The organism is Methylobacterium sp. 391_Methyba4 (genome assembly GCF_029691625.1).
Taxonomy (GTDB): domain Bacteria; phylum Pseudomonadota; class Alphaproteobacteria; order Rhizobiales; family Beijerinckiaceae; genus Methylobacterium; species Methylobacterium fujisawaense.
The window spans coordinates 6,382,279-6,439,949 of sequence record NZ_CP121475.1 but is presented as its reverse complement, the minus strand read 5'-3'; the positions used below and the strand labels follow the sequence as shown (position 1 = coordinate 6,439,949).

At 69.1% G+C, this 57,671-nt stretch carries 45 protein-coding genes (2 of these 45 only partly in view); 28 read left to right on the top strand and 17 right to left on the bottom strand.

What is annotated here, in order from left to right; all coding sequences use genetic code 11:
- The 4 genes from P9K36_RS30350 to P9K36_RS30335 form a co-directional block, all read left to right on the top strand.
- Nucleotides 1–50, top strand: the 3' portion of a protein-coding gene (locus P9K36_RS30350; protein WP_278306335.1) for a 2-oxo acid dehydrogenase subunit E2. 1,327 nt of this gene lie to the left of the window's left edge; the window shows 50 of its 1,377 coding nt (coding positions 1,328–1,377); its start codon lies off the left edge, out of view; its stop codon occupies nt 48–50.
- Between the two features lie 11 nt (nt 51–61).
- A complete protein-coding gene (gene lpdA / locus P9K36_RS30345) occupies nt 62–1,771 on the top strand; it encodes a dihydrolipoyl dehydrogenase (protein WP_111474293.1) in 1,710 nt (569 codons plus the stop codon).
- A gap of 188 nt (nt 1,772–1,959) precedes the next feature.
- On the top strand, nt 1,960–2,697 hold the full coding sequence (locus P9K36_RS30340; RefSeq protein WP_091955117.1) for a hypothetical protein: 738 nt from the start codon (nt 1,960–1,962) through the stop codon (nt 2,695–2,697).
- 36 nt (nt 2,698–2,733) lie between these two features.
- Complete coding sequence (locus P9K36_RS30335) at nt 2,734–3,144, top strand: DUF2147 domain-containing protein (RefSeq protein ID WP_043353773.1); 411 nt, start codon at nt 2,734–2,736, stop codon at nt 3,142–3,144.
- Nucleotides 3,145–3,576: 432 nt separating this feature from the next.
- Here P9K36_RS30335 and alaS read toward each other — a convergent pair whose 3' ends face one another.
- Complete coding sequence (gene alaS / locus P9K36_RS30330; protein ID WP_111473184.1) at nt 3,577–6,255, bottom strand: alanine--tRNA ligase; 2,679 nt, start codon at nt 6,253–6,255, stop codon at nt 3,577–3,579.
- Between the two features lie 229 nt (nt 6,256–6,484).
- Here alaS and P9K36_RS30325 point away from each other — a divergent pair, with 229 nt between their 5' ends.
- The 5 genes from P9K36_RS30325 to P9K36_RS30305 all read left to right on the top strand — a co-directional run bounded on the left by P9K36_RS30325 (nt 6,485) and on the right by P9K36_RS30305 (nt 11,219).
- Nucleotides 6,485–7,651, top strand: a complete 1,167-nt coding sequence (locus tag P9K36_RS30325) for a transglycosylase SLT domain-containing protein (RefSeq protein ID WP_043381650.1) — start codon at nt 6,485–6,487, stop codon at nt 7,649–7,651.
- Between the two features lie 119 nt (nt 7,652–7,770).
- On the top strand, nt 7,771–8,367 hold the full coding sequence (locus tag P9K36_RS30320) for a response regulator (RefSeq protein ID WP_078947027.1): 597 nt from the start codon (nt 7,771–7,773) through the stop codon (nt 8,365–8,367).
- Nucleotides 8,368–8,592: 225 nt separating this feature from the next.
- Nucleotides 8,593–9,522 (top strand): transglutaminase family protein, encoded by a 930-nt coding sequence (locus tag P9K36_RS30315; protein ID WP_053608907.1) that lies wholly within the window; start codon nt 8,593–8,595, stop codon nt 9,520–9,522.
- 77 nt (nt 9,523–9,599) lie between these two features.
- Nucleotides 9,600–10,418 (top strand): transglutaminase family protein, encoded by an 819-nt coding sequence (locus P9K36_RS30310; RefSeq protein WP_278306334.1) that lies wholly within the window; start codon nt 9,600–9,602, stop codon nt 10,416–10,418.
- 153 nt (nt 10,419–10,571) lie between these two features.
- Entirely contained in the window at nt 10,572–11,219 is a 648-nt protein-coding gene (locus tag P9K36_RS30305) for a L,D-transpeptidase (protein ID WP_043760497.1), read from the top strand.
- Nucleotides 11,220–11,302: 83 nt separating this feature from the next.
- On the opposite strand, the gene P9K36_RS30300 is transcribed toward P9K36_RS30305, so the two are convergent.
- Both P9K36_RS30300 and P9K36_RS30295 read right to left on the bottom strand, forming a co-directional pair.
- On the bottom strand, nt 11,303–11,638 hold the full coding sequence (locus P9K36_RS30300) for a hypothetical protein (RefSeq protein WP_051044905.1): 336 nt from the start codon (nt 11,636–11,638) through the stop codon (nt 11,303–11,305).
- 131 nt (nt 11,639–11,769) lie between these two features.
- The gene (locus P9K36_RS30295) at nt 11,770–12,258 is read right to left on the bottom strand and encodes a phasin (RefSeq protein WP_043353754.1); all 489 of its coding nucleotides are present in this window, start codon (nt 12,256–12,258) and stop codon (nt 11,770–11,772) included.
- A 269-nt stretch (nt 12,259–12,527) separates the two neighbouring features.
- Here P9K36_RS30295 and P9K36_RS30290 point away from each other — a divergent pair, with 269 nt between their 5' ends.
- From P9K36_RS30290 to P9K36_RS30270, 5 genes are all read left to right on the top strand, one after another.
- Nucleotides 12,528–15,050, top strand: coding sequence for a PAS domain-containing protein (locus P9K36_RS30290; protein WP_278306333.1), 2,523 nt, complete (start codon nt 12,528–12,530; stop codon nt 15,048–15,050).
- Between the two features lie 301 nt (nt 15,051–15,351).
- The gene (gene acs, locus P9K36_RS30285; protein WP_043760494.1) at nt 15,352–17,298 is read left to right on the top strand and encodes an acetate--CoA ligase; all 1,947 of its coding nucleotides are present in this window, start codon (nt 15,352–15,354) and stop codon (nt 17,296–17,298) included.
- A gap of 136 nt (nt 17,299–17,434) precedes the next feature.
- Nucleotides 17,435–17,806 carry a DUF485 domain-containing protein gene (locus P9K36_RS30280; RefSeq protein ID WP_043353744.1) on the top strand — a complete coding sequence of 124 codons (372 nt, stop codon included), beginning with the start codon at nt 17,435–17,437 and terminating at the stop codon, nt 17,804–17,806.
- Nucleotides 17,803–19,485 carry a cation acetate symporter gene (locus P9K36_RS30275; RefSeq protein WP_043353743.1) on the top strand — a complete coding sequence of 561 codons (1,683 nt, stop codon included), beginning with the start codon at nt 17,803–17,805 and terminating at the stop codon, nt 19,483–19,485. Before P9K36_RS30280 ends, P9K36_RS30275 begins: the two co-directional genes overlap by 4 nt.
- A gap of 292 nt (nt 19,486–19,777) precedes the next feature.
- Entirely contained in the window at nt 19,778–21,412 is a 1,635-nt protein-coding gene (locus P9K36_RS30270; RefSeq protein WP_052083781.1) for an MFS transporter, read from the top strand.
- Nucleotides 21,413–22,073: 661 nt separating this feature from the next.
- Here P9K36_RS30270 and P9K36_RS30265 read toward each other — a convergent pair.
- The 4 genes from P9K36_RS30265 to P9K36_RS30250 form a co-directional block, all read right to left on the bottom strand.
- Nucleotides 22,074–22,499: a hypothetical protein gene (locus tag P9K36_RS30265; RefSeq protein ID WP_236961707.1), complete on the bottom strand. Its 426-nt coding sequence runs from the start codon at nt 22,497–22,499 to the stop codon at nt 22,074–22,076.
- A gap of 207 nt (nt 22,500–22,706) precedes the next feature.
- Entirely contained in the window at nt 22,707–24,305 is a 1,599-nt protein-coding gene (gene purH / locus P9K36_RS30260; RefSeq protein ID WP_043760491.1) for a bifunctional phosphoribosylaminoimidazolecarboxamide formyltransferase/IMP cyclohydrolase, read from the bottom strand.
- 72 nt (nt 24,306–24,377) lie between these two features.
- Complete coding sequence (locus P9K36_RS30255; RefSeq protein ID WP_043353729.1) at nt 24,378–26,126, bottom strand: heparinase II/III family protein; 1,749 nt, start codon at nt 26,124–26,126, stop codon at nt 24,378–24,380.
- Between the two features lie 326 nt (nt 26,127–26,452).
- Complete coding sequence (locus P9K36_RS30250; protein ID WP_100794057.1) at nt 26,453–27,391, bottom strand: zinc ABC transporter substrate-binding protein; 939 nt, start codon at nt 27,389–27,391, stop codon at nt 26,453–26,455.
- Nucleotides 27,392–27,555: 164 nt separating this feature from the next.
- On the opposite strand from P9K36_RS30250, the gene P9K36_RS30245 reads away from it, so the two are divergent.
- The 7 genes from P9K36_RS30245 to P9K36_RS30215 all read left to right on the top strand — a co-directional run bounded on the left by P9K36_RS30245 (nt 27,556) and on the right by P9K36_RS30215 (nt 37,482).
- Entirely contained in the window at nt 27,556–28,077 is a 522-nt protein-coding gene (locus P9K36_RS30245) for a Spy/CpxP family protein refolding chaperone (RefSeq protein ID WP_043761753.1), read from the top strand.
- Nucleotides 28,078–28,170: 93 nt separating this feature from the next.
- Nucleotides 28,171–29,931 (top strand): ABC transporter ATP-binding protein, encoded by a 1,761-nt coding sequence (locus P9K36_RS30240; protein WP_043760487.1) that lies wholly within the window; start codon nt 28,171–28,173, stop codon nt 29,929–29,931.
- A 91-nt stretch (nt 29,932–30,022) separates the two neighbouring features.
- Nucleotides 30,023–31,111 (top strand): branched-chain amino acid aminotransferase, encoded by a 1,089-nt coding sequence (locus P9K36_RS30235; protein ID WP_278306332.1) that lies wholly within the window; start codon nt 30,023–30,025, stop codon nt 31,109–31,111.
- 243 nt (nt 31,112–31,354) lie between these two features.
- Nucleotides 31,355–33,163, top strand: coding sequence for a hypothetical protein (locus P9K36_RS30230; protein ID WP_274926177.1), 1,809 nt, complete (start codon nt 31,355–31,357; stop codon nt 33,161–33,163).
- 134 nt (nt 33,164–33,297) lie between these two features.
- Complete coding sequence (gene oxlT, locus P9K36_RS30225; protein ID WP_043353715.1) at nt 33,298–34,584, top strand: oxalate/formate MFS antiporter; 1,287 nt, start codon at nt 33,298–33,300, stop codon at nt 34,582–34,584.
- A gap of 146 nt (nt 34,585–34,730) precedes the next feature.
- A complete protein-coding gene (gene oxc / locus P9K36_RS30220) occupies nt 34,731–36,476 on the top strand; it encodes an oxalyl-CoA decarboxylase (RefSeq protein WP_278306330.1) in 1,746 nt (581 codons plus the stop codon).
- 310 nt (nt 36,477–36,786) lie between these two features.
- Complete coding sequence (locus tag P9K36_RS30215) at nt 36,787–37,482, top strand: esterase (protein WP_274926179.1); 696 nt, start codon at nt 36,787–36,789, stop codon at nt 37,480–37,482.
- A gap of 3 nt (nt 37,483–37,485) precedes the next feature.
- Here the strand turns inward: P9K36_RS30215 and P9K36_RS30210 are convergent, their stop codons facing one another.
- From P9K36_RS30210 to P9K36_RS30200, 3 genes are all read right to left on the bottom strand, one after another.
- Complete coding sequence (locus P9K36_RS30210) at nt 37,486–38,664, bottom strand: HPP family protein (protein WP_278306329.1); 1,179 nt, start codon at nt 38,662–38,664, stop codon at nt 37,486–37,488.
- Between the two features lie 83 nt (nt 38,665–38,747).
- On the bottom strand, nt 38,748–39,998 hold the full coding sequence (gene frc, locus P9K36_RS30205; protein ID WP_043353710.1) for a formyl-CoA transferase: 1,251 nt from the start codon (nt 39,996–39,998) through the stop codon (nt 38,748–38,750).
- A 55-nt stretch (nt 39,999–40,053) separates the two neighbouring features.
- Nucleotides 40,054–40,512 (bottom strand): PAS domain-containing protein, encoded by a 459-nt coding sequence (locus P9K36_RS30200; protein WP_043761749.1) that lies wholly within the window; start codon nt 40,510–40,512, stop codon nt 40,054–40,056.
- Nucleotides 40,513–41,428: 916 nt separating this feature from the next.
- On the opposite strand from P9K36_RS30200, the gene P9K36_RS30195 reads away from it, so the two are divergent.
- Nucleotides 41,429–42,670: a capsule biosynthesis protein gene (locus P9K36_RS30195; RefSeq protein ID WP_043353709.1), complete on the top strand. Its 1,242-nt coding sequence runs from the start codon at nt 41,429–41,431 to the stop codon at nt 42,668–42,670.
- A 48-nt stretch (nt 42,671–42,718) separates the two neighbouring features.
- Here the strand turns inward: P9K36_RS30195 and P9K36_RS30190 are convergent, their stop codons facing one another.
- On the bottom strand, nt 42,719–43,300 hold the full coding sequence (locus tag P9K36_RS30190; protein WP_043381681.1) for a hypothetical protein: 582 nt from the start codon (nt 43,298–43,300) through the stop codon (nt 42,719–42,721).
- 214 nt (nt 43,301–43,514) lie between these two features.
- On the opposite strand from P9K36_RS30190, the gene flhA reads away from it, so the two are divergent.
- The gene (gene flhA, locus P9K36_RS30185) at nt 43,515–45,662 is read left to right on the top strand and encodes a flagellar biosynthesis protein FlhA (protein ID WP_043350527.1); all 2,148 of its coding nucleotides are present in this window, start codon (nt 43,515–43,517) and stop codon (nt 45,660–45,662) included.
- Between the two features lie 232 nt (nt 45,663–45,894).
- On the opposite strand, the gene P9K36_RS30180 is transcribed toward flhA, so the two are convergent.
- The 3 genes from P9K36_RS30180 to fliI all read right to left on the bottom strand — a co-directional run bounded on the left by P9K36_RS30180 (nt 45,895) and on the right by fliI (nt 49,022).
- Complete coding sequence (locus P9K36_RS30180; RefSeq protein WP_043350518.1) at nt 45,895–46,968, bottom strand: lysylphosphatidylglycerol synthase domain-containing protein; 1,074 nt, start codon at nt 46,966–46,968, stop codon at nt 45,895–45,897.
- Nucleotides 46,969–47,111: 143 nt separating this feature from the next.
- Nucleotides 47,112–47,519, bottom strand: coding sequence for a flagellar export protein FliJ (gene fliJ / locus P9K36_RS30175; RefSeq protein WP_012322462.1), 408 nt, complete (start codon nt 47,517–47,519; stop codon nt 47,112–47,114).
- Between the two features lie 150 nt (nt 47,520–47,669).
- The gene (gene fliI, locus P9K36_RS30170) at nt 47,670–49,022 is read right to left on the bottom strand and encodes a flagellar protein export ATPase FliI (RefSeq protein ID WP_043381683.1); all 1,353 of its coding nucleotides are present in this window, start codon (nt 49,020–49,022) and stop codon (nt 47,670–47,672) included.
- A gap of 419 nt (nt 49,023–49,441) precedes the next feature.
- Between fliI and P9K36_RS30165 the strand changes: the two genes are divergently transcribed.
- A complete protein-coding gene (locus P9K36_RS30165; protein WP_010683835.1) occupies nt 49,442–50,143 on the top strand; it encodes a response regulator transcription factor CtrA in 702 nt (233 codons plus the stop codon).
- Nucleotides 50,144–50,320: 177 nt separating this feature from the next.
- On the opposite strand, the gene P9K36_RS30160 is transcribed toward P9K36_RS30165, so the two are convergent.
- Together P9K36_RS30160 and cysS are read right to left on the bottom strand one after the other, a co-directional pair.
- Nucleotides 50,321–51,088 (bottom strand): trypsin-like serine protease, encoded by a 768-nt coding sequence (locus tag P9K36_RS30160; RefSeq protein WP_051044778.1) that lies wholly within the window; start codon nt 51,086–51,088, stop codon nt 50,321–50,323.
- A gap of 119 nt (nt 51,089–51,207) precedes the next feature.
- Nucleotides 51,208–52,605 carry a cysteine--tRNA ligase gene (cysS, locus tag P9K36_RS30155; RefSeq protein WP_043381819.1) on the bottom strand — a complete coding sequence of 466 codons (1,398 nt, stop codon included), beginning with the start codon at nt 52,603–52,605 and terminating at the stop codon, nt 51,208–51,210.
- 310 nt (nt 52,606–52,915) lie between these two features.
- On the opposite strand from cysS, the gene P9K36_RS30150 reads away from it, so the two are divergent.
- A complete protein-coding gene (locus P9K36_RS30150) occupies nt 52,916–53,263 on the top strand; it encodes a hypothetical protein (protein ID WP_043760477.1) in 348 nt (115 codons plus the stop codon).
- A 37-nt stretch (nt 53,264–53,300) separates the two neighbouring features.
- On the opposite strand, the gene P9K36_RS30145 is transcribed toward P9K36_RS30150, so the two are convergent.
- Nucleotides 53,301–53,813 carry a CreA family protein gene (locus P9K36_RS30145; RefSeq protein ID WP_043350523.1) on the bottom strand — a complete coding sequence of 171 codons (513 nt, stop codon included), beginning with the start codon at nt 53,811–53,813 and terminating at the stop codon, nt 53,301–53,303.
- Nucleotides 53,814–53,972: 159 nt separating this feature from the next.
- On the opposite strand from P9K36_RS30145, the gene P9K36_RS30140 reads away from it, so the two are divergent.
- From P9K36_RS30140 to P9K36_RS30130, 3 genes are all read left to right on the top strand, one after another.
- The gene (locus P9K36_RS30140; protein WP_043350524.1) at nt 53,973–55,025 is read left to right on the top strand and encodes a DUF2865 domain-containing protein; all 1,053 of its coding nucleotides are present in this window, start codon (nt 53,973–53,975) and stop codon (nt 55,023–55,025) included.
- Between the two features lie 78 nt (nt 55,026–55,103).
- A complete protein-coding gene (locus P9K36_RS30135; RefSeq protein ID WP_043760475.1) occupies nt 55,104–57,221 on the top strand; it encodes an OmpA family protein in 2,118 nt (705 codons plus the stop codon).
- 211 nt (nt 57,222–57,432) lie between these two features.
- Nucleotides 57,433–57,671 carry the 5' end (the start) of a class I SAM-dependent methyltransferase gene (locus tag P9K36_RS30130; protein ID WP_043760473.1) on the top strand. Its footprint extends 538 nt past the window's final position, so 239 of the gene's 777 nt are visible here — the first part of the coding sequence; the start codon lies at nt 57,433–57,435; the stop codon falls past the right edge of the window.

Here is a 57,671-nt window from a genome sequence, read left to right as displayed (position 1 = left end):
TCGGCCATGTGGCGTCGGTCCTCTCGGACCTCCGCCGCGCCCTCCTGTGACCGCCGCCGCCATGCCCGAGACCCTCGACATCCGCGTCCCCGATCTCGGGGATTACGCCGACGTGCCCGTCATCGAGATCCCGGTGGCGCCCGGCCAGCCGGTCGCCAGGGACCAGACCCTGCTGGTGGTCGAATCCGACAAGGCGACCCTGGACATCCCCTCCCCGACGGCGGGCCGCCTCGTGGAGATGCTGGTCGGCCTCGGCGACACGGTCTCGGCCGGCACCCTCGTCGCCCGCCTCGCGGTGGAGGCACCCGAGGTGCGCACCGAGCCGGCACCTGCGCCGGCCACCGCCGCGCCGCCACCGAAGCCGCAGGCGGAGGCGGGCTGCGACCTCCTGGTGATCGGCGGCGGACCGGGCGGCTACTCGGCCGCCTTCCGGGCCGCCGATCTCGGGCAGCGGGTGATCCTGGTGGAGCGTGACGCGACCCTCGGCGGCGTCTGCCTCAACGTGGGCTGCATTCCCTCGAAGGCGCTGCTCCACGTGGCTGCGGTGACCGAGGAGGCCGTCCGGCTGGCCGCGCACGGGATCAGCTTCGGCGCACCGACGGTCGACCTGGAAAAGCTCCGGAGCTTCAAGGCCGGCACCGTCCGGCGCCTCACGGACGGGCTCGCCCAGATGGCGCGCCAGCGCAAGGTCGAGGTGATCCGCGGGACCGCACGCTTCACGGGCCCGAGCGCGGTCTCGGTGGCGCTGCATGGTGGCGACACGCGCGACGTCACCTTCGCCAGCGCCATCGTGGCCGCGGGCTCGTCGCCGGTGGCCCTGGCGATGCTGCCGGACGATCCCCGCATCGTGGATTCCACGGGGGCGCTGGAGCTGCCCTTTGTGCCGCGCCGGTTGCTGGTGATCGGCGGTGGCATCATCGGCCTGGAGATGGCGACCGTCTACAGCGCACTGGGCGCCCGGGTCGACGTGGTCGAACGCCTGCCGAACCTGCTGGAGGGCGTCGACCGGGATCTCGTGGCGGTCTGGACGAAGCGGAACGCGCACCGCTTCGACCGAATCCGCACGAGTACGGAGGTGATGGCGGCAGAGGCGACACCGGAGGGCATCGCCGTATCGATCGCTGGCGAGGCCGAGCCGCAGACCTACGACCTCGTGCTCCAGGCCGCGGGGCGTCGTCCGAACGGCGCGAACCTGGGCCTCGACGCCGCCGGCGTGGTGCTGGATGGCGGCTTCGTGCCCGTGGACGCGCAGATGCGGACCAACGTGCCGCATATTCTCGCCATCGGTGATCTCGTCGGGCAGCCAATGCTCGCCCACAAGGCCGTCCACCAGGGGCACGTGGCCGCCGAGGTGGCCGCCGGCCACAAGGCCGGCTTCGATGCCGCCGTGATCCCCTCGGTGGCCTACACCGATCCCGAGATCGCCTGGGTGGGCCTGACGGAAACGGCGGCCAAGGCCTCGGGGCGGGCCGTGGAGGTCGCCCGCTTCCCCTGGGCGGCCTCGGGCCGGGCCATCGCCAACGGCGCCGATTACGGTCTGACGAAGCTGCTGTTCGATGCGCAGACCAAGCGCGTTGTCGGCGGCGCCATCGTCGGCCCGAGCGCGGGCGACATGATCGGCGAGGTCGCGCTGGGAATCGAGATGGGCGCCGATGCCACCGACATCGCCCGGACCATCCATCCCCATCCGACCCTCGGCGAGACGATCGGCCTCGCGGCCGAAGCCGGCCTCGGGCTCTGCACCGACCTGCCGCCGGTCGGGCGCCGGTAGGATCATCTTCGCCAGGGGACGGGTCCGCCAGGCGGCGGGCAGCTCGACGGATGGACGCGTCTTGTATAGATCTTGGCCCGCGTCGCCGACTCGGCCAGGAAACAGCCCGGTCAGCACGTTCTGCCGGGCCTCGACGCTGCGGCGATCGGCGAAGACCTGGTATTTCGACTGGGAGGACATGGCTCGAGATGCTGTGGCACACCGGAAAGTCTTTCCGCCATGCCCTTTGTATTTCGCCATACTTGGCACGGGATCGATCGACGCGCGACGGCCGTCGAACCCGGCAGCCCGCATTTCGCCGGTGGGCGCTGCGCGTGGCTCTGGCGGCGCTTGTCCCGATGACCGGGTCACCAAGCTCTGCGCGCGATGGGGCGTCCGTGTCCGGTCCTGCCGCCGCGCCGGCGCCGGCTGAAAGCCCGCAGGCGCTCATCGCCTCGCTGCGGAGCCGCATTCTCGCGGCTCACAGCGCGACCTTCGCCCTCGAAAGCTGGTGTGCCGACCACAAGCTTGCGGGGGATCCTCACCTCGTCGCCGAGCGGATACCGGTGGCGGACAAGCCTCTGACGGCGGTGCAGCGGGCGCGGCTGGCGATCGGGCCGGACGAGCCCGTGCGCTATCGCCGGGTCCGCCTCGCCTGCGGCGACCGCGTCCTGTCGGAAGCGGACAATTGGTATGTGCCCGCACGCCTCACGCCGGAGATGAACGCGACGCTGGACAGCACGCGGACGCCCTTCGGCCGGGTCGTGCGTCCCCTCGCCCCGGTTCGCGACACCGTCGCGGTTCGCGCGCCGGACCAGCGCACGGATCCGGGCCCCGACGATCCGCTCTTCGAGATCGATGCCGTGCTCTCGACTGCCGCCGGCGAGCCGTTCTGCGAGGTGGTCGAAACTTATCTGGGCAGTGCGCTGCCCCGAGCATCGCGCTAAGTACCCATCCGCATTCTGGACAGGAGAGGACCAGGGATGGGTTCGAGGCTTCGTCGCTCGATTCTGACACTGCTCGCGATGGGCACGGCGTGCGGTCCGGTTCTGGCGGCCGACCCGGCTGGCTTCTGGCTCACGGAGACCGGCAGTTCCCGCGTCCGCATCACGCCCTGCGGGAGCGGCTTCTGCGGGACGATCGTCAGCGCACCGGGGAAGGGACTCGACGCGAAGAACCCGGATCCGGCCTTGCGCGGTCGCAGCGTCGTGGGCGTTCAGATCCTCGACGCGCGTCAGCCCCAAGGCGGCGGTTACTCGGGTTCCCTCTACAATCCGAACGACGGCAAGACCTATTCCGGTTCGCTGAAGCTCACGGGCCCGGATACGCTCGAAGTCTCCGGTTGCGTGATGAGCGTATTCTGCAAGCAGCAGACCTGGACGCGCGTCAAATAACCGAGGCCCCCGCAGGCCGGCGCCGGCGCTGCAACGATGCAGGATCGGGTCTGCGCCGCTGAGGTCGCGTGGGTCAGAAACCGAAACGGGGGCTTCGTGACCCAGCCCCTCCTCGCCCGCCTCGTTGGCCTGCCCGCCCTCGCGCCGGACCCAGTCCAGGCACAGTCGCGCCCGCGCCTCGGGCGTTGTGAGTAAGCAGAGCGACGCTACCGGTAACGCCGCGACCGGGACCTACTGCCCGACCAATCGTCTGGGCGACAGGATGGCGACCGATCTGGCCGCAGCGGGCAACGCCAATCCCCCGTCGCGGGCGACACCGCAGGGCGGCGGCGTCGGCGGAAACACGTAAGCCGCCGAGGGCGGGACCCCGACCATCCCGCCGCTCGCCTCCACGGCCGCACCGGAGACGGCGCGGTTCCTTGCGGGCGCGTCTCAGGCCGCTTCGGTGAGAGCCTGCGCGATGGCGTCAAGGGCGGCCTCGGCTCCGGCTCCGTTCGGCCCGCCGGCCTGCGCCATGTCGCGCCGGCCTCCGCCTCCCTTGCCGCCGAGCGCGCCCGCTCCAGCCCGCACGAGCCCGACGGCATCGTAGCGACCGGTCAGGTCGTCGGTGACGCCAACGACCAGACCCGCCTTGCCGTCCGGCGCGACGCCGACCACCGCCACGATGCCGGAGCCCAGACGCTTCTTCTCCTCATCGACGATCGGCTTGAGGTCGCGCATGTCGAGCCCTTCCACCACCGAGCGGCGGAAGGCCACGCCGCCGATCTCAGTTTGCTGAGCGCCCGAGCCCGGACCACCCTCGCCGCCCATGGCGAGCTTCCGGCGGGTCTCGGCCAGTTCACGCTCCAGGCGCCGCCGATCCTCCATCAATGACGTCAGACGATCGGGCGCCTCGGAGACCGGAGCCTTGAGAATGCCGGCCAGCGCCGCCAGGGTCCGGGCCTCCTCGGCCCGATGATGACGCGCCGCGTCGGCCGTGAGAGCCTCGATCCGGCGCACGCCGGCCCCCACCGCGCTCTCGCCCACGATGGTGATCGCTCCGATGTCGCCGGTGCGCCCGGCGTGGGTGCCGCCGCATAGTTCGACCGAGAAGGTCTTCGGCCGGCCCTGCGCGGCCTCCTCGTCGATGGGCAGCCCCATCGAGACCACCCGCACCTCGTCGCCGTACTTCTCGCCGAACAGCGCCCTGGCGCCCGACGCGATGGCGTCGTCCACGGCCATCAGCTTGGTCACGACAGGCGCGTTCTGCAGCAGCACGGCGTTGGCGATGTCCTCCACCCGGGCGAGTTCATCCGCCTCGATGGGCTTCGGGTGGCTGATGTCGAAACGCAGACGATCGGGGCTCACGAGCGAGCCCTTCTGCGCGACGTGATCGCCCAGCACCTGCCGCAGAGCCTCATGCAGCAGATGGGTCGCCGAGTGGTTGGCCCGGATCGCCTTGCGGCGGACATGGTCGACCTTGAGCTCTACCGGCTGGTCGAGGCCCAAGCTTCCCTCCTCCACGGTCACATGGTGGACGAACAGGTCGCCGAGCTTCTTCTGGGTGTCGGTCACCCGCGCCCGCACGCCCGGCGCCAGGATCAGGCCGGTATCGCCGACCTGGCCGCCCGATTCCCCGTAGAACGGCGTCTGGTTGACGAGGACGAGGCCGGTCTGGCCAGCGTCGAGGCTCTGCACCTCGGCGCCGTCGCGCAGCAGCGCCGTGACGATGCCCTCGGCCGTCTCGGTCTCATAGCCCAGGAACTCGGTGGCACCGACGCGCTCGCGCAGGCCGAACCACACCGTCTCGGTGGCCGCCTCGCCCGAGCCCTTCCAGGCCTCGCGGGCCGCCTGCTTCTGACGCTGCATCGCCGCCGAGAAGGCGTCGGTATCGACGCCGATGCCACGGGCTTTCAGGGCGTCCTGCGTCAGGTCGAGGGGGAAGCCGTAGGTATCGTAAAGGGTGAACGCGGTCTCGCCGGAGAGCTTGTCGCCCTGCTTGAGGTCGCGGCTCTCGGCGTCGAGGATCGACAGACCCCGCTCGAGGGTGCGGCGGAAGCGGGTCTCCTCCAGCTTCAGGGTCTCGGCGATCAGGCTCTCGGCCCGCATCAACTCCGGATAGGCCTGGCCCATCTCGCGCACCAGCGTCGGGACGAGGCGGAACATGGTGGGCTCGCGGGCGCCCAGGATCTCGGCGTGGCGCATGGCGCGGCGCATGATCCGCCGCAGCACGTAGCCTCGCCCTTCGTTACTGGGCAGCACGCCGTCGGCCACCAGGAAGGAGGCCGCCCGCAGGTGGTCGGCGATCACCCGGTAGGATGCGAGCGTCGCCGGCTCCGGCGCCCGCGACACGGCGTGGGCCACGGCGTCGATGAGGGCGCGGAACAGGTCGGTGTCGTAGTTCGAGTGGACGCCCTGGAGGATCGCCGCCATGCGCTCCAGGCCCATGCCGGTGTCGATCGACGGCCGCGGCAGCGGGTTGCGGACGCCCGGCTCCAGCTGCTCGTACTGCATGAACACGAGGTTCCAGAACTCCAGGAACCGGTCGCCGTCCTCGTCCGGAGAGCCGGGCGGCCCGCCCTGCAGCGCCGGCCCCTGGTCGATGAAGATCTCCGAGCAAGGACCGCAGGGGCCGGTATCGCCCATCTGCCAGAAATTGTCGGAGGTCCCGATCCGGATGATCTTCTCGTCCGGGAAGCCGGCGATCTTCTTCCACAGGCCGGCGGCCTCGTCGTCGTCGGCGTAGACGGTGACGAGGAGCCTGTCGGACTTGAGGCCGAATTCCTTCGTGATCAGGGTCCAGGCCAGCTCGATCGCCCGGTCCTTGAAGTAGTCGCCAAACGAGAAGTTGCCGAGCATCTCGAAGAAGGTGTGGTGACGTGCCGTGTACCCGACATTGTCGAGGTCGTTGTGCTTGCCGCCGGCCCGCACGCATTTCTGCGCCGTCGTCGCCCGGTCGTAGGCGCGCTTCTCCATCCCTGTGAAGACGTTCTTGAACTGCACCATGCCGGCGTTCGTGAACATGAGCGTCGGATCGTTCTTCGGCACGAGGCTCGAGGAGGGCACGACCTCGTGTCCCGCCTTGGCGAAGTAGTCGAGGAAGGTCGACCGGATCTCGTTGACGCCGCTCATCGGGGCTGACTCTGGCAGGACGGACGGGAAAGGGCGGCCGCGCGTCATCCGCCCGGCGCCCGCATGGCGCCCTCTTAAGGAGGGATGCCGCGCGAGTCACGGGCGGCCTGCCCCGAAATCTCCCCGGGACGCCGCAACTCGGCCACAAGCACGGCCGTGTTGTCGCCACATCTGTCAAGCGATGGTGAGTCCGTAGCGCCACAACGGCGTGTGGAGAGTCGGGATAACGATGCAGGGCCGCACGGTCGGATCGCCGAGGACCATCACCGGCAAGCAGAGCCATTTCGGCTCGAACCGCGCCGACGTGATCGCCGCACAGCCCATGCTGGGCCGTGCCCATGGCAGCCGCCCAGCGCTGTTCCGCTCGCTGCTCACCGTGTCGATGATCGCCGGCGGCCTCAGCGCCGCGCTGATCGGATCGGGCGTGGATCTCGCCAAGGTCGGCCTGTCGCCGGCCGTGTCCACGGCGGAAGCCGCTACCGAACTCCCGATGCCGCGCCCGCGCATCCACACAGTCGCCCTCAATACCGAGCTCGACCAGACGCCGCTCCGCGCCGCCTCCAGTTTCGCCCCCGTGCACGATCTCGACACCGATCTCGGCTCCAACACGGTCGACCGCGTGTCGTACGACTTCCTTCTCTCCGAGAGCGCCGCGGGCGACCCCAACGACATTCTCGAATTCGGCCCGATGAAGATCCGGCGCCACTTGGTGCAGACGATCGTGCGGGCGGCCCAGGCCGTTCAGACCGATCCGGTGCTGCTGATGGCAGTTGCCGACAAGGAGTCGAGCTTCGTCACGGCCGTTCAGGCCAAGACTTCCTCGGCGACGGGCCTCTTCCAGTTCATTGAGCGGACCTGGCTCGGTGTGGTCCGCGACTTCGGGCCCAAATACGGGCTGGAGAAGGAGGCCGCGTCGATCACGTCCGACGCCAACGACCGGCCGGTGATCGCCGATCAGGCGGAACGCGCCCGTGTGCTGGAGCTGCGCCGCGACCCGTACCTGTCGGCCCTGATGGCCGGCGAGATGCTGAAGCGCGACGCCGCCCGCATCGCCCTGCGCATCGGCCGCGAGCTGACCCTCGGCGAGGTCTACCTCGCCCACTTCCTCGGGCCGGACGATGCCGGGGAGTTCCTCGCCAACGTCGTGAATAAGCCGGCCGCCGCCGCGGCAGCCCTGCTCCCGGGCCCGGCCCGGGCCAACCGCTCGATCTTCTTCGCCGCCGGGCGCTTCGTCGGGCGCGGACGTCACCGCAAGCCGATGAGCCTGTCGGTGGCACAGGTCCATGAGAAGTTCGAGGCGATGATGAGCACCCGCGGCACGCGCTATCAGAACGTCCGCGAAGTGTCCGGGATCATGGCTTACGCCGACGCCGAACTGGGCCTCGCCACGCCGTAACGGGCGGCGGGTGCAATGCGGGATTCCCAACGTCGCGCGCAACCAGGGGCGGATTGCCGACTTTCCTCCTCAAGCGCCGCCTCCTTGAGCGGCACGACGTTCGACTTCGGGGGAAGTCCTTGAAAAAGCACGGAACGAGCGCGCCCCTGCCGCTCAATGATACGCTGTCGCCAGGTATTCCTCTCGACCAGATCGGTCAGACACTGGCGTCGTTCTACGATGATCTGGTGTCCGAGGGCATGCCGGAGCACCTCGCCGCCCTGGTGCGCCGCGTCCGGCAGACCGAGGACGACAGGGTCGCCGCAGCCGGGCCGGTCGCCGTGGCGGCCGAGACCGATCCGCGGCGCGTCGCCCTCGTCGTCGAGGACGATCCCGCGATTCGGGCCTTGGCCGAGACCCTGCTCGAAGAGACGGAACTAGACGTGGTCGGCTGCGACAGCGCCGAGGCTGCGCTGTCGGTCCTTCAGGCACGCGGCGGCGACGTCGCCCTGGTCTTCGCCGATGTCCGGCTGGCCGGCCATATGGACGGCCTCCAGCTCGCCCGCGCGGTCGCGACCTTGTGGCCGCGGGCCCGGCTGGTGATCACCTCCGGGCATGGCCTGCCGCGGCCCGAGATGCCGCCCGAGGCCGTGTTCATCGCCAAGCCCTGGCGCCCCCTGGACGTGCTGGTCGAAGCCGAGCGCGCCACTTCCGATCCGGCCCCTCCGGTCGTTTGAGAGCCGGCGGCCTCCCCCGAGCCCGTTCATCGTCGCTCTCGAACCATCCGGCAGAGCCCGGACGCGTCATCCGCGCCTGACGGCAGGGCCGGGAATCCGGACGGGTCGTGAGCCCGGATCTGTGCGGGCCGTCGGACCCGTATCGTCGCTGCACGATGCGGACCGGGAAGGCCCGGCCCTTGCATGACCGCCGGTCGTGTCGGCACGAGCCGGGAGACTGTGACGTTGCCGATCCTGTCTGTCCGCCACCGCACGACTTACCGGTATCGACGGCCGGTCGCCTTCGGTGAGCACCGGATCATGTTCCGGCCGCGCGACAGCTACGATCAGCGGTTGATCGCGGCGACCCTCGACATCACGCCCGAACCGGCCTCCCAGCGCTGGCTGTTCGACGTGTTCGGAAATTGTGTGGCCGTCACGACCTTCGACATCCGCGCCGAAGTCCTGACCTTCGATTGCGGCATCACCCTCGACCACACGCCGGAACACGCGCCGGTGTTCCCGCTCGCACCGCACGCGACGCACTATCCGTTCGGCTACGGTGCCGAGGACATGCCGGATCTCGCCCGCTCGATCGAGCGGCAATGGCCCGACCCGCGCCACGAGGTCGATGCCTGGGCGCGAAGCTTCCTGCCGCCTCAGGGACGCATCCCCACGCAGGAATTGCTGGCCGCCATGACGCGCAGCGTACGCGCGAACTTCACCTATCTGGCCCGTGCCGAGAAGGGCGTGCAGGATCCGCTGACGACGCTGCGCACGAAGCTCGGATCCTGCCGGGACTTCGCCGTGCTGATGATGGAGGGCGTGCGCGCGCTGGGCATGGCCGCCCGGTTCGTCTCCGGATATCTCTACAATCCCCGGAACGACCGCGCCCGCCACGTGGGCGGCGGCTCCACCCATGCGTGGCTGCAGGTCTACCTGCCCGGCGCGGGCTGGGTCGAGTTCGACCCGACCAACGGCATCGTCGGCAACCGCGACCTGATCCGCGTGGCGGTGGCCCGCGACCCCGCTCAGGCCGTTCCGCTGCACGGCTCCTTCTTCGGCCTCAGCAGCGACGATCTCGGCATGCGCGTCGATGTCAACGTGGTGGAATTGCCCGCCGACGGGACGACGGCCCACAGCCTGCAAGGGCTGCCGCCGCCCCTCGCGCGTTGAGCACGGGTGAGCATCCGGATCCGGGACAGGCATGCGCGGCGAGTGCGCGCGGAAGGCGACAGAGCAAGGTGGCCGCGATGAAGATCAGGACGGGTTTCGAGATTGCGTTCACGCTGTCGCAGCCAACACCGATGATTTTGATGCTCAGCGTCCATCCTTCACGGATGCCGGACGTGACGACCCCGCATGAAATCGGCTTCGATCCGCCGCTCCAGGCTCGCGAATACCGCGACGCCTTCGACAACATCTGCCACCGGATCGTCGCGCCGCCCGGACAGCTGACGATCTCGACGGACCTCATCGTTGACGATACGGGGCTGCCCGATCCGGTCGTGCCGGAGGCCCGCCAGATCCCGGTCCAAGATCTGCCCGACGATGTCCTGATCTTCCTGCTAGGCTCACGCTACTGCGACACCGACAGGCTCTCGCAGACGGCGTGGTCGCTGTTCGGCACCACGCCGGAGGGCTGGGCGCGCGTCCAGGCCATCGTCGACTACACGCACGAGCGGATCCGCTTCGACTACCAACGCGCCGATGCCACGAGGAGTGCGCATGACGCCTTCATGCAGCGCGAGGGCGTGTGCCGGGACTTCGCGCATCTGGCGATCGCCCTGTGCCGGTGCATGAACATCCCGGCGCGCTATGCCACCGGCTATCTGGGCGACATCGGCGTGCCGAAGGATCCGGCGCCGATGGACTTCTCCGCGTGGTTCGAGGTCTACCTCCACGGGCCCGACGGACCGCGCTGGTACACGTTCGACGCCCGCCACAACCGGCCCCGGATCGGTCGCATCATCATGGCCCGCGGCCGCGACGCCACCGATTGCGCGATCTCGACCAATTTCGGCTACGCCCACCTCGCACGGTTCGACATCCACACCGACGAGGTGACCTGAGCAAGCCGCGGGCCCTGGCCCGAGCCGCGGCGCACCGTACGGTCGAGCGGCCCTGCGTATTCCGCCCAACAGCAAATTCATGGCGGATGTGTGGAACTGCCTGCCTATGCTCACGCTTGTAAAGGCAAAGGTTATCGCACAGGCAGGCCACTCATGAAGACCTCGGTCACCGCACTCGGCGCGCTCCTCGGCGTGGCTGTTCTTGCCGCAACGCCAGCCCTCGCCGCTTCGTCGTACGATCCCTTCGGTACGGACGGCTCCGACGAGTACTACTCGGATCAGGGACAGTACGGTTACCAGGGCACTTACGCCCCGGGCTATGGTCAGGGCGTGCAGGCGGCGCCGCAGGCGCAGGTCCAGCCGATCCCCCGTGAGGTCGTGGCGTTCAACGCGAACTACGCGCCCGGCACCATCGTGGTCTCCACCGCCGAGCGCCGCCTGTACTTCGTTCTGGGCGATGGTCAGGCGATCCGGTACGGCGTCGGCGTCGGTCGCCCGGGCTTCAGCTGGAGCGGCACCAACAAGATCACCGCCAAGCGCGAGTGGCCGTCGTGGACGCCCCCGAAGGCCATGATCGCCCGCCGTCCCGACCTGCCGCGCTACATGGCCGGCGGCATCGAGAACCCGCTCGGCGCCCGTGCCATGTATATCGGCAGCACCGAGTATCGCATCCACGGCTCCAACGAGCCGGACACGATCGGTCAGGCGGTGTCGTCGGGCTGCATCCGGATGACCAATGACGACGTCACCGACCTCTACGAGCGTGTGAAGGTCGGCGCCAAGGTCGTCGTTCTGAACTGAATTCGATCCGGCGGGACCACCCTCGCGGACCCCGCCCCCACGAGACCGGCCGCGCCACCCATCCGGGTGCGCGGCCCTTTCCGTTACGGGACGACGCGCCCGACAGCGGTCTGCGGCGGGCTGAACGAGGCGATCGGCATGTCGCAGAAGCAGCGCACGCCGAGGGGCCGCGGGCCGGGCAGAGGACACGAGAACGGCTTCGGTCCGGTGATGCCCTGCTGGACCGCATCGCAGTTGTAACCGACGGGGGCGCGCTGCGCCCGGCGGGGGACAGGCCGGTATTCGCCGTCGTAACCCGGATCGTCGTAATATTGGGCCCGCGCCGCGCCGGCCGGCAACGCGGCCGCGAGCGCCAGCGCGGCGATCGCGAGCCGGAACGGACCACGCAGGCCGGATCGGCCCGAAACAGTAAGGCGCATCCCTGATTCCTTCGCTCGGCGCGGACTCAACGCGTCCGCCCGGCGGCTCTCGGCGGCAATACCGGCGAAAACGAGACGACCCGCCCCCGGAGCCCGGGAACGGGTCGCAGCCCCGTTGATCGGTGCAGGCCTCAGTGCGTCGCGCGCTCGGCGGCGTCCTGGGCGTCCTGGGCCGTCTGCTTGGCGGCGTCCTGGCCCTGCTCCATGGCCTTGCGGGCCTCGTCGGCCCCCTGCTGCATCGCCGACTTGGCACGCTCGGCGCCCTGCTGCATCGCGCTCTGCGCGAGACCGCTGAACTCCTTGGCCTGCGCCTGGATGGCGGCGAACTGGCTGCGCACGAACTCAGCCTGGTGCTGCATGGCCTCCTGAACGTCCTTGGCGCGAACCAGCTTCTGGGCAAGATCGAAGGCCGCGTTCACGTTCTGCTCGGCATACTCGAAGCCGCGCGAGGAGACGTCCAGCGCGTTGGATCGGGCCATTTCGGCCGAACCCTGCACGGTATCGGCCGTACGGCGGGCCGCGCCGATGAAGCTGTCGAAGGCCTTGCGGGCCTGCTCGACGCTCTTCTCGGCAAAGTCACGCATCTCGGCCGGGACTTCGTAATTCGGGGGGTTGCTCATTCTACGTCTCCTCTCTTGATTGCTCTGTGGATGGCGCTTTGTGCGGTGCACAATATCTGATTCGCCGCCTTATGCCACCCACGCCCATGGCGTTAAGGTTGCCATGACGTAAACGTGTGACGGTTGCGCCCAGAGTCCAGCGTCGCGGCGCAAGGGAGTTTACAATAGGGCTACGGTCACGGGCGTTTCTCGGGCAAAGCGAGCCCATGGAACGTGACGGATCGCGTTAGGGTTCGAGGTCGCGGGCTTTGGAGACGACAGTGACACCGATGGCCGGTGCAGCCCAGCCCGGGCTGGCGACTGCCTTCGCGGCCTGGGCGCGCGTGCCGGCCCTGGCCGCCACGCTCGGCGCTCGGGACACCGTGCATTTCGTGGTCGACCCGTCGGCGGGGCAGATCCTGTACGCGTCCGATGCGGCGGCGCCCTTGGCCGACACCCTGACCGGCTCCGCGCTCGTCGGTTTGATCCGTCAGATTGTTGCCGCGACCGCAGGGGACGCCGCGCCCCGCCTCGCGCGCCTGCGCCTGGATGTCCGCCGCATCGCCCCCCCGGCACTGTGCTGGCTGGCGCGTGGAACTCAGGCGGACGGTCGTCCCGCCATCCTCGTGGTACCGACCACGCCCGTGACCGCCGCCCGCGCCCGGCCGGTCCGCCCCGTCGCGCCCCCGGCGAGCGCAAGCGCGCCGCCGGCGCATCCGCAGGCGACGCCATCCTCGATGGGGCGGGACAACCGCTTCTTATGGCGCATCGATGCCGCTGGTGTCCTGACCACCCTCACCGGGCCGGAGGCCCTCGCGGGCCTCGTGGGGCAGCGGTGGCAGGACATGGCGGCGACAGGCCTCCTGTCCGAAGCCGACTCGGTGCTGACGGCCCTGCGCGACCGGCGAACCTTCCGCGGCGAATCGGCGGTGCTCGATGCCGGCACCGGGCCGTTCCGGGTCGATCTCTCCGGCGCCCCTCTGGGGCGGGGTGATGCGGCGTTCTCCGGCTTCGGCGGGTTCGGCCTGATCCGGAGCGCGCCGAACGCGATCAAGGTCGTCGCCGAGCCCGCGGCGCCGCCGCCGGAATCGTCGGTTTCGGCGCCCGCGTCGCCTCTCCCCGAGCCCGTCGAAGTCGAAAGGCCGGTCGCGCCTGCGCCGGATCTCATCGCGACACCGCTCTCGACTGATGAGCATGCCGCCTTCCGGGAAATCGCCCGGGCGCTGGGCGCACGCTATGCCGGCGACGAGGTCGATCCTGAATCAGGGGCGCCGAAGGCCGAGAGCGGCGCGGTGATGCCGTTCCCCGCGCCGCAGACCAATCCAGTGGATCTGCCCGTGGCCTCCGAGGAGGCCAGCACGGAAACCGACGGGGCCAGTGTCGAGCCCCCCGTCGACGTGGCCGCTCCTCCGCAGGCCGACCTTCTCGCGGGTCTGCCGCTGCCGACGCTGATCCACCACGACGGCACCATCGTCGCCGCCAATCGCGGCTTTCTGGATCTGACAGGCCATCCCGACCTGCCGAGCCTCGCCCGCACCGGGCTCTCCGGACTTCTCCCGGGTCTCCCGCCTTCGAACGCGCTTGGCGATGCGCTTGGCGACGCGCTTGGCGACGCGCTTGGCGACGCGGCACGCCGGACCACGGTGAAGACGGTCGAGGGCCATACGCGTCCGGTGGAACTGCTGAGCGGCGCCTTCAGCTGGGCAGGCGCCGCCGCGACGTGCCTGATCGCGCGCCCGGTCGATGAGGCCGATGTCGCGGATGCGCTCACCGCCGAGCGCCTCGCCCGCGCCGCCCAGACGGAACGAACGGCCCGTGCCGAGGCGGCCCTGGACGCACTGGAGATCGGGGTCGTCACCGTCGACGGGGCCGGCCGCATCGTCGCGTTGAACCACGCCGCGGCCGGCCTGTTCGGATGCGATCCGCGCGAGGTCGTCGGCGGCAGTTTCGTCAGCCTGTTCGACCGTCAGAGCGTCCTGACGATCGCCGATGCCCTGCGCGGCGCGGCCCCGGAGCGGCGCTCCATTGTCCTGGCCGGCAAGCCGATGTCGCTCGCCGTCGCGGGGCCTCTTGGACGACGGGTGGTCACGCTCGACCATGCCGGTCGCGCGGCGCCCGGAGAGGCGGGCGCAGCCAGTCGCCCGGAAACCGTGCCGGGCGGCGGAGAGGCCTTGAGCCGGCTCGACGGCGCCGTGCGCGGCCCCGTCACCGGGATGATCGATTTGGCAAACGCGATGCTGAAGGAGCCCTTCGGGCCCCTCGGCGACACGCGCTACAGGGACTGCCTGGCGGAGATCAAAGCGTCGGGCGAGACGATCCTGGAACGGGTCGGCAAGCTTCTGGATCTTGCCGCAGTCGAGGCCGGTTCGCTGCGCCTCGAACCCCGCGCCCTCGACCTCAACGACGTCGTGGCGGGTTGCGTCGCCCGCCTTCAGGGCGAGGCAGCGCGAGGCCGGGTCGTGATGCGGACAAGCTTCTCCACCGATCTCGGCGATTTGGAAGCCGACGAGCGCTCGGTCAGCCGCGCGGCCAGCCTCGTGATCGAGAACGCGATCCGACGCTCCGCCGCCGGAAGCCAGATCATCGTTTCCACCGGCTCGGCGGAACGGGCGGCCGTTGCCCTGCGGGTGCGCGGTACCGGCGCCGGGCCTGCTCCGCGGGTGGAAGACCCGAAGGAATCCGTCGAGGACGGGCTGGCACTGCCGCGTGCCCTGGTGGAGGCCAACGGCGGCCGCCTCCAGCTCTCCGCACGCCCGGAAGACGGCACGCTCGTGGAAATCATCATGCCGACGCGACGGGTGGCGAACGGATAGAACCCTGGCCGATCGCGCGCCGACGCGTCCCCGAAAGCGCGCCCCTGTACCGGCCATCGTCCGGGGGCGGAAACAGAGGACGGCGGGTGATCGTTCGCCAGGCTCCCCGCGCTTGACAGCGCAGCATCGAAGCCTCAATCAGCTGTTACATTGTGCCCAATTTATTTACGGGACTTGATCTGAGCGCGCGCGAAACCGCGATCATATCGTCATCGTAAATTGTAGGCTACATTACTTTGGAAGTCCTGGCTGCGCGGCCGCCACCGCGATACGATCGGGCACCAATCAGGGATGGAACGCCATGCAAGGCAAGGTCATCGAGGTGAAGGACGCGTGGCGTGAGGGCGCTCACGTCGACGATTCCAAGTATCAAGAGATGTATGCGGCGTCCGTCGCCGATCCGAATGCGTTCTGGGCCGAGCACGGCAAGCGCATCGACTGGATGACGCCGTTCTCCACCGTGAAGAACACCAGCTTCGAGCCCGGCAAGGTCTCGATCAAGTGGTTCGAAGACGGCAAGACCAACGTCGCCCATAACTGCATCGACCGTCATCTGGAGACCCGCGGCGACCAGACCGCGATCATCTGGGAAGGCGACAATCCCGACGAGTCGAAGCACATCACTTACCGGGAGCTGCACGCGCAGGTCTGCCGGATGGCCAACGTCCTGCGTAACCGCGGCGTCGGCAAGGGCGATCGGGTCACGCTCTACATGCCGATGATCCCGGAGGCCGCCTACGCGATGCTCGCCTGCGCGCGGCTCGGGGCGATCCACGCCATCGTGTTCGGCGGCTTCTCCCCCGACTCGCTGGCGTCGCGCATCCAGGGGTGCGGCTCCAAGCTGGTGATCACCGCCGACGAGGGCCTGCGCGGCGGCCGCAAGGTGCCGCTGAAGGCCAATGTCGACGAAGCGATCAAGCGGCTCGACGCGGATCTCGTCGACCACGTGATCGTCGTGCGCCGCACAGGCGGCAGCGTCGCCATGGAGGCTGGCCGGGACGTCTATTACGACGAGGCCGCCGAGCAGGTGACCGACGAGTGCCCCGCCGTGGCGGTGGAGGCCGAGCATCCGCTCTTCATCCTGTATACCTCGGGCTCGACCGGTCAGCCGAAGGGCGTGGTGCACACCACGGGCGGCTACCTCGTCTACGCGTCGATGACGCATGAATACGTCTTCGATTACCGCGAGGGCGACGTGTACTGGTGCACCGCCGATGTCGGCTGGGTCACCGGCCACAGCTACATCGTGTACGGACCGCTCGCCAACGGCGCGACGACGCTGATGTTCGAGGGCATCCCGACCTATCCGTCGACGTCCCGCTTCTGGGAAGTGATCGACAAGCACAAGGTCAACATCTTCTACACGGCGCCCACCGCCATCCGCTCGCTGATGGGCGGCGGCGAGGGGCCGGTGAAGAAGACTTCGCGGGCTTCGCTGCGCGTGCTCGGCTCCGTCGGCGAGCCGATCAACCCGGAAGCCTGGGAATGGTACTACAACGTCGTCGGCGACAAGCGCTGTTCGATTGTCGACACGTGGTGGCAGACCGAGACCGGCGGCATCCTGATCACCCCGCTGCCGGGCGCCACCGCACTCAAGCCCGGCTCGGCAACCCGGCCGTTCTTCGGCGTGACGCCCGAGATGGTCGATGCCGAGGGCAAGGTTCTGGAAGGGGCCTGCGAGGGCAATCTCTGCATCGCCGATTCCTGGCCGGGCCAGATGCGCACGGTCTACGGCGACCACGAGCGGTTCGAGCAGACCTACTTCTCGACCTATCCGGGCAAGTACTTCACCGGCGACGGCGCCCGGCGCGATGCGGATGGCTATTACTGGATCACCGGACGCGTTGACGACGTCATCAACGTCTCCGGCCATCGCATGGGCACCGCAGAGGTCGAATCCTCGCTGGTCGCCCATCCGAAGGTCGCCGAGGCGGCGGTCGTGGGCTACCCGCACAACGTGAAGGGCCAGGGCATCTACGCCTACGTGACCCTCAACGACGGCGAGGAGGGCGACGACGCCCTGCGCAAGGAGCTGGTGACCTGGGTCCGCAAGGATATCGGGCCGATCGCCTCTCCAGACCTGATCCAGTTCGCGCCGGGTTTGCCGAAGACCCGCTCGGGCAAGATCATGCGCCGGATCCTGCGCAAGATCGCCGAGGACGATTTCAGCTCGCTCGGTGACACCTCGACGCTGGCCGAGCCGGCCGTGGTCGACGACCTGATCGAGAACCGGCAGAACCGGGCCTGATCGCATCCGCGCCGCGGCCATAGCGGCGCGGGTTCGGACCGGGACGGGTGCCGGGGCGGCGCCCGTCTCCAACAAGAACCACGAACTTCAACGCGATGAACCGGGGGGCCAGAGTGCCCTCGCGGGAGGAAAAGCCATGAGCGGCACGACACTCGGCCTTCGAGGGCGCACGGCGCCCCCGGGAACACGCGCACTCGGAACGGAGGTCGATCCGCAGGTCGAGCGGATTGTCCGGACACCCGAATTCCAGCAACTCGTCCATGAGCGCACCCGCTTCGCCTGGACGCTGACCATCCTGATGCTGGTGGTCTATTTCGGCTTCATCGGGCTCATCGCCTTCGACAAGTCGCTGCTCGCCGTGAAGGTTGGCGGCACCGCCTCCCTCGGACTGTTCGCGGGCGTCTTCGTGATCCTGTTCGCTTTCGCGCTGACCGGCGTCTACGTGGCCCGGGCCAACACGCGTTTCGACGCGCTGAGCGCCGCCCTCAAGCGGAGCGTCGCCCGATGAACCGGCTCCTCCTCGGCCTGACGCTCGGCACGATCGCCGCCAGCGCGGCCTATGCCGCCGGCCCGGATCTCGGGGCCGTGCAGCAATCGGTCACGAACTGGCCGGCCATCCTGATGTTCCTGTTCTTCGTGCTGCTGACGCTCGGCATCACCTACAAGGCCGCGAAGGGCACGAAGTCCGCCGCCGATTTCTACGCGGCGGGCGGCGGCATCTCGGCGGGGACCAACTCCCTGGCGATTGCCGGCGACTACATGTCGGCCGCCTCGTTCCTCGGCATCTCCGGCCTCGTCTACACCTCGGGCTTCGACGGGCTGATCTATTCCACGGGCTTCCTGGTCGGCTGGCCGATCGTGCTGTTCCTGATCGCGGAGCGCCTGCGCAACCTCGGCAAGTTCACCTTCGCGGACGTGGCGAGCTTCCGTCTCGACCAGACGTCGATCCGCATCATCTCGGCGGTGGGCACCCTCGTGGTGGTGGCGTTCTACCTGATCGCCCAGATGGTCGGCGCCGGGAAGCTGATCCAGCTCCTGTTCGGCCTGCCCTATCTCTACGCGGTGATCATCGTCGGCGTCCTGATGATCGTCTACGTCGCCTTCGGCGGCATGAAGGCGACCACCTGGGTGCAGGTGATCAAGGCCTGCCTGCTCCTCGGCGGCGCGACCTTCATGGCGGGCGCAGTGCTGTTGAAATACGGCTTCAACCCCGAGATGCTGTTCGCGAACGCCGTGCAGGTTCACCCGAAGGGCGACGCCATCATGGCGCCGGGCGGACTCGTGTCGAACCCGGTGGAGGCGATCTCCCTCGGCGTCGGCCTGATGTTCGGCACCGCCGGCCTGCCGCACATCCTGATGCGGTTCTTCACGGTCTCGGACGCGCAGGCCGCGCGCAAGTCGGTGTTCTACGCCACCGGCCTGATCGGCTACTTCTACATTCTCACCTTCATCATCGGCTTCGGCGGCATCGCCCTGCTGATGTCCGATCCGGTCTACTTCAAGCTCGGCGCGGCCGGGACCTTCGACAAGCTGAAGGACATGATCGGCGGCACCAACATGGTGGCGGTGAACCTCGCCAACGCCGTGGGCGGCCCGTACTTCCTCGGCTTCATCTCCGCCGTGGCCTTCGCGACCATCCTGGCCGTGGTGGCGGGCCTGACGCTCGCCGGCGCCTCGGCGATCAGCCACGACCTCTACGCCCAGGTGATCGCCCGCGGGCGCACCACCGAGAAGCACGAGGTCAACCTGTCGAAGATCTCGGCGGTGGTGATCGGCATCGTGGCGATCTACCTCGGCTACGTTTTCGAGAACCAGAACGTCGCCTTCATGGTGGGCCTGGCCTTCGCGGTGGCGGCGAGCTGCAACTTCCCGGTGCTGGCCATGTCGATCCTGTGGCGCGGCACCACCACCTGGGGTGCGCTGGCCGGCGGCCTCGTCGGCCTGCTCGCCGCGGTGATCATGGTGGTGCTGTCGAAAGCCGTGTGGGTGACGACGCTGGGCAACCCGGCCCCGCTCTTTCCCTACGACAACCCGGCCTTGTTCTCGATGCCGTTGGCCTTCGCGACGATCTGGGTCGTGTCGCTCATGGACAAGTCCCGCCGGGCCCAGCGCGAGCGGGCCGCCTTCGAGGCGCAGTATGTGCGCTCCGAGACCGGCATCGGGGCGTCCGGCGCCCACGCGCACTGATCTCAACCAGACGCGTCGGACAGGCGGAGGGCGCGGCGCGAGCCGCGCCCTTCGTCGTTCCGGTGACAACTCGGTGCGCACCTGTGTTGATGAGGCTCTTCACAATCGCTTTACCGGTTGACCCGCCACGCCCTTGAGATAACGCATAGGTGATCTGCGCTTTGCGCAGGGCCGCCCGGGAGCGGGCCGGGAAAGGGCGATCCCATCGTCGGGCCGCCCATATGCGTTTGGGAGGACGTGTCTTATGGCTGTGGCAACCGCGATCCCGCGGGCCGGAGACGCCGCGAGGCCGATGACTTCGGCCGAGAAGCGGGTGATCTTCGCGTCCTCGCTCGGTACTGTGTTCGAGTGGTACGATTTCTATCTGTACGGCTCTCTGGCAGCGATCATCGGCGCGCAGTTCTTTTCTGCCTATCCGCCCGCCACGCGCGACATCTTCGCGTTGCTCGCCTTCGCGGCAGGCTTCATCGTCCGTCCGTTCGGCGCCCTGGTCTTCGGCCGCATCGGTGATCTCGTCGGACGCAAATACACGTTCCTGATCACGATCCTGATCATGGGCCTGTCGACCTTCATCGTCGGCATCCTGCCCAACGCGGCCACCATCGGCATCGCGGCTCCGATCATCCTGATCGTCCTGCGCCTCGCCCAGGGCCTCGCCCTCGGCGGCGAGTATGGCGGCGCCGCCACCTACGTCGCCGAGCACGCGCCCAACGGCCGGCGCGGGTTCTATACCAGCTGGATCCAGACGACCGCGACCCTGGGCCTGTTCCTGTCGCTCCTCGTGATCCTCGCGACCCGGACCTTCACCGGCGAGGCCGCCTTCGCCGAGTGGGGCTGGCGCATCCCGTTCCTGGTCTCGGTGCTGCTGCTCGGCATCTCGGTCTGGATCCGCCTCCAGCTGTCGGAATCTCCGGCCTTCCAGCGGATGAAGGACGAGGGCAAGACCTCGAAGGCACCGCTCACCGAGGCCTTCGGCCAGTGGCGCAATGCGAAGTTCGCGATCATCGCCCTGTTCGGCCTCGTCGCCGGTCAGGGTGTGGTCTGGTACACGGGCCAGTTCTACGCGCTGTTCTTCCTGCAATCGATTCTCAAGGTCGACGGCTATACCGCCAACCTGCTGATCGCGTGGTCGCTGCTTCTCGGCACCGGCTTCTTCGTGGTCTTCGGCTGGCTGTCCGACAAGATCGGCCGCAAGGTCATCATCTTGGCGGGCTGCGCCATCGCGGCGGCGACGTTCTTCCCGATCTTCAAGGGCATCACCTCCACGGCCAACCCGAAGCTCGAGGCGGCGATCGAGAACGTGAAGGTGACAGTGACGGCCGATCCGGCCGCCTGCGGAAACCTGTTCAATCCGGTCGGAACCCGGGTGTTCACCGCGCCCTGTGACCTCGCCCGCGACTTCCTGTCGAAGTCGTCGGTGCGCTACACCACCGCTGCCGGGGCGGCCGGACAGCCGACGACCATTCGGGTCAACGATACGGAGATCCCCTATCCGCAGGGGGGCAACGTCGAGGCCAACAAGGCCACGACCGCGGCACTCCAGGCCGCGGGCTACCCGAAGGCGGGTGACCCTGAGATCGTCAAGATGTCGAATCCGTTCGACATCTTCCGGCCGCAGGTCGCGCAGGTGATCGGCCTGCTGTTCATCCTCGTGCTCTTCGTCACGATGGTCTACGGCCCGATCGCCGCCATGCTGGTGGAGTTGTTCCCGACCCGGATCCGGTACACCTCGATGTCGCTGCCCTACCATATCGGCAACGGCTGGTTCGGCGGCCTGCTGCCGGCGACCGCCTTCGCCATGGTGGCCCAGACCGGCGACATCTATTTCGGCCTCTGGTACCCGATCGTCATCGCGGTCGCGACCGTGATCATCGGCATCCTCTTCGTGCCGGAGACCAAGGATCGCGACATCTTCGCGGATACCTGAGCGGCGCAAACCGGCCAAACGAACCACGCGTCGACGACGCCCAGGCAGTTCCCACTGCCTGGGCGTTTCCATTTCCACAGAGATGTCCGCGCGCCTCCGGGCAGAGGGCCGCCCGGCACGGACCCGTGCCGGGTCGTGGCCGCAAGGCGGGCCGGGCCGTCTCGGCTTGTGTCGAACCCGCAACGCGACGGCGGAATCGCAATCCGTGCGGTCTGTCACGGATTGCGTTGCGGCGGATCCTATACAGAGGTCTCAAGTATCGACGGCAGACGGAACCATCACCGTCGAAACGGCGAGCCGACACGGAATGTCCTGATTTCTGACCACCACGTTGCAAGCAGTCAATGACTGCAACTTTCAGTCCGTTTCTCGGCCAATGCCGGTCGTCCAACAAACCTGCCGGCCGCCGGAAACTGTCCGAAATTTAATCTTTCGCCGATCGCCCCGGCGGAACCTTAGCGGCACAAGGCCGTATAAGGTTCCCCTACGATCCAGGGCCCCTGGGATTTCCATCGTGAACGATGTCGTGCCACATTTGCGCCGTCAGCCTCATCGGAATCTGCATCTTCTACTTCTAATTATCTGGATGGCCGTGGCTCTGGGCTTGTGGGCGCTGATCAACACCCTCGCCGGGCGGCTGGTTTGGTGGTGGTGACGCTGGTTACAGCCCGCGATTGTTCTCGGGATAGTCGGTGAGATAGGCGCCGAGCAGATATCCCGCCTGATGGGCCGTCAGGTATCCCAGCATAATCAGAACGTGCAGCAGGTCGAGGCCGTAAACGGACATGAAAATGGTCATCGCAGTGAACATGACCACCGATGAGGTCATGGCGATGATCATCACCGAATAGGAGCGGCCGATCAGCGCTCCCACGAGAAACAACAGCGCTGCGACCACCATCTCGTCACCCAACCCGGATTCGTTCCAGGAAGTTCTTCTCACGAGCTTCCGGCGCACATCTGGGCAATGATGGCGTGCAGCCGAGAAAATATCAACCCGCTCCGCAGATGCCACCCATATTCGCAAAGGTGGGGGTATTTGTTCGGCAATAATGCTCAAAAAAGAGCATTCGGCGTTACGGGACATCCATTGCTGAGCTTCGGCACAGGCCACGCTTGTTCACGGCAATGCTGAGAGACATCGCAGCCGGAACAAAAATCGCCGCGACCGGCTCCAATCCGTGCGGATCGTTAACGGAAGCGCGGCGGCGCCGCGCGACGGACAGGCCTCTCGGCGGTGCTGGAGCACGGAGGCACGGGAGCGTCACGTCGTGACCCTCCCGACCCCGCCCGATCAATGCCGGAAATGACGGTGGCCGGTGAGGACCATGGCCAGGCCGGCCGCATCGGCGGCCGCGATGACGTCCGCATCGCGCATCGAACCGCCGGGCTGGATCACCGCCGTCGCGCCCGCTTCGGCGGCCGCCATCAGCCCGTCCGCGAACGGGAAGAACGCGTCCGACGCCACCACCGAGCCGACCGCCAAGCTCTGGGACAGCCCGAGGCGCTTCGCGCCCTCGGCGGCCTTCCAGGCGGCGATGCGCGAGGAATCGACCCGGGACATCTGACCCGCGCCGATTCCCACCGTCGCGCCGGCCTTGGCGTACACGATGGCGTTCGACTTCACGTGCTTGGCCACCCGATAGGCGAACCGGAGATCGCCCAGCTCGGCCTCGCTCGGCGCCCGCTTGGTGACGACCTTGAGTGGCATGTCGTCGACGACCACCGCATCCCGGCTCTGGACCAGCAGACCGCCGGCGAGCGTCCGCACGGTCTCGCCGGGGGCCCGCGGGTCAGGCAGTCCGCCGGCCAGAAGCAGGCGCAGGTTCTTCTTGCCCGCGACGATGGCCGCGGCCTCGGGCGTGGCATCCGGGGCGATGATCACCTCGGTGAAAATCTCGACGATCCTGCTGGCCGCCTCGGCGTCGAGCGTCCGGTTGAGGGCGACGATGCCGCCGAAGGCCGAGGTCGGGTCACAGCTCAGAGCCCGCTCGTAGGCTTCGAGCAGGCTGGTGCCTTCCGCGACACCGCACGGATTGGCATGCTTGATGATCGCCACGGCGGCGGTCCGGGCCGGATCGAACTCGGCCACGCACTCGTAGGCGGCGTCCGTGTCGTTGAAGTTGTTGTAGGACAGCTCCTTGCCCTGGAGCTGCCGGGCGGTGGCCACACCCGAGCGGACCTTGCCGGGCGCGCGGTAGAAGGCGGCCGCCTGATGAGGGTTCTCGCCGTAGCGCAGCGCCTGACCGAGGGTGCCGCCGAAGGCGCGGAACTGGGCCGGCGCATCCGTGCCGAAGCGGCCGGCCATCCAGTTGCCGATGGCGGCATCGTAGGCCGCGGTGCGGGCAAAGGCCTTCTGCGCCAGGCTCCGGCGCATTTCCGCGCCCAGGGCGCCGTCATGCGCCTCCAGTGCGGCCAGCACGCCGGCATAATCCGACACGTCGGTGACCACGGCCACATCCGCGTGGTTCTTGGCCGCCGCACGGATCATGGCCGGGCCGCCGACATCGATGTTCTCGATGCAGTCGGCATCCGACCGGTCGGCCGCGATGGTGGCCTCGAACGGGTACAGGTTGACCACCAGCAGATCGATGGCGCCGATCCCATGGGCGGCGAGCGCGGCCTGATGCTCCGGGTTGTCGCGGATGGCGAGCAATCCACCGTGAACCGCCGGGTGCAGCGTCTTGACCCGGCCGTCCATCATCTCCGGAAAGCCCGTGAGATCGGCCACCTCGGTGACAGGCAGGCCGGCCTCCTGCAGGGCACGATGCGTGCCCCCGGTGGAGACCAGCGCGATGCCGCGGGCGTGGAGCGCCCGGGCAAAGTCGACGAGGCCGGTCTTGTCCGAGACCGAGAGGAGCGCGCGGGAGACCCGCACCTGATCGTGCGCCATAGCTTCGTGCCGAAAGTTCGAGATTTTCCGGCGCGGTAGCATGGAAACGGTGAGCCCGGCCAGCCGGCTCCCTCAGGGTGCCACCCCGCGCAGCGGTGCGGACGCCTGACGCTCGAAGCTCCAGCGGACCTCCACGTCCTCGGAGACGCGCAGGTGCAGCACGATCTGGTCGGTGCGGCGCGGCCCCGTCAGGCCCGAGAAGTAGACGCTCTCCTCGATGGCGATCTCGGCGTTCTCGGCGCGGAACACCCAGACCTCGCCGAGCGCCGAGGCGAGTTCGAGCCCGTCCGGGATGCCGCGCACGGCGATGCCGGGATGGAGATGGAAGCGGATCGCCACATCCTGCGGGCGCAACCGCCGCCCCCGGCTTTGCGCCTTGCCCTGGCGCAGGAAGGCGTCGCGGCCCTCCAGCCGCACCGACGCGTGGAACAGCTGCCAGCGGCGCTCGTGCACGATACCGAAATCGGGCGCGTAGCCGTTGTGCCGGGCCGCGAGGACGACGCTGTCGGCCTCCTCGGCGCGCTCGGCGGCCACCGCCGAGGGCCCGCTCAGCACCACGGGCCCGCGCCGGCGAATCAGCCAATCGGCCAGGAGCCGCTCGCCCCACCACCCGGTACGAGTGAGGAACCGGCACGACGAGCTGTGGGCGACCGAGGCCGTGGAGTGGGCCGGCGTCGAACGGGCGAGGAGGCGCAGATCCGCCCCGCTGGCCGGCAGGCCGCAATTGACCACGATGCGCTGGGGGCCGCTCGACATCTCGAAGGCGAGGCAGCCGGCACCGGCATTCACCGAGTAGGGCAGCGGCGGGCACGCGCCGACATCGGCCACGATGACGACCCGGCCGCCTTCCAGGCGCTCGTAGCCCGAGTTCGGCGCGTGCATCAGCGGCCGGGCGAGCGCGCCGTCGTAGACCAGCAGGGTCGCGAGGTGGTCCGCATCCGTGGCGCCCATGCCGTTGAAGTGGCTCAGCGAGGCGTCCGGGTGGCGCAGGAGTCGCAGCAGCGGCAACATCCGGTCGACGGCCCGCAGCAGCGCCATCGGCGGCTCGACACTGCGGCTGAGGTAGCTCTGGCGCAGGGGCAGGAGGTCGAGGAGCAGATCCATGGCGAAGCGCGGGTCGCGGGACCGGTGGCCACCATCGGTCAGGATCTGGCGGTCGAGCTCCCGCGTCAGAATCCGGGTCGCTCGACGCAGGATCGGCTGAATGCCGTCGCAGCACAGGCCGGCGTAACAGAGCGCCACGGCGGCGTTCAGGCGCCATTGCGGTGGCACGCCCCGCCGCAGGTCGCGCTCGAGTTGCTGCGCGTTGCGTCCGATCGCCTTGAGGAAGTTCTGGTAAAAGCCGTGATCGGCCCCCTCCAGCACGAGGGGCGACTGGCACAGGAACGAGATCAACCGGCGGGCCGCCACCGGCGTCTGCCGGGCGAGCGCCGCGTCGCCCCGGCCCGCGATGAAATCGGCCACGAAGGCGCGGGCATTGGCCCGGGCGAGGGCGGTGTCGGCGGCGCGCAGGTGGCGCAACCAGCCGAAGCCGTAGAGCTCATCAGCCCATTCCGGCGACGGCGCCGCGTAGTCGAAGGGTGAGCCGCCGCTCGCCGCGAGCGACCGGCCCGCGAAGACGAACAGCCCGGCATAGATGTCGTCCGCAAAGGTCGCGTCCGAGGTCCGCAGGTCCTGCGGTGCGATCACCAGTCCGGTCACCCGCATCCGGGCGAGGATGTCGGGCGGTGCGGTGACGCTGGCTCCGGCCGCGCGGCCCGCGCGTGCAGCCTCGCGCGCGACGAGCCGATAGAAGCGCCAGCGGTCAGGCCCCCAAGCCACGCGATCTCCGAGCTGCGCGTTTTCACAAGGCCCCCAGGCCTTGAGCCCTCGCGTACGAGGATCGGCTGGCACCCGTTTCGTAAGGCTAGTGGGGGCCTCTTAACCGGCGGTTTACGCTATGTCATGCCCGACGCCGTGAAGGCGACAGAGGACGGCACCGCCAGTCGTGGCGGCTCGTGATCCGGGCAGGATCGGCGCAGCCGCAGAGCACGTCGTCGGGATGGAAGCTCGATCCCGTCCTGTCGGAGCCGGCATCCGGCCTTGACACGGGCCAGCCCTCGGCGGAGCGGCTGCAGCGCAATCGATCCCGCGCCGGTCGGATCGGGTCACTTCGGCATGAGCGCGGCGTCGAACGCCGCCAGGTTCGACCGCATCAGGTCGAGATAGGTCGCTGCCGGACCGTCCGCCCCGGAGAGCGCGTCGGAATAGACCTTCCCGCCGATGCGGGCGCCGCTCTCGCGGGCGATCTGCTCCATCTGGCGCGGGTCGCTGATGTTCTCCAGAAACACCGCGGGTACGCGCTCGCGGCGAATCTGGCGGATGATCGACGCCACGTCCCGCGGGCTCGCCTCGCTGTCGGTGGAGACGCCCTGCGGCGCGATGAAGCGTAGGCCGTAGGCCGCCGCAAAATAGCCGAAGGCATCGTGGGTCGTGATGATCTGCCGCCGCTCCGGCGGGATTTGGAGGATCGTTGCCCGGACGTCCCGCTCCAGGGCATCGAGCTTGGCGAGGTAGCCGGCCGCGGCCTCCTGATAGGCGGCGGCATGGGCCGGATCGACCTTCACGAGGCCGTTCCGGATGTTCGCCACGTAGATCCGAACGTTGGCGATGCTCTGCCAGGCATGCGGATCGAAGGCGTGCTCACCGTGTCCGTGACCGCCCTCCCCGTGGACATGCTCGTCCTGCGCCGGGATCGGCGACACGCCCGTCGAGACGGTCACCACTGGGGCGCGCGTGCCGGAGGCGCGGATTAGCCGGTCGAGCCAGCCCTCCAGCCCGAGGCCGTTGACGAATACGATATCGGCCTCGGCGAGCTTGCGCGCGTCGGCTGGCGACGGGCTGAAGCCGTGAACGTCGGAATCGGGTCCGACCAGGGTGGTCACCGTCACGGACGCACCGCCGATCTGCCGGACGAGATCGCCCAGGATCGAGAAGCTCGCAACCGCCCGGATCGGGACGGTCTGCGTGGTGGCCACCGCCGGCACCCCAAGTCCGAGCCAGACGGACAGGACCGCGAGCGCCGCGATCCGGAATGTTGTTGCCACGCCCCGCACCGTTCCACCTTCCCGCGCCTTCGGTCGCACCTGCCACTAATGTAACATTGTTACATACACAAGCGGGATACATGCCCGGTCCCCAATGCGCGGCGTCGGACGCGTCGCGCCCCGTGGGTTCCGACGCTGTCCGGAGCGTCAAGATGGAGGATTCCATGTCCCGCCGTTTGAGAGCGAGCATCCTGGTAACAGGGGCCCTCGGCCTGGGTGTCGCCAGCGCGGCCTTTGCGCACGACCATGGACCCGACGGCTTCCGCGGTCACGGGCGCTGGAGTGCGCTCACGCCCGAGGATCGGGCGGCCTTCACGGATGCCCGCATCGCCGCCCTGCATGCCGGCCTGAAGCTCAACCCCGACCAAGAGAAGCTGTGGCCGCCCGTGGAAGCTGCAATCCGCGACATGGCCAAGATGCGCCAGCAGCGCCGCGAGGCGATGCGCGACCGCCCCAAGTTCAGCGACGATGCCCCAGCGGCCCTTCGGGCGATGGCAGATGCCGCGACGGCACGCGGAGAGGCCCTGCGCAAGCTGGCCGACGCGTCCCAGCCGCTCTACGCCAGCCTCGATCAGGACCAGAAGCGGCGCGCAACGATCCTCGCCCGGCCTATGGGCGGGCATGATCACGGCGGCTGGCATCGCGGCCGGGAGGGCGGCCGCGGTCCGGACGGCGACGACCGTTGAGCCAAAGGCCTTGATCCGCGGCGATGGCGGCGGCACACCGCTGCCGCCGCGCATCCTGCCCGAGGCCGGCGCTGATCCGACCTGGTAGGTTTCATGGCGCGCCTCCGCGGCGACACGGCTCCCCTCCTCGCGCGCCTCTGGCGCACCTGGCTGTACCCGCACCGGGCCACCCTTGCCGTGGTGCTGGTGCTGATCGCGCTGGTGGGCGCCTCGACCGGCCTCTACCCGGCGCTGATCAAGGCCGCCTTCGACGCCTTCGACCGGAAGGATGCGGCGGCCATCGCCTATGGGCCGCTGGTGGTGATCGTCGTCACCGCCACGCGCGGCTTCGCGCTCTATGGCCAGACCGTTCTGACGAACAGGGTGGTCACCCGGGTCGAGGCCGACATGCAGGCGGCGCTCTACGGGCACCTGATCGAGTCCGATCTCGCCCAGCTCGGCCGCGAGAGCCCGGCGGCGCTGACCCAGCGCTTCACCACCGATTTCGCCTTCATCAAGGAAGCGCTGACCCGCATCTCGACGGTGCTCCTGCGCGACATCGCCATGCTGATCGGCCTCGTGGCGGCGCTGATCTGGATGGATCCGGTGCTGACTCTGGTGGCCGGCGTCACGGTGCCGTTCGTGGCCGGACCGATCGGGCGGATCGGGAAGAAGCTCAGGCGGGTCTCGACCTCGACGCAGGAGCAGATGGGCGCCACCGCCAGCCTCATTTCCGAAAGCCTCCAGGGGGCACGGGTCGCCAAGACCTACGCCATGGAGGCCTACCTCAAGGGCCGCGCCGCGCAGGCCCTCGACGAGGTGCGCCGCCTCAAGATGAAAGCTGCCAATGCCCGCGGGCGTCTCGACCCGCTGCTGGAGATCGGGGGCGGCATCGCGGTGGCGGGGGTGCTCGTACTGGTCGGGCAACGGGTGCTGGCGGGGGAGAAGACGGTGGGCGACTTCACCGGCTACGTGGCGGCGCTGCTGCTCGCCGCGCAGCCGGCCCGGGCGCTGGGGAACCTCAACGCCATCCTGCAGGAGGCGGCCGCCGCCCTCAGGCGCTACTTCGACGTCATGGACGAGGCGCCCGAGATACGCGAGGCGCCCGACGCGCGGCCGCTCACCGTGTCCGCCGGGACGATCCGCTTCGACGGCGTGCGGTTCCGCTACCGGCCGGATGCGCCGGCCCTGGAGGGGATCGATCTGACGGTCCCGGCGGGCTCGGTCACGGCCCTGGTCGGACGCTCAGGCTCCGGGAAATCCACGCTGCTCAACCTCGTCCCGCGGCTCTACGACGTGACCGAAGGCCGCGTGACCATCGACGGGCAGGACGTCCGCGCGGTGACCCTCGCGTCCCTGCGCGCGGCGGTGGCGGTGGTGTCGCAGGAGGTGGTCCTGTTCGACGACACGATCGCGCGGAATATCGGCTTCGGCCGGCCCGGGGCGTCGCCTGCGGAGATCGAGGCGGCCGCCCGCGCCGCCGCGGCCCACGACTTCGTCGCGGCCCTCCCGGAGGGCTACGACTTCCGTGTCGGGCCCGGCGGCGGCCGACTGTCCGGCGGCGAGCGGCAGCGGGTGGCGCTGGCGCGCGCCTTCCTGAAGGACGCGCCGATCCTGCTCCTCGACGAGGCGACCTCGGCCCTCGATTCCGAATCGGAGCGTCTGGTCCAGGAGGCGCTGACCCGGCTGATGCGCGGCCGCACCACCCTGGTGATCGCCCATCGCCTCTCGACGGTGCGCGACGCCGATCAGATCGCCGTGATGGAATCGGGCCGCGTGATCGAGACCGGACGGCACGACGCCCTGCTTGCGGCCAGCGGCGCCTATGCACGCTTGCACCGGCTCCAGCTGTCGGAGCCCGCGACCGCCGAATAACGCGCATGTGCGGTGACACCGTCATGCGCCGGCTCCGTAGATTCGCGCGCCGGAGCGCGCCATAAGGGCCTCAGTCGATAAGGACCAGACCGTGAGCGACCTGACGTTCGAGATCCAAAGTCATCCCGCCCCGCGGACCGCCGAGGAGCGGGCCGCGCTGATGGCGAATCCTGGCTTCGGCAAGGTGTTCACCGACCACATGGTGGTGGCGCGCTACACGGCCGGTCGCGGCTGGCACGATGCGCGGATCCAGGCCCGCGAGGCGATTCCCCTCGATCCCGCCTCCGCGGTGCTGCACTACGCGCAGGAGATCTTCGAGGGCCTCAAGGCCTACCGCACTGCCGATGGCGGCGCCGCCCTGTTCCGGCCGGACGCCAATGCGCGTCGTTTCCGGCACTCGGCCGAGCGCCTGGCGATCCCACCGTTTCCCGAGGATGCCTTCGTCGACGCGGTGCGCAAGCTCGTCGAGATCGACCGCGCCTGGATCCCCGACACGCCCGACGGTAGCCTCTATCTCCGGCCATTCATGATCGCCACCGAGGCGTTCCTGGGCGTCCGGCCGGCCTCCGAATACCTGTTCATCACCATCGCGTCGGCGGTGGGCTCGTACTTCAAGGACCCGAACAGCACCGTCACGGTCTGGGTTTCGGAGCATTACACGCGGGCCGCCCCGGGCGGCACCGGCGCGGCCAAGTGCGGGGGCAACTACGCGGCGAGCCTCGCCCCGCAATCCGAGGCCGCGGCCCAGGGCTGCGAGCAGGTCGTCTTCCTCGACGCGGTTGAGCGCCGCTACATCGAGGAACTCGGCGGCATGAACGTGTTCTTCGTCTTCGAGGACGGCACGCTGGTGACGCCGCCGCTCTCGGACAGCATCCTGCACGGCATCACCCGCGACTCGGTCATAACCCTGGCGCGAGAAGCCGGCCTGACCGTGAAGGAGGAGCCCTACACGATCGACGCGTGGCGCACCGACGTGCGGAAGGGCCGCCTGACCGAGGCCTTCGCCTGCGGGACCGCCGCGGTGATCACGCCGATCGGCACCGTGAAGGGCCGCGAGGAGAGCTTCACAATCGGGAACGGCAAGGCCGGGCCCGTGGCCCAGCGGCTGCGGAGCCTTCTGGTGGACATCCAGCGGGGCAACACCAATGACGCCCATGGCTGGTTCCAGAAGATCTTTTAAGGCGTCTCGCCAGTTCGAACTCATGGCACGGGGGTCGAGCAGGCTTGGCTCGCACCCTCGGCGCGGCACCCGCACGTGCAACCCATCCCCGCATCGTGAAATGGCGCAGCGCAACGGAGGCCTCGCAGGAGGCCTCCGGACGGCCGCGCGATCCCTGGACCGCGCCTGCGAGGCTGCTGCCCAGCACCTCAGGATAAGAGGGATCGATCGGACAGGCCGCGTCACGCCACGGCGGTTGCGCCCGTGACCGTCGCGGCGGGGCAGGTTCCCGATGCGGCCATCATCGGCCCGTGGAACCCTGGCGTCCGATCCGATCTGCCGTCCGCCTTCCTGCCGCTGGTGACGGTCTACCGGTCCGAGCACGTCGAGACGCCGCTGCGCGACGCCCTGGATCTGAGCGACCTCTGCGGGCTGCCGGCCCGCCAGCTCAGCCGGTTCCGGGCCCGCCGCCTCGTCGTCCATGAGGTGCTGATCCGCGTGATGTCGGACCTGTCCGTGCCGGTCGGTGCGGTCTATGCCGATCTCGGCGTGAACTTCCGGGCCATCGTGTCCACGATCCTGCGCGAGGGCATCGAGCCCCGCCTCAGTGAGATCGAAGCAGCCCTCGCCCAAATCCGCGCCGAGGCCGACGCGCTACTCGATCGTGAAGTCGCCGCCATCCTCGACGAGACGCCGGCCCCGCAGCCGCCCGAGCCGCGCTGGCTCGATAGGCTCCTCGGACGCCGCCCCCCGGCGGTCGTGGCCCCGCGCGAGGATCTCGCGACCCGGTCCCTGCGTCATCTCGAGACTTGGCAGCGGCGCGCCGCCGAATCCGGCGACGGCCTGGAGATCGCCGCCTGCGAGGCCCTGCGCAGCGTGGTGTCCGGCCTTATCGCGCGGCAGAACACCTTGATCCGCGACGGATCCCTGATGCGGACCATCGCCGGTACGCTGGTCTCGAACGGCTACGGCAGCCGCCGCATCGGCGAGCTGATCGAGCCCTGGATCGCCGCAGTGGTGGAGGCGCATGGCTATCGCCGGCTGGCGCCGCAGGACTTCCCGGTGGTGATGAACGTGAAAGGGGCCTCGGCCTCCGGCAAGAGCACGATCCGTCCCTACCAGCTCGGCCTCGCCAGACGTCTCGGCATGGCGTGGTCGGACTTCGCGGTGATCACACCCGACGTCTGGCGCAAGTACCTCCTCGACTACGACAGCCTGGGCGAGGCCTCCCGCTATGCCGGGACGCTGACGGGCTACGAGGTCGAGATCATCGACATGAAGCTCGACCGCTACGTCACCCGCAAGGCGGCCGAGCGGCGGATCTCGAACCTGCTCATCGACCGGTTTCGGTTCGACAGCTTCCAGGCCGAGGCCGGCTCTGACGGCGGCGGGCAATTGCTCACCCGGTTCGGCGACCGGGTCTACATGCAGTTCATGGTCACGCCCCCGGCCGACACCGTCGAGCGGGCATGGAAGCGGGGTGAGATGTTCGGCCGCTACAAGGCGGTGGAGGACCTGCTGGCGCACAACGTCGAGGCCTATACCGGCATGCCGCGCCTGTTCTTCAACTGGGCGCTCTCGCGCGACAAGCAGGTGGTCTGCGAGTTCCTCGACAACAGCGTGCCGCTGGGCGAGCGGCCGCGCACCATCGCGTTCTGGGCCGACGGGATCCTCAACATCCTCGACGTGAAAGGGCTGATCGACATCGACCGGTTTCGGAAGGTCGACATCTTCGCCCGCAGTCCCGAGGCGGTGTTCAAGGGCGCCGACCTTTCGGCATCCGCCAACACCACCTTCCTGCGCGAATGCCTGCGCCGGATGGCGATCGTCCGCTTCGTTCAGGCCGAGACCGGCCGTGCCATCCTGCGCCTCGATCGCGGACGGATCACCGCGCTGGATCCGGCCACCCTGGCGGCGGTGAAGGCGGGTCCGGACTGGGAGGCGGCCTGCGCGGTCATCGGATTCCCGGCCGATCCGACCGCGATTCCCACGCTCGATGAAACGCTGCACCCGACCGACGCGCCGACGCTCGGTGCCTGGGGCCCGATTTCTCCGTCGGGGCAAACGGAATAATATCGCCGCCCTGACAGTTCATCCCGTCCGTATCAGGCTGGTATATTGCATACCTAGAACGGATGTGCATGATCGTCGGTGCACGAGAGACGCCGCCACAGCAAGGCCGCGCCGCCCAAGAGAGAGGCTCAGGGATGGAACGCCAGGATTCGCCGTCGGCGAAATGGTGGCAGCTCGCCTTCGGCGTGATCTGCATGGCCATGATCGCCAACCTCCAATACGGTTGGACGTTGTTCGTGGACCCGATCGACCAGCGCTACCACTGGGGACGCGCGGCGATCCAGCTCGCCTTCACGCTGTTCGTCGCCACCGAGACCTGGCTGGTCCCGGTCGAGGCGTGGTTCGTCGACCGCTACGGCCCGAAGATCGTGGTCGCGTTCGGCGGCGTGATGATCGCCCTCGCCTGGACGATCAACGCCTACGCCGACAGCCTGGCGATGCTCTATCTCGGCGCCGTCATCGCCGGCATCGGTGCGGGCTCGGTCTACGGCACCTGCGTGGGCAACGCGCTCAAGTGGTTCCCGCATCGCCGCGGCCTCGCCGCCGGTGCCACCGCGGCCGGCTTCGGCGCGGGTGCCGCCATCACGGTGGTGCCGATCGCCCGCATGATCGCGTCGAGCGGTTACCAGGACGCCTTCCTGTATTTCGGCATCGGTCAGGGCGCCGTGGTCCTCGCGCTCGCCTTCCTGCTGCGCAAGCCGTCGACCAACTCGCCGGTCCAGCGCAAGAGCACCCGCCTGCCGCAGACCAAGGTCGACCGCAGCCCCCGCGAGGCGGTGCGCACCCCGGTCTTCTGGGTGATGTACGCCATGTTCGTGATGGTCGCCTCCGGCGGCCTGATGGCGGCGGCGCAGATCGCCCCGATCGCCCACGACTTCCAGGTGGCGGGCGTGCCGGTGAGCCTGTTCGGCCTCCAGATGGCGGCGCTGACGCTTGCGATCTCGCTCGACCGGATCTTCGACGGGTTCGGGCGGCCGTTCTTCGGCTACGTCTCCGACAACATCGGCCGCGAGAACACGATGTTCATCGCCTTCTCGACGGCGGCGCTGGCGGTGATCGTGCTGCTGACCTACGGTCACATCCCGATGGTCTTCGTGCTGGCCACCGCGGTGTATTTCGGGGTGTTCGGCGAGATCTACTCGCTGTTCCCGGCGACCTGCGGCGACACGTTCGGCTCCAAGTACGCCGCCAGCAATGCCGGCCTGCTCTACACCGCCAAGGGCACCGCGGCGTTCCTCGTGCCCTTCGCCAGCCTCCTGTCGGCGGCCTACGGCTGGTCGGCGGTGTTCACGCTGATCATCGTGCTCAACGTGACGGCGGCGGCGATGGCGATGTTCGTCCTGCGCCCGATGCGAGCTCGCTACCTCGCCGCAGAGGAGCATCCCGCGGCGCTCGGCGCCCACCCGATCCGGGCGGCCTGAGCAGCCCCCGCTCCACGACGTCGCCCGAGCGACGCCCAGCCTTCACGGATCTCCCGCCCTCCCCTCCTCCGGGAGCGTGGGGGATCCCCCGCCAGCCGGCGCCCAGAGCCGCCCGTACCGATACCGATCCTCCGGGAGAAACCGTGATGACCGCACTCGCCAAGATCGTCCACACTGCCCCCGAGGTCGAGGCAGAGCCCGAGCTGACCGACGGCTTCCACCTCGTCATCGACGCGCTCAAGCTCAACGGCATCGAGACGATCTACGGTGTCCCGGGCATCCCGATCACCGATCTCGGCCGCATGGCCCAGGCCGAGGGGATGCGGGTGATCTCGTTCCGCCACGAGCAGCACGCCGGCAACGCCGCGGCGATCGCGGGCTTCCTTACCCAGAAGCCGGGCATCTGCCTCACGGTCTCGGCCCCGGGCTTCCTGAACGGCCTGACCGCCCTCGCCAACGCCACCACCAATTGCTTTCCGATGATCCTGATCTCGGGTTCCTCCGAGCGCGAGATCGTCGACCTGCAGCAGGGCGACTACGAGGAGATGGACCAGCTCGCCATCGCCAAGCCCCTGTGCAAGGCGGCCTTCCGGGTTCTGCATGCGGCCGATATCGGCATCGGCGTCGCCCGCGCCATCCGCGCCGCCTGCTCGGGCCGGCCGGGCGGCGTCTACCTGGACCTGCCCGCCAAGCTGTTCTCCCAGGTGATGGACGCCGAGGCCGGCGAGAAGTCGCTGGTCAAGGTGATCGATCCGGCCCCGGCCCAGCACCCCGCCCCCGAGGCAATCGCCCGGGCGCTCGACGTCCTGAAATCCGCCAAGCGGCCGCTGATCGTGCTCGGCAAGGGCGCCGCCTACGCCCAGGCCGACGCGGCGATCCGCAGCCTCGTGGAGACCAGCGGCATCCCCTACGTGCCGATGAGCATGGCCAAGGGCCTCCTGCCCGACACCCACCCGCTCTCGGCCGGCGCGGCGCGCTCGACGGCGCTGAAGGACTCGGACGTGGTGCTGCTGATCGGCGCCCGGCTGAACTGGCTGCTGTCGCACGGCAAGGGCAAGAGCTGGGGCGAGCCCGGTTCGACCAAGTTCATCCAGATCGACATCGAACCCCGCGAGATGGATTCGAACGTCGAGATCGTCGCGCCGGTGGTCGGCGACATCGCGTCCTGCGTGCAGGCGCTGCTCGACGGCATGGGCCAGGGCTGGCAGCAGCCTCCCTCCGACTGGATCGAGACGCTCAAGACCAAGCGCGAGGCCAACGTCGCCAAGATGGCGCCGAAGCTCATGAGCAACGCCTCGCCGATGAACTTCCACGCGGCGCTCGGTGCGCTCCGCACCATCGTCAAGGAGCGGCCGGACGCGATCCTGGTCAACGAGGGCGCCAACACCCTCGACCTCGCCCGGGGCATCATCGACATGTACCAGCCGCGCAAGCGCCTGGATGTCGGCACCTGGGGCATCATGGGCATCGGCATGGGCTTCGCGGTCGCGGCGGCGGTCGAAACCGGCAAGCCGGTCCTGTGCGTCGAAGGCGACAGCGCCTTCGGCTTCTCCGGCATGGAGGTCGAGACCATCTGCCGGTACGGGCTCCCGGTCTGCATCGTCGTGTTCAACAACAACGGCATCTACCGCGGCACCGACACGGATCCGACCGGCCGCGATCCCGCCACGACGGTGTTCGTGCCGGATTCCCGCTACGACAAGATGATGGAAGCCTTCGGTGGCGTCGGCTACCACGTCACCACGCCGGACGAGCTGACCCGCGCGGTCAACGAGGCGATGAACTCGGGCCGCCCGGCTCTGGTCAACGCCGTCATCGACCCGGCGGCCGGAAGCGAGAGCGGCAACATCGGCAGCCTCAACCCGCAGAGCGGCATCAAGAAGAAGAAGTGAGGGCGGCGGGCCCCTGAAGCCCGCAACTGGGATGTCTGCACGCCGGCCGGATCGCTCAGCGGTCCGGCCGTTCATGACTGCGCGGCACGCTTCGAGGCCGAGCCGCGGGCCCCCTCTCCCGTGCGGGAGAGGGACAGGGTGAGCGAACAGGTCCGTCCGGAAAGGGCGCGACCGGGACGCGCCTCAATGACGTGCTCGTCCTGGGAGTTCTCGCCCCTCACCCCAGCCCACTCCCGCACGGGAGAGGGAGTCTGGCGCCGCTGGCAAGCCACACAACGCGAATCCAACACCGATCCGACGAGTTCCTGCGATGATCGATCCCGACCTCGCCGGCCGCCTGCACTTTCGCCACCGACTGCCCGGCCGCGAACCCCTTCCGCCGGGCAGGCACGCCCTCGGCCTCTTCGCCGAGCGCGACGCGGTGCTGGTGGTTCCCGAGGGCCTCGATCCGCGCCGGCCCTGCCCGCTCGTGGTTCTGTTCCACGGCGGCGGCGGCAGTGCCGAGCGCATCCTGCCGATGCTGGAGGCGCATGCCCGCGCAGCGCGCTTCCTGCTCCTCGTGCCGCAATCCCTCTTCCCGACCTGGGACATCGTCATCGCCGGCCATGGGCCTGACCGCGAGAGGGTCGCGGCGGCACTGGCGCACGTGGCGGACCGGTTCCTCCTCGATCCGGGGCGGCTCTGCTTCGCCGGCCATTCCGACGGTGGAAGCTACACCCTCTCGCTGGGGCTCGCGAACGGCGATGTGGCGAGTCACCTGATCGTCTCGTCGGCCGGGTTCCTGTCGGTCCATCTGCAGGTCGGCGCACCGCGCATCTTCCTGTCGCACGGGACGCAGGATGAGCAGATCCCGATCGACCGGAGCGCCCGGATCCACGTGCCGACGCTGCGCGAGGCCGGTTATCCGGTCACCTATGTCGAGTATGACGGGCCGCACGCCCATCAGCCGGCCGTGGTGGCCCAGGCAGTGGACTTCTTCTTGAGCGATCCGCCCGACGGCGTGTGAGCGTCAGGCCAGAGCGGTACGGGCCGAGGCGCGGGCGCGGATCGGCGCCTCGGGCGCGTCGGCTTCGGACAACAGCGCCGGGATGAGGTCCGTCTGCGAGACGATCCCGACCAGACGGCCGTCGGCGTCGACCACCGGCAGGTGGTGCAGCCCCGCCTCCGACATCCGCGGCACCAGCACGGCGATGGGTGTGTCGGGGCCGACGGGCTCGACCGCGCTCATGATGTCGGCGGCGCAGCCATGGGGTGCGCGGCCCCGCTCGGCCGTGAGCCGCAGGCGGCGGCCGAGGCCGAGGCGCGGCCCGGACCGGTCCCAGGCGGCCTTGTCGAGGAGATCCGTCTGCGTGACGATGCCGAGGACGCGTGCCCCCTCGTCGGTCACCGGAAGCGCCTTGATCCGGTGCCTGCGCAGCAGCCGCAACGCCTCGGCCAGCGGCGCGTCCGGCGCCACCGCGATCACGTCGCGCGACATGATCGCCGCGCAGGTGATCGGACTCGAGAGGCGGCCGTAGACCCGCATCTGCACGCGCCGCAGGATCTGCTCCAGGTCGCTGCGGTCGACGTCGAGGAGCTGGTCGAAATCCTCCAGCGCGGCGTCGAGGTCCGAGGCCCGGAAGCCCACCCGGGCGCCGGAGGGCGGATCGGCCGTTCTGGGACCCGCCGGGCGCAGATGCGGGTAGGTGCGCCCCGTCAGGTTGTTGAACAGCAGGGCGGTCGTCAGCAGCAGCAGCGAATTGGCCGCGACCGGCCAGAGCACGAAGCCGTAGCCCAGCTCGCGGATCGCCGGGCCGCCGAGAACGGCCGTCAGCGCCACGGCTCCGCTCGGCGGGTGCAGGCAGCGCAGGGCCATCATCAGGGCGATCGCAACCCCGATGGCGCAGGATGCCGCCACGAACGGATCGGCGATCCACGCCCCCGCCGTGACGCCCACGAATGCCGCCACGATGTTGCCGCCGAGGATCGACCAGGGCTGCGCCAGAGGGCTCGCGGGCACGGCGAAGAGCAGCACCGCCGAGGCGCCCATCGGGGCGATCAGGACAGGCAGCGCCTCGGAGCCCAGGGCGGCGCGGCAGACGAGGCCGGTCGCCAGGATGCCCGCCAGGGCACCGGCAGCGGAGCGCAGGCGCTCACGCTTGCTGATCGGGGTCAGCTCCGGCAGGAAACGGCTCAGGAATGCGCGCATCGGATCCGGGGCTCGCACATGAAAAGGACGGCGCTGGGGGAGCGCCGTCCTGTCTCAGGAACGCTGAGGTCGGGCGCTGTCTATCAGACCGCGCGAGCCTCGTGCATCGCCCGGATCTGCTCCGGCGAGTAACCGAGGTCTGCGAGCACCTCATCGGTGTGCTCGCCGAGCAGCGGCGACGCCTTCACCTCGACCTTCATGTCGGAGAACTTGATCGGGCTCCCGACGGTCAGGTACTTGCCGAGCTTCGGGTGCGCCACCTCGACGACGGTGCCGCTCTCGCGCAGGGACTTGTCCTCGGCGATCTCCTTCATCGACAGCACCGGCGCGCAGGGGATGTCGTAGGTGCGCAGGATGTCCACCGCCTCGAACTTGGTCTTGTCGGCGAGCCACTCCTCGATCGTCTTGAAGATGTCGAAGATCTTGTCCTGGCGCGCCCGGGCGGTGTTGTAGCCCGGATCGGTGATCCACTCCTCCTTGCCGAGCGCCTTGCAGATCGGCGCCCAGGCATGACCTTGGATCGTGAAGTAGATGTAGGCGTTCGGGTCGGTCTCCCAGCCCTTGCACTTCAGCACCCAGCCCGGCTGGCCGCCGCCGCCGGCGTTGCCGCCCCGCGGCACCACGTCGGAGAACTCGCCGTGGGGGTACTGCGGGTACTCCTCGAGGTAGCCGAGGGCGTCGAGGCGCTGCTGGTCGCGCAGCTTCACGCGGCAGAGGTTGATCACCGAGTCCTGCATCGACACGGCGACCTTCTGGCCCTTGCCGGTCTTGTTCTTCTGGTGAAGCGCCGTGAGGATGCCGATGGCGAGGTGCATGCCGGTGTTGGAGTCACCCAGTGCGGCTGCGCTGACGGTGGGCGGCCCGTCCCAGAAGCCCGTGGTCGAGGCGGCACCGCCCGCGCACTGGGCGACGTTCTCGTAGACCTTCAGGTCCTCATAGTGGTGGCCGTCCGAGAAGCCCTTCACCGAGGCGAGGATCATGCCCGGGTTCAGCTCCTGGATGCGGGCCCAGGAGAAGCCCATCCGGTCGAGGGCACCGGGGCCGAAATTCTCGACCATGACGTCGGAGTCTTGAATGAGCTTCTCGAGGACTTCCTTGCCGGCCTGGGTCTTGGTGTCGAGGGTGAGCGAGCGCTTGTTGGAGTTCAGCATCGTGAAGTAGAGCGCGTCTGCGTCCTCGACGTGGCGCAGCTGGGTCCGGGTCACGTCGCCGGCGCCGGGACGCTCGACCTTGATCACGTCGGCGCCGAACCAGGCGAGCAGCTGCGTGCAGGCCGGGCCGGCCTGGACGTGCGTGAAGTCGATGATCTTGATGCCTTCCAGCGGCTTGCTCATGGGGCGTTCTCCCTGTGCGGTTTGGTGATCGGGACCTTCGGATCGTCCGGCGGGCTCATGGCGCCCGGCGGGCCGGATCCGAGGAAGCTTCGAGTTCGGCCACGCGTTGGCGCAGGCGCTTCTCTTCGGCCCAGCGCTCGGTCTCGTCGCGGATCACGGCGACGATCCCGGTCACCCGGTCGGAGGCGTCCCGCACCATCCCCACCGTGAAGGCGATGGAGAGCTGGCGGCCGTCCTTGTGGAGCGCCGGCACCCTCAGGGTCTCCGCCCCGTAGCGGGTGACGCCGGTGCGCATGGTCTTGGCATAGCCGTCCCAGTGGCGGCGCCGGTGCCGCTCGGGGGTGATCAGATCGAGACTCCGCCCCAGCGCCTCGGCGGCGCTGAAGCCGAAGATGCGCTCGGCGGCGGCGTTCCAGACAGTGATGGCGCCGTCCGGATCGGACACCACCACGGCGTCTCCGATAGCCCTGACGAAGTCGGCGAGATCGGAACCGTTACGCTCCGCCTGCGCCAAGCCCGTCACCGGCGACATCCGGCCAACGGGCCAGGGATGAGGCGGATTGCAGAAGTCCGAAGCTGCGTCATCCGCGGCCACCCTCCCTGAACGTCGCCCGAAAGAGCGGCGTTAAAATTCCAGTCCGGTCTTGCTAAGGAACCGTGACCAGCCCTTTCGTTGGTATTTGGTATGCCAAATGGGGAATTCCGTCAACGCCTGCGGTGACAGGTGGAACTTTTCTTCAACTCGATGCCGCGAGACGCGGCCCCTGACGGAATGCCGGCGGGCGGTCTCGACACGGGCCGAGCAGCCCGGCATTTCGCCCTGAGCCTTCCGAACGCGATCGCTTTCGACACGCCGATGATCGCCGCTCAGGATTTCGGGCTCCGGGCTCGACGAGCAGATATGTCTACGGGTATCGACAGTATTTCCTGAATGAGTGCGCCGCGTCCCACTCTGGTCGCCTCGGTTACGACTTTAATCTCGGACCGCAACGATTGATGGATCGTCACGCCGAATGATTTCCGTATCGGCTTTTATCGGAAGCTGATCATAAGTGACGGGATCTCCGCCGACGCGTCATAGATCCGGCGCCTTAGCGCAGGTTTTCCGTAGCGAGATCGGCTTGAGCGCGGCTTCGTGTGACTCCGACAGAACGCGGGCACCACCATGGCCACGCATTCCGCGAGGACGACCGGGCGGCTGGATCCGGCAGACTGCCTCCGGCCCAACAGCGATGTGGTCATCGATGGCACGCACGGATTCCATCGGACCAGGCCGCGCCGCGACGCGCGCGGCGGCGAAGCCGAGGCATCCATAACGACATGCTTTTGCCGTCTCCCCGTGCGACAGACGATCGGCGTGCGGATTGCGGCGCGGTCATGATCCCGGTGACGGGTCGACCTTCTAGGCCGGGAGGGCCGGGAATCAGACCATGAATATGGAGATCCGGAAGGCAGAGGGACAGCCGGTTACGTCTGCCGACCGTCAACAGGCGGTCACTGAGTCGCTTCGGCAGATCGCGCGCATGTCGCGCTTCGCCGATCGCAAGAAGGGGATCCGATCCTATCAGGTCCAGACCAAGAACGACCCCTGGATCCCGGTCCTGTTCGTGCTCTGTTTCATCCTGCCGGCCTTGGCCGGTGCCGTCTATTACGGCTTGATCGCGTCCAATCGCTACGTCACCGAAGCACGCTTCGCGATCCGACCGGCTCTCGGCTCGTCCGACAAGACATCCTCCGAAACCGGGGGAACCGCTTCCGGCACGTCGAACCAGATGGTGGCGCAGGATACACAGATCACGCGCGAGTTCATCCTCAGCCGGCCGATGCTGGAGATCCTTGAGGGGCAGCTGCCGCTGCGCCAGTGGTTCAGCAGCGATTCGATCGATTACTTTTCACGGTTCGATCCCGAAAAGCCGATCGAGAAGTTCGTCCGCTATTGGAAGCGGCGCGTCGGCGTCGAGGTCGAAGGCGGCTCCGGGATCATGTCCGTCACGGTCGAGGCCTTCGATCCGGACGAATCGCTTGCCATTGCCAAGGCCGTCATGAAGGAGGCCGAGCGCAAGGTGAACGACCTCAGCGTCAAGTCGCGCGAGGACGCCGTGGCGGAGAGCGCGCGCGAACTCCGTCTTGCCGAAGAGCGCATGACCAAGATCCGCCTCGCCATGCGCGACCTGCGCAACCGCGAAGGTGTGCTGGACGCTCAGAAGACGAATGACATCAATATCAAGATGATCGCGGAGCTGCGGGCATCCCGCATCAACCTCGCGGTCCAGCTCGCGATCGGCCAGCGCGACCTCGGTCCCGATTCGCGCCGGATCATGGATCTCAAGCAGCAGATCAAGGATATCGACGACAACATCGCCCGGATCGAGCGGCAATCCGCCAGCCAGGATCCCGATCAGAAGCGGCTGCTGTCCGACGCGTTGACGCGGTTCGAGATCCTGGAGAACGACCGGAAGAACGCCGAGAAATATTACCAGCAAGTGCTGACCGCCTACGAGCGCGCCCGCATCATCTCGGCCCGGCAGATCGAGTTCTTCAGCCCGATCGTCGAGCCCGTGAAAGCGGAATCGTCGACCGAACCGCGGCGGCTCCTGATGATCGGCCTGATCATGGCGGGCGCCGGAATCCTGTTCGGAGCCTCGATGTTCGCTCGTAAGATGATGACCTGACCCACGCCCGCCCCGCGGAGTTGCCCGGGGCGGATACGTATCCTCGCCTCAGCGGGTGGACCGGGCGGCCGGGCCGATCGTACCGCCGGTCCAGCCCTGTGCCCGCCAATCCTCGGCGCGCTCGTCGATGTCGATCGAACCGGCTTGATCCAGAATGGCGAGGACGCGTTCGCCCCGCGACTCGTCGGCCCGAACGGTGACCAGAGTGCCGCCCCGTCGCACGCCTTCCGCATAGGTCTCGGCTTCGTCGGCGCTGAGACCCGCCGCCGTCAGGCCGCCGATCAGGCCTCCGGCCGCGGCGCCGACCCCGGCGCCCGTGACGGCGGCCACGAGCCAGCCCGCCGCGACCACCGGTCCGAGCCCGGGGATGGCCAGCAGCCCGAGGCCGGCGAGCAGCCCCGCGCCACCGCCCAACACCGTCCCGACCGTCGCCCCGGTGCCCGCCGACTCCGCCGCGTCCGACGGGTGGGGCACGGCGGAACCGGGCGCGTGCGGTTCAGCGGGTGAGTCGGGGCGGTTCGCGACAATGCTGATCTCGGCATGGGGGATGCCGGCAGCTTCCAGCCGGTCCACCGCGTCTGCAGCGGCCTCGTATCGGTCGAACAGGGCGGTCAAGATGCGGACGGCCATCGGATCCTCCCGGACATACCCGGGTCGGAGCCCGGAGACGTGGCGACATCGCGGAAAGCCCGCAAAGGGCTCGGACGGGTCCTCATCAAGCGCTTGCGGCAGCCCCGGTTCCCGGCACCGCCCGCCACATCTTAACGCCGCGCTAACCATCCACCCGGCAGATCTTGCCGAGTCCCCCCGGCCCGTCCGGGGGGAACGGTGACGGATGGAATCGATGGCAGAAGCGGCGAGCGCGCCGGCACAGGCGGGCGTCACGACGGTCCTCGGCCAGCTCACATTGCCGACGCGCGGCGACCTCCACGCGCTGTCCAAGCGGTCGGACCTGCTGTTCGCCACAGGCGTGCTGGGGATCCTGGCGGTCCTCATCTTCCCGCTGCCGGCGGTCCTGCTCGACCTGCTCCTGGCGGTCTCGATCATCATGTCGGTGCTGATCATGATGACCGGCCTGTCCATCGACAACCCGCTGGAATTTACCGTTTTCCCGACGTTGCTGCTCATCGCCACGATGCTGCGGCTCGCCCTGAATCTCGCCTCGACCCGCCTGATCCTCGGGCACGGACACGAGGGCACCGCCGCCGCGGGTCACGTCATCGAGGCGTTCGGCCATTTCGTAATGGGCGGCAACTTCGTGATCGGGATCATCGTGTTCGCGATCCTGATCATCGTGAACTTCGTGGTGATCACGAAGGGCTCGGGCCGCATCGCCGAGGTCGCGGCCCGCTTCACCCTCGACGCGATGCCCGGAAAGCAGATGGCCATCGACGCCGATCTCTCGGCCGGCCTCATCGACGAGAAGGCCGCGAAGGCCCGGCGGGCGGCGCTGGAAGAGGAATCGTCGTTCTTCGGCGCCATGGACGGTGCCTCGAAATTCGTCCGCGGCGACGCCGTGGCGGCCCTGCTGATCACCTTCATCAACGTCGTCGGCGGCATCATCATCGGGGTGGCGCAGCAGGGCATGAGCTTCGGCGACGCCGCCAAGAGCTACACGCTGCTGACCATCGGCGACGGTCTCGCGAGCCAGGTCCCAGCCCTGATCGTCTCGACGGCGGCGGGCCTGCTGGTCTCCAAGGCCGGTGTGCGGGGCGCGGCCGACAAGGCCCTCGGCAAGCAGCTCGCCCATTACCCCAAGGCGCTGGGCATGTCGGCGGCCGTGATGCTGCTGATCGCACTCCTGCCCGGCATGCCGATGCTGCCCTTCGTGCTGCTCGGCGGCGGCGCCGGCTACGCCGCGTGGCGCATCAACAAGACCGCCAAGCTGGCCCCGCCCCTCGACGCCCAGGGCGTACCGATGGATGCGGCCGCGGTGGCGGCCGCGGCCGCCCCCAAGGAGGAGACGGTCACCGACCTCCTGAAGCTCGACGACCTCAAGCTGGAGATGGGCTACGCGCTCCTGGCGCTCGTCAACGGCGAAGGTCAGGACCGGCTCACCGACCAGATCAAGGCCCTGCGCCGCCAGCTCGCGGCGGAACTGGGCTTCGTGATGCCGTCGGTGCGCATCCTCGACAACGTCCAGCTCGACGCCAACGCCTACGTGGTGCGGGTGAAGGAGATCGAGGCCGGCACCGGCCGGATCTTCCCCGGTCAGTTCATGGCGATGGATCCGATGGGCGGCCAGGTCCAGCTGCCGGGCCAGCACATGCTGGAGCCGACCTTCGGCCTGCCGGCCACCTGGATCGACGCGGCCCTGCGCGACCAAGCCCAGTTGAAGGGCTACACCGTGGTGGATGCCGCAACCGTGGTGTCGACCCATCTCACCGAGGTCATCAAGGCCCACGTCTCCGAGCTCCTCAACCACGTCGAGGTCTCGAAGCTGCTGCGCGAGCTGTCCAAGGAGCACGCCGACCTGCTGAAGGAGATCGTCCCCTCGCAGATCTCGACCACCGGCATCCAGCGCGTGCTGCAGTTCCTGCTCGCCGAACGGGTCTCGATCCGCGATCTCGGCGCGATCGTGGAGGCGATCGCCGAAGTGGCGGGCGGGGTGAAGAACCCCCGGGACGTGGTCGAGCACGTCCGCGCCAGACTCGGCCGGCAGATCTGCGCGCAGTACCAGGACCAGAACGGGATGCTGCCGATCATCACCCTATCGCCGGCCTGGGAGCAGGCGTTCATGGAATCGATCGTGGGCGAGCGCGACGAGCGCTACCTCGCTATGCAGCCCTCGAAGCTCAGCGAGTTCGTCAATGCGGTGCGCGACCGCTTCGAGATGGCGGCGCGCCAGGGCGAGATGCCGGTCCTCGTGACCTCGGCGCAGACGCGGCCGTTCGTCCGCTCGATCATCGAGCGCTTCCGCCGGGAGACACCGGTGATGAGCCAGGCCGAGATCCATCCGCGGGCGCGTCTGCGGACGGTGAATTCGATCTGAGCGCAGACGCTCCCTCGCGACCGGACGGATCGCGGCCCCTGGATGTCGGCGTCGGGCTCCGGAACGCCCGGCGGATCATCGCCTCAGGCCGAACGCGGGAGCCCGTTGCACCCCGCGCGGAGACCGGCCTCAGAAGGGTGAGGCCCGCACGACAGTGCTTCGTGCGCTGACTTCCCACAACGGACGCGAGCCGCGACGGCGGACGTCCGCAGAAGTTATCCCACAGGAGGAGTCAGATCGCCTTCTGCTTGAGCTCCCGCTCCATCTCATGGGCGTCGAGGCCAGGGGCGGTGACCGGCGGTTCCGGCACGACGGTCGCCTTCGGTCCGTTCGCTGGGGTGCCGATCGCCGCGGCCAGACGCGAGCGTTCGAATGCGATCACCACGATCACCGAGATCAGCGCCGGAAGCCAGAAATAGAAGACGCGGAACACCAGCAGCGCGGCGACGACGGCGTTCTTACGCGCCTCGTCGGTCTCCGCGATGTTCATGGCGGTGAGGAAGACGATCTCGAAGACGCCGAGGCCACCGGGCGCGTGCGAGGCGAGCGCCACCGAGAAGGAGGCCAGGAAGATCGCCAGGACGGGGATGAAGCCCGGATTGACCGCGTCCGGCAGGGCAAAATAGATGATCCCGGCCGCCCCCAGAAGCTCCAGCGGTGCCGCCGCGAGCTGGCGCAGCATGATCCCCGGGCGCGGGTATTCGAGCTTGAATTTCCGCAGGCTGATCGGCGGCAGCCGCAGAAGCGAACCGGCGACGTAGAGGGCGACGAAAGCCAGCATCCCGATGCCGACGGCGACGGCCGTACTCGGATTGGTCAGGATCGCCGGGAGCTTGTCCTGCAGGCGGGCCAGCAGATGCGGATCGTAAACCAGCGTGAAGCCGCCGAGCAGCACCGTCCCGAGGAAGAACGTGAAGGAGCAGAGTGCCACCAGCACGGCGACCTGCGCCGCCGACAGGCCCTTGGCCGTATAGGCGCGATAGCGGACCAGGGCGCCGGAGAAGACCGAGGCGCCGATATTGTGCGAGAGGGCGTAGGTCGTGAAGGAGCAGAGCGAGACGAACAGCCACGAGATGTGGCGCACGCCCAGATGCAGGAGCGCGATCCGGTCGTACCAGGCGAGCGCCGCATAGGCGACCAGGGTCGAGAAGGCCGCCAGCAGGATCCGGTGCGGCGGGATCGCGAGCACCGCGGCCCAGATCGCCGAGAGCGAGGTGGTCTTCAATTCCTGATAGAGGAAGTAGCCCGATACCACGACGGCCGCGAGGCCAATCATGGGCCAGATAAACTCGCTGATCTTCTTCATGAACACCGACGCCCTGGGGAGAGCCCCTGATGCGCCGGCACGCGACGCGCTGCAAGCGGCATGTCACCGCCGCGATCCCCCTTGTCAGGTGATCGTGACGGTTTCGTGCCGCGGGAGCCTGCCGATCGGTCCGTCGGCCGGGCTCAGCCCCGGGCGCGGTTCAGGCCGATCCCGTCCATGGCGGCTTGGTCCCGAGCCGATTCGGCCGCGCGCTCGGCGGTCCGCTCGCGGTCGTTCAGGATCTCGACCTTCTTCAGTTCCTCGAAAGCCTCGCCCAGCTCGGCCTTCGCCTCGGCGAGCTGACCCTCGAGTGCCTGGGCGGACTGAATCATGTTGTCCCGGCGCGTCGCCGCCGCGCGGGCATAGGTCGGGTAGGCGAAGTGACCGACATCGGTGATTCCGGCCCGGGCCTCCTCGACGGCGACCTCGCGATCGAGCTCCACCGCCATGCGCTGGAAGTCGGCCATCATCATCTCGATCTGGGTCACGCGCCGGCGCTTCTCATCGACCTGGAAGCGGCGCAGGCGGATCAGCGTGTCACGCGATTTCATTAGGACGCTCACTCCACGCAACGCTTGAGGCCGCGCCCGGGATCACGCCCGGACCGTGCCCATGTGCGAGCCTGCCCACGGCAGCCTCGCCCGGATCCCCCACCTGCACCATGTGGTTCGCCGAAGCGTCGCCGCCCCGAGGCATGGTGCCTAGGCCCCGCCGATGATCTCGGTGAGCCGTGCGTAACCATCGCCGATGGACGTTGCTTCTTCCTTACCCTGCCCCAGAAAAGCCTCAAGATACGGCATGAGCGCCACGGCCTCGTCGACCTCCTGGGAGGAGCCGGCCCGGTAGGCGCCGAGGCGGATCAACTCCTCCATATCGGCATAGGTGGACAGCACCCGCCGCGCCCGCCGGACCACCGGCAGATAGGCCGGATCGCACGAGCGCGGCATGGTCCGCGAGACCGAGCGCAACACGTTGATCGCCGGATAGCGCCCGCGCTCCGCGATGGCGCGCTCCATGACGATGTGACCGTCGAGGATGCCGCGCACCGCGTCGGCCACGGGCTCGTTGTGGTCGTCGCCCTCGACCAGGACGGTGAACAGGGCCGAGATCGTCCCCTGCCCCACGCCGGGGCCGGCCCGCTCGAGCAGGCGCGGCAGCTCCGAGAAGACGGTCGGCGTATAGCCCTTGGCGGTCGGCGGCTCGCCGGCGGCAAGGCCGATGTCGCGCTGGGCCATGGCGAATCGTGTGATCGAGTCGATCATGCACAGGACCTTGGCGCCACGGTCGCGGAAATACTCGGCCACCGATAGGGTCATGTAAGCCGCGTTCCGGCGCATCAGCGCCGGCTCGTCGGATGTCGCCACCACCACGATCGAGCGGGCGAGGCCGGCGGCTCCGAGGTCGTCCTGAAGAAATTCCTGGACCTCGCGGCCGCGCTCGCCCACGAGGCCGATCACCGCCACGTCGGCGGCGGTGTAGCGGGCCAGCATCGACAGCAGCACCGACTTGCCGACGCCGGACCCGGCGAAGATGCCCATCCGCTGGCCGGCGCACATCGTCAGGAAGGTGTTGATGCACCGGACGCCGAGATCCAGCGGCCCGCCCACCCGCGTGCGGGCGTGGGCGGGCGGCGGGTCCGCGCGCAGGGGATAGACGTCGGGCCCGTGCGCCAGGGGGCCGAGCCCGTCGACCGGCCGCCCGAGGGCGTCGATCACCCGGCCGAGCCATGCGTCGGACGGCCGGATCGCGCCGGCCGATTCGTCGCGGACGTAGGCGGGGCAGCCGCGCCGCACGCCCTCGAGCGAGCCGAACGGCATGGCGAGCGCCCGGTCGCCCTGGAAGCCGATGACCTCGCAGGGCACCAGCCCGTGGCCGTTGGCGCCCTCGACATCGACCCGTCCCCCGAGCCGCATCGCCGCCACCGGCCCGGCGACCTCGACCAGCAGGCCGCGGATCGCCACGACCCGGCCGAACGTCTCCAGCACCTCGATCCGCTCCAGGGCGGCCTGCGCCGACGCGAGGGAAGCTACGGATCTTGCCGGATCCTGTGTCATCGGCCTGGCTCTCAACGCTTCGTTTACCGGCCTCCTTAACACTGCGGGTCACGGGCTCGTAGCGGCTCGATCCGGGTGGCGGCTTCGGCCGCGCCCGACGAAGTCGTACCGGTGTGTCCCATGGACAACAGCGGGGATCGGATCGTTGCGGAGGAAGTACTTACGCCGAAGGGGGCGAGCGGCCTGGACGCGGGCGGATCGGAATCGGGGTCGGGGCGAGACCGGGGAAACGCTGTTTCTCCTGTCAAGCTCGCGGAACTTCGAACGAGACGCTTGCGGGCAGGAATCAGGTTTTGTTAACGATTAATCCATAGCGTTCCACGTCAAGAGCGACGGAGCGCCCGTCCACAGGCCGGTGGCGGGCGAACGATAGGGACGTGTCTGCGCGCTGATGCGGCCGGCGGGGCTGGGGACCGACGATGCGGGTACTTTTGATCGAGGACGACAGCGCGACCGCGCAGAGCATCGAGCTGATGCTCAAGTCCGAGAATTTCAACACCTACACCACCGACCTCGGGGAAGAAGGTGTCGATCTCGGTAAGCTCTACGACTACGACATCATCCTCCTCGATCTGAACCTGCCCGACATGTCGGGTTACGAGGTGCTGCGCTCGCTGCGCGTGGCGAAGGTGAAGACGCCGATCCTGATCCTCTCCGGCATGGCCGGCATCGAGGACAAGGTGAAGGGTCTGGGCTTCGGCGCCGACGACTACCTCACCAAGCCGTTCCACAAGGACGAGCTCGTGGCGCGCATCCACGCCATCGTGCGCCGCTCGAAGGGCCACGCCCAGTCGGTCATCACCACCGGCGACCTGATCGTGAACCTCGATCAGAAGACCGTCGAGGTCGGCGGCGCCCGGGTGCATCTGACCGGCAAGGAGTACCAGATGCTGGAACTCCTCTCGCTGCGGAAGGGCACGACGCTCACCAAGGAGATGTTCCTCAACCATCTCTACGGCGGCATGGACGAGCCCGAGCTCAAGATCATCGACGTGTTCATCTGCAAGCTGCGCAAGAAGCTCGCCAATGCCAGCCAGGGCAAGAACTACATCGAGACCGTCTGGGGCCGCGGCTACGTGCTGCGCGAGCCGATGGACGGCGAGGAGCGCATGGCGGTCTGATCCGCCCGGCGCATGTCTTCCGAAAAACCCCGTGCGGCTAGGCCGCGCGGGGTTTTCGCGTTTCGAAGGGGCTCCTCCGCGACGGCATCGCCGACGCCGCGCAGGGACATCGGGCCGCGCGCGACCGTGGCGGGCGTGGCGCAGGCCGGAGCTTCCGGCTCGCGATGGACGCTACGCTCACCGCATCCCGGTCGCGGAGAAGACCTGTGCGGCCGGCGCGATCACCACGTAGCCGCCGCAGGGCGCGGCCCGGCTGATTACCGCACTGGCCACGCCCCAGATGTAGGTGCCGCGACGATCCTGCGCGACGACAGGGCCGCCGGAATCACCGAAGCAGACCCGGGCGCCGTTGGCCCGGGCGATGGTAAGCCCGGTATTGCTGGCCGCGATCGGCGTCAGCGTGGCGGTGCGCAGGCGTCCGACGGTGCGGCCGGACAGGCCGGCGCCGGCGATCCGCAGGCTCTTCGGGACCCGCCCGGGATCCGCCGCCAGCGGCACGGGCCGCCGGTCGCGCACCGGCTCGGTCAGGCGGAGCACCGCGAGATCGAGGGAGAGGTCGGAGAGGCTGACGCCCGACGCCTCGTTCGGCAGCATCTCCCCCGGATCGGGACTGTAGCGGGCGGCGACCCGCGCCCCGTAGACCGGCCGTGCCGGCTCGCTGCCGCGGAAGAAGACGACCAGCGCGCCGAGCGGATCGCCGTTCACGCAATGCGCCGCCGTCAGCACGAGATCCGGAGCGATGAGCACACCGCTACAGCGGGTCAGGCGCAGCGCCTCCTCGGGCTGGGTGATCGTGCCGATCGCGACGGTGGCCTGCGCCAGGGCATCCCGCCCCGCGGCCGCCCCGCCGTCGATGGCGAAAGCCGGCCCCGACAGCCCCAATCCGAATGCCAGGGCCGATGCGGCGGCGGCGCAGCGCGCCCCGATGGTCGCGAAGATGGTCACGTGCTGCTCTTCCCCGGCGCGAGCCCCCGGACCACAGATGCCGCGCACGCCGCATCGCGCAAGCGGGCGCGAGGACGCGGCCGCCGTGACATCCGTGACGTCGGCGGCCGGCTCAGCAATCAGCGCGCCACCGTCCAGGCGGTGGTGCCGTCCTTGTTGTCCTTCACGGCGACGCCCATCGCGGCGAGGGCATCGCGCGCCCGGTCGGAGGCGGCCCAGTCTTTCGCGGCCCGCGCGGCGCGGCGCTCGGCGATCAGCGCCTCGACCGCCGCGACGTCCACGCCGGACGCCGCAACCTGCGCCTGCTCGCGGTCGCTGCGGGTGCTGGCGAGGAAACCGAGGAGGTTCGCACCGGCGCGCAACGCGCCGGGCTGCGTCTCCGCGCTGCTCGCGAGCCGGTGCAGCTCGTTGATCGCCGCCGGCGTGTTAAGGTCGTCGCAGAGGGCCTCGACCACCCCGGCGGGGACGTCGGACGCGGCGGGCGCATCGCCGGCGGCATTGTACCAGCGGTCGAGCACGCGGCTCGATTCCTCCAGGCCGCGCAAGGTCCAGTCGATCGGCTGCCGGTACTGGGTCTTGAGCATGGTGAGGCGCACGACCTCGCCCGGCCAGTCGTTCAGCACGTCGCGGATGGTGATGAAGTTGCCGAGCGACTTCGACATCTTTTCCCCCTCCACCTGGAGGAAGCCGTTGTGCAGCCAGACGTTGGCCATGACCGGCGTTCCGAAGCAGCAGCGCGACTGCGCCACCTCGTTCTCGTGGTGGGGGAAGATCAGGTCGATGCCGCCCGCGTGGATGTCGAAGGTCCGGCCGAGATGCTTGGCCGACATCGCCGAGCACTCGATGTGCCAGCCCGGCCGCCCCGCCGCCGCGATCCCCGCGGGCGACGGCCAGGACGGCTCGCCGGGCTTCGCGGGCTTCCACAGGACGAAATCGAGGGGCGAGCGCTTGTAGGGGGCGACCTCGACCCGGGCGCCCGCCTCCATCTCGTCGAGGGGCCGTTTCGACAGGCCGCCGTAATCCGGCATCGACGGGACGTCGAACAGCACGTGGTCCTCCGCCACGTAGGCGTGGCCGGCCCGGACCAGCGCCTCGATCATCGTCACCATCTCGGCGATGTGATCGGTGGCGCGGGGCTCGACGAAGCGGGGCCGCTCGCCCGGCACGTTGACGTCCTCCGGCATGAGCACGCCGAGGTCGCGCACGTCCCGGTGGAACTGCGCCAGCGTCCCGTCGGTGAGTTCGCGGATGGTGATGCCGCGCTCGGCCGCCCGGGCGTTGATCTTGTCGTCCACGTCGGTGACGTTGCGCGCGTAGGTGACGTGCCCCGGCCCGTAGAGGTGGCGCAGCAGCCGGAACAGCAGGTCGAAGACGATGATCGGCCGGGCATTGCCGATATGGGCGGCGTCGTAGACGGTCGGGCCGCAGGCGTAGAGGCGGACATGCTGCGGATCGATCGGCGCAAAGGCTTCCTTGGCGCCGGTCAGCGTGTTGTAGAGCCGCAACATCGGCGCCATGAAACCCATCCCTATTCCGGCGCCGCGGCCTGATCCCGGCGCCGCGCCGGCGCCGGAAAACCGGCCCTGCCGTCAACGACCTGCGGGCCCCGCGCGGCGAAGAACGGCCGAAACGTGGCGGATCCGGAAGGCCCGCCACGGCACCCTGTTGCATCGCGGCGACGGCGCGGCCCGCGCGATGGGGCTAACCCAAAAGCGTGAGGAATTCGAGATGGCCTGCGCGCCCTGCGCGTAAGGCTTCCTTAACCGCGCCGTCGGACCGTCCGGGGCACGATCCTCACGCCACAGATCCTGTGCCCAAGGACAATTCATGCGACGCTCGGCCGCCGGTTCCCTCGCCCTCGTCACCGTTCTTGCCTGCGCAGGCCTGACGCATGTCGCGCTGGCCGGCACCGACGGCGAGACGCCTGCGAAGGCGCCCGCCCGTGTCGAGAAGACCTTCCTGATCCCGTCGAGCGATGGCTACGGCGTCGGCGAATGCCTGACCACGCCGGGCAGCGCCTGCGGCCAAGTCGTCGCCAACGCGTGGTGCGAGGCGCAGGGCTACGCGGCCGCCAATTCCTACGGCGTGGCCGCCGCCGACGAATATACCGGCGCGATCAGCCAGCCGGTCCCGGCGCCGTCCGAGCGCCCGATCCGGATCACCTGCCAGGACTGAGCCGGCCACGGCCGGCCCAGTCGGCAGGGCGCTCCGCTCACTTCATGAAGTCGGCGCATTTCTGCGCCGGTTCGGTGCCCCAGGGCGCCAGCGGCACGGCCGAGGTCGAGTTCTTCGGCGAGCCCTGGATGACCTTGTCCGAATAGACCATGTAGATCAGCGTATTGCGCTTCGCGTCGCAGCCGCGGACGATCTGCATCGACTTGAAGATCAGCGACCGACGCTCGCTGAACACGACTTCACCCTGGCTGAGCTTGCCCTTGAAGGCGATCGGCCCGGTCTGGCGGCAGGCCAGCGAGATGTCCGAGACGTCCTCGGCGAGGCCCAGCGTGCCCTTGATCCCGCCCTTCTCGGGCTGGGTGTACCAGCAGGCTACCCCCGAGACTGCCGGATCGTCCACGCCGTAGACCACGAGCTTGTCGTTGGGGGTCAGCGGCCGCCAGACCGTCGACTTGTCGAAAATGCGATCCGGCTCCTGCGCCGAGGCCGGACCGGCTGCGGCCAAGCCCACGGCCAACAGCCCGACATAGGTGAGACTCCGAAACAACATCACTGGCCAATTCCCCCTCACGCTTGCCGGCCGGATGTAGGAGGGGTGTCGCGGTCTTGCGAGGGGGCGTAGAATGGCTCTGCTTCGGTTCCGAAGCGCGGATGCGCGCGGGCCTGGATTCTCCGGATCGCCGCGCACCCGATCAACGCGATGCAGCCTATGCCTCACCGCCCGATCGTCCGTACGTTCGGCCGCCTCGTCCTGAGCGCGGCCATAGCCCTCGGACTGTCCTATCCCCTCGCCACCGCCGCGCGCGCGCAGGACGCGGCTCCCAGCCCGCCGCCGACCGAGGCACGGCCGGCGCCGCAACTGCCGTCGCCCCAGTGCCGGCGGTACCGGGCGGAGCTGGCCTCGCTCCAGACCGGCGCCAGCACGACGCGCGCCCTGAACGACGAGATCGGGCGGCTCGAGGCCTATTTCCGCGGCCTCAACTGCGAGGGCGGCAAGTTTTTGTTCTTCGACACGCGACCGCCGCAATGCGGGGCGGTGGAGCAGCGGATCCGCGCCCTCAAGGCCACCTATGGCGGCGCCGTGATCGACGACAGCGGCGCCCGGAAGCGTGAGCTCCAGGGGCTCGTCGCCTCCACCTGCCCGCCGCGCGAGACCTATGCCGGCTCCGGCGAGGCCTATGCCCGGGGCGGCCCGCAGACGGTCTGCGTGCGCACCTGCGACGGCGGTTTCTTCCCCCTGAAGAACCTGCCCGAGGGACGCGGCGGTGCCGACGAGATGTGCCAGGCCCTGTGCCCGGGGACCGAGGCACAGGCCTATTCGATGCCGTATGGCGACGATGCCCTGAAGCACGCCGCCACGGTGAAAGGCAGCCGCGCCTATGCGAGCCTCGCCAACGCCTTCAAGTTTCGCAAAGAATTCGTTCCGAACTGCTCGTGCAAGCCGGAGGGCAAGAGCTGGGCCCAGTCCCTGGTGAAGGCCGAGAGCATGCTGGTCCGGCACAAGGGCGACATCTTCGTCACGCCGATGCAGGCCGAGGCGCTGTCCCGGCCGAAGGTGCGCCTCACCCTGGTGGGACGGGCCGACCGGACCGCGGCCGAACTCGCCGCCGATGTGGCCGGTCGCGCCGGGGTCGACACGAAGGCTGGCCTGACACCGGAGGAACCCGGAAAGGCCGAGCCGGCGGCGGCGAAACCCGATCACGTTGCCGTGCGCATCATCGCGCCGGACGTCGTCGCTGTCCCCAAGCGCCTCACGCCCTGAGACCTCCCCCGCCCGCGCGCGGGGGAACCAAATGCCGCGTTCCGGGTTCGGGTCGGCCTGAACCGACATGGGACCGCGATGCGTCTGCTCCGCCTGATCCTCCTCACCGGCACGGTGCTGCCGGCCCTCACGCTCATGCAGCCCGCCGGAGCCGAGCCGGGCCGGTTCCACCTCGCACAAGGTGGACCGGAGGAGCGCGGCCCCCGCGGCGGCGAGCCGCCACACGGCGGACCGCGCCCGGAGCGGCCGCCGCAGGAGCGGCCCGGCCCGCAGCCGGGTCCGCCGGCTGGACGTGAGCGCCCCGAGCCCCGACCGGAGCCCCGGCCGGAGCGCGCCGCACCGCCGCCGCGCGAGCGACCGGAACCGCCGGCCCAGCGTGCACCGCAGGCTGAGCAGCCTCAGCGGGAGCGCGGGCCCGAGCGCCGTCCCGAGCCGCCGGCATCGCGCCCTCCGGCACAGGAGCGGCAGCAGGAGCGCCAGGATCGGCAGCAGGAGCAGCGCCAGCCGGATCAGCGCCAGCAGGAGCGCCGGGAGCAGCAGCCGGATCGTCCGGATCGCGGGCCTCAGGACCGCGCAGCGCCCGGGCGGCCCGGCCCGGAGCGGCAACAGGCGCCGGATCGGGACCAGGGTCCTGCTCCTCAGCCGAAGCCGGAGCGGCCGCCGGCACCGCCGCAGCAGCGTCAGGCACCGGACCGGGATCGCGCGGCCCCGGAGACGCCCCCGAACCGTCCCGCACAGCGCGACGCCACACCCGACCGTGGGCCTCCCGGCCAGCGACCGGCCGGTCAAGGCGGCCCCGATGCGCGCCCGCAGGCGCCCAATGCGACGCCGGACGGGCCCGGCAGACCGTCCCAGCGTCTGGATGCCCAGCCCGAGAACCGTCCGCAGCCGAATACCGGCCCGGGCGCAGAGCCCGGCCGGCCGGGCTCGCCCAACACGGCTCCGGGGGTCCCGGGGCGGCCGTTCCAGCCTCAGGGAGGCCAACCCGAAGGGCGCGGGCAGCCCCAGCCGAACGGCGCGCCCGGCGCCGAGCCGGGACGACCGCTCCCGCCCAACATGGCCCCGGGCGTCCCGGGCCGCCCGTTCGTGCCGCCGGGACAGGGCGCGGCGCCAGGACAGGCTCCGCCCCCCGGAGGCGTGCCGCCGGGACAGCCGCCGGTGGGTGGCCCCGGCCGGCCGGTAGATCCCGGCCCCGGTGCCTTCAACCGGCCGGGCCAGCCGGGCTACGTCCCCGGCGGCTTCCGGCAGAACGACACGGTGCGCGATTTCGAGCAGGTCCGCAGCGACCGCCGCGAATTCGTCGAGGATGGCCGGACCTACTATCGGGAGCCGGGCCGCATCATCGTGCGGGATCGCGACAGCTACCTGATCCGCCACGACGAGAACGAGCGCTTCCGCGACCTCGACCCGCGCGGCTACCGGTTCGAGCGTCGGGGCGCCGAATTCTACAGCTACGTCGCGTGGTCCGGCGGCGGCCAGATCGTCACCGTCACCGACGATGACGGCCGGCTGCTGCGCCGCTACAGCCGCTACCCCGACGGCCGGGAGGTCGTCCTGATCGACAACAGCTATTCCGGTCCGCTGCGCCCGATCTACGAGGACGTGGTGGCGCTGCCGCCGCCCGATATCCGAATCCCGCGGGACCGCTACATCGTGGACTACGCCCAGGCCGACGAGGCGGAGGTCTACGAGGCGCTGACGGCACCGCCGGTTGTCCCTGTCGAACGCCGCTACACCCTCGATCAGATCCGCTACAGCCCGGACCTCCGCGCCCGTCTGCGCTCGGTCGACATCAACACGATCACCTTCGATACCGGCTCGTTCACCGTGACGCCGGATCAGGCGGCCAAGCTGTCGGTGATCGCCGCGGCCATGAACCGCGCGATCCAGGCCAATCCGCGGGAGGTCTTCCTGATCGAGGGCTTCACCGACGCGGTCGGCTCCGACATCGACAATCTCTCGCTGTCGGATCGGCGTGCCCAATCGGTGGCGACCGTGCTCACGGAGCAATTCCGGGTGCCGCCGGGCAATCTCACCACCCAGGGCTACGGCGAGCAGTATCTCAAGGTGAACACGCAGGGCCCATCCCGGGAGAACCGCCGTGTCGTGGTCCAGCGGATCACGCCTCTGCTGCAGCAGGGTCCGGATCAGGGACAGGCAGCGCCTCCGCCTCCGTCGGCGCAGCCGCCGCGCTGAATCGGTCGCCGCGCAGATTTGCCCTGCGCGGCGCTCCACGGTCCGGGGCGCTGCCCTGCCTCGAGGCAGGTGGCAGGAGTGGATGGGAAACCACTCGGTCGGATGGAACGGCGTGGTGCTGATCCCAGGCAGCCTGTACGGTCGCCTCTGATCGTCGCCCTGCGGCTGTGCCACCGCCCGCCCCGCGCGATCCGAACCAGGAGATCCGCCCATGAGCGCGCGCAGCCACGCCCGACATGTCGTCGACCAGTTCGGCGCGCAGGCCTCCGCCTACGTGACCAGCGCCGTGCACGCGGCGGGCGCCGACCTCGACCGGATCGGCGTTCTGCTGCGCGCGCGGCCGGGTGCCCAGGTCCTCGACCTCGGCTGCGGCGGCGGCCATGTCGCCTTCACGGCCGCCGCCGCCGGCGCCGCCGTCACGGCTTACGATCTTTCGGCTGACATGCTGGC

What these genes read in the sequence shown, in the direction of transcription:
- lpdA (WP_111474293.1), top strand. Translation starts at nt 62, where the DNA reads ATGCCCGAGACCCTCGACATCCGCGTCCCCGATCTCGGGGATTACGCC.
- P9K36_RS30340 (WP_091955117.1), top strand. Translation starts at nt 1,960, where the DNA reads ATGCTGTGGCACACCGGAAAGTCTTTCCGCCATGCCCTTTGTATTTCG.
- P9K36_RS30335 (WP_043353773.1), top strand. Translation starts at nt 2,734, where the DNA reads ATGGGTTCGAGGCTTCGTCGCTCGATTCTGACACTGCTCGCGATGGGC.
- alaS (WP_111473184.1), bottom strand. Translation starts at nt 6,255, where the DNA reads ATGAGCGGCGTCAACGAGATCCGGTCGACCTTCCTCGACTACTTCGCC.
- P9K36_RS30325 (WP_043381650.1), top strand. Translation starts at nt 6,485, where the DNA reads ATGCAGGGCCGCACGGTCGGATCGCCGAGGACCATCACCGGCAAGCAG.
- P9K36_RS30310 (WP_278306334.1), top strand. Translation starts at nt 9,600, where the DNA reads ATGAAGATCAGGACGGGTTTCGAGATTGCGTTCACGCTGTCGCAGCCA.
- P9K36_RS30305 (WP_043760497.1), top strand. Translation starts at nt 10,572, where the DNA reads ATGAAGACCTCGGTCACCGCACTCGGCGCGCTCCTCGGCGTGGCTGTT.
- P9K36_RS30300 (WP_051044905.1), bottom strand. Translation starts at nt 11,638, where the DNA reads ATGCGCCTTACTGTTTCGGGCCGATCCGGCCTGCGTGGTCCGTTCCGG.
- P9K36_RS30295 (WP_043353754.1), bottom strand. Translation starts at nt 12,258, where the DNA reads ATGAGCAACCCCCCGAATTACGAAGTCCCGGCCGAGATGCGTGACTTT.
- P9K36_RS30290 (WP_278306333.1), top strand. Translation starts at nt 12,528, where the DNA reads ATGGCCGGTGCAGCCCAGCCCGGGCTGGCGACTGCCTTCGCGGCCTGG.
- acs (WP_043760494.1), top strand. Translation starts at nt 15,352, where the DNA reads ATGCAAGGCAAGGTCATCGAGGTGAAGGACGCGTGGCGTGAGGGCGCT.
- P9K36_RS30280 (WP_043353744.1), top strand. Translation starts at nt 17,435, where the DNA reads ATGAGCGGCACGACACTCGGCCTTCGAGGGCGCACGGCGCCCCCGGGA.
- P9K36_RS30275 (WP_043353743.1), top strand. Translation starts at nt 17,803, where the DNA reads ATGAACCGGCTCCTCCTCGGCCTGACGCTCGGCACGATCGCCGCCAGC.
- P9K36_RS30270 (WP_052083781.1), top strand. Translation starts at nt 19,778, where the DNA reads ATGACTTCGGCCGAGAAGCGGGTGATCTTCGCGTCCTCGCTCGGTACT.
- P9K36_RS30265 (WP_236961707.1), bottom strand. Translation starts at nt 22,499, where the DNA reads ATGTCCCGTAACGCCGAATGCTCTTTTTTGAGCATTATTGCCGAACAA.
- purH (WP_043760491.1), bottom strand. Translation starts at nt 24,305, where the DNA reads ATGGCGCACGATCAGGTGCGGGTCTCCCGCGCGCTCCTCTCGGTCTCG.
- P9K36_RS30245 (WP_043761753.1), top strand. Translation starts at nt 27,556, where the DNA reads ATGTCCCGCCGTTTGAGAGCGAGCATCCTGGTAACAGGGGCCCTCGGC.
- P9K36_RS30240 (WP_043760487.1), top strand. Translation starts at nt 28,171, where the DNA reads ATGGCGCGCCTCCGCGGCGACACGGCTCCCCTCCTCGCGCGCCTCTGG.
- oxlT (WP_043353715.1), top strand. Translation starts at nt 33,298, where the DNA reads ATGGAACGCCAGGATTCGCCGTCGGCGAAATGGTGGCAGCTCGCCTTC.
- oxc (WP_278306330.1), top strand. Translation starts at nt 34,731, where the DNA reads ATGACCGCACTCGCCAAGATCGTCCACACTGCCCCCGAGGTCGAGGCA.
- P9K36_RS30215 (WP_274926179.1), top strand. Translation starts at nt 36,787, where the DNA reads ATGATCGATCCCGACCTCGCCGGCCGCCTGCACTTTCGCCACCGACTG.
- P9K36_RS30210 (WP_278306329.1), bottom strand. Translation starts at nt 38,664, where the DNA reads ATGCGCGCATTCCTGAGCCGTTTCCTGCCGGAGCTGACCCCGATCAGC.
- frc (WP_043353710.1), bottom strand. Translation starts at nt 39,998, where the DNA reads ATGAGCAAGCCGCTGGAAGGCATCAAGATCATCGACTTCACGCACGTC.
- P9K36_RS30195 (WP_043353709.1), top strand. Translation starts at nt 41,429, where the DNA reads ATGAATATGGAGATCCGGAAGGCAGAGGGACAGCCGGTTACGTCTGCC.
- P9K36_RS30190 (WP_043381681.1), bottom strand. Translation starts at nt 43,300, where the DNA reads ATGGCCGTCCGCATCTTGACCGCCCTGTTCGACCGATACGAGGCCGCT.
- flhA (WP_043350527.1), top strand. Translation starts at nt 43,515, where the DNA reads ATGGCAGAAGCGGCGAGCGCGCCGGCACAGGCGGGCGTCACGACGGTC.
- P9K36_RS30180 (WP_043350518.1), bottom strand. Translation starts at nt 46,968, where the DNA reads ATGAAGAAGATCAGCGAGTTTATCTGGCCCATGATTGGCCTCGCGGCC.
- fliJ (WP_012322462.1), bottom strand. Translation starts at nt 47,519, where the DNA reads ATGAAATCGCGTGACACGCTGATCCGCCTGCGCCGCTTCCAGGTCGAT.
- fliI (WP_043381683.1), bottom strand. Translation starts at nt 49,022, where the DNA reads ATGACACAGGATCCGGCAAGATCCGTAGCTTCCCTCGCGTCGGCGCAG.
- P9K36_RS30165 (WP_010683835.1), top strand. Translation starts at nt 49,442, where the DNA reads ATGCGGGTACTTTTGATCGAGGACGACAGCGCGACCGCGCAGAGCATC.
- cysS (WP_043381819.1), bottom strand. Translation starts at nt 52,605, where the DNA reads ATGGCGCCGATGTTGCGGCTCTACAACACGCTGACCGGCGCCAAGGAA.
- P9K36_RS30150 (WP_043760477.1), top strand. Translation starts at nt 52,916, where the DNA reads ATGCGACGCTCGGCCGCCGGTTCCCTCGCCCTCGTCACCGTTCTTGCC.
- P9K36_RS30145 (WP_043350523.1), bottom strand. Translation starts at nt 53,813, where the DNA reads ATGTTGTTTCGGAGTCTCACCTATGTCGGGCTGTTGGCCGTGGGCTTG.
- P9K36_RS30140 (WP_043350524.1), top strand. Translation starts at nt 53,973, where the DNA reads ATGCCTCACCGCCCGATCGTCCGTACGTTCGGCCGCCTCGTCCTGAGC.
- P9K36_RS30135 (WP_043760475.1), top strand. Translation starts at nt 55,104, where the DNA reads ATGCGTCTGCTCCGCCTGATCCTCCTCACCGGCACGGTGCTGCCGGCC.